This window comes from Streptomyces sp. NPDC003635 (assembly GCF_053587635.1).
Window position 1 is genome coordinate 54,910 of the sequence record NZ_JBSFOK010000018.1, and the last position, 56,954, is coordinate 111,863.

General features: G+C 72.6%; 50 protein-coding genes and 1 riboswitch (2 of these 51 only partly in view). Of the genes, 30 read left to right on the forward strand and 20 right to left on the reverse strand.

Annotated elements, in window-relative coordinates; translation table 11 throughout:
• Positions 1–1,273: the 5' portion of an ABC-F family ATP-binding cassette domain-containing protein gene (locus ACWDRW_RS18850; RefSeq protein WP_451724508.1), read on the reverse strand. It extends 326 nt beyond the left edge of the window; 1,273 of the gene's 1,599 nt are visible here — the first part of the coding sequence; its start codon is at positions 1,271–1,273; the stop codon falls past the left edge of the window.
• A gap of 410 nt (positions 1,274–1,683) precedes the next feature.
• Here ACWDRW_RS18850 and ACWDRW_RS18855 point away from each other — a divergent pair, with 410 nt between their 5' ends.
• Complete coding sequence (locus ACWDRW_RS18855; RefSeq protein ID WP_451724510.1) at positions 1,684–2,097, forward strand: VOC family protein; 414 nt, start codon at positions 1,684–1,686, stop codon at positions 2,095–2,097.
• Here ACWDRW_RS18855 and ACWDRW_RS18860 read toward each other — a convergent pair.
• From ACWDRW_RS18860 to ACWDRW_RS18870, 3 genes are all read right to left on the reverse strand, one after another.
• On the reverse strand, positions 2,094–3,494 hold the full coding sequence (locus tag ACWDRW_RS18860) for a hypothetical protein (RefSeq protein ID WP_451724512.1): 1,401 nt from the start codon (positions 3,492–3,494) through the stop codon (positions 2,094–2,096). The two genes, ACWDRW_RS18855 and ACWDRW_RS18860, sit on opposite strands and share 4 nt — an antisense overlap.
• 208 nt (positions 3,495–3,702) lie before the next feature.
• Positions 3,703–4,830 carry an alpha/beta hydrolase gene (locus ACWDRW_RS18865; RefSeq protein WP_451724513.1) on the reverse strand — a complete coding sequence of 376 codons (1,128 nt, stop codon included), beginning with the start codon at positions 4,828–4,830 and terminating at the stop codon, positions 3,703–3,705.
• A 497-nt stretch (positions 4,831–5,327) separates the two neighbouring features.
• Positions 5,328–6,059 (reverse strand): class II aldolase/adducin family protein, encoded by a 732-nt coding sequence (locus ACWDRW_RS18870; protein WP_451724515.1) that lies wholly within the window; start codon positions 6,057–6,059, stop codon positions 5,328–5,330.
• A 196-nt stretch (positions 6,060–6,255) separates the two neighbouring features.
• On the opposite strand from ACWDRW_RS18870, the gene ACWDRW_RS18875 reads away from it, so the two are divergent.
• The 10 genes from ACWDRW_RS18875 (at position 6,256) to cobI (ending at position 19,930) form a co-directional block, all read left to right on the forward strand.
• Positions 6,256–7,002 (forward strand): lysozyme, encoded by a 747-nt coding sequence (locus ACWDRW_RS18875; RefSeq protein WP_451724516.1) that lies wholly within the window; start codon positions 6,256–6,258, stop codon positions 7,000–7,002.
• 154 nt (positions 7,003–7,156) lie between these two features.
• A complete protein-coding gene (locus ACWDRW_RS18880; RefSeq protein WP_451724517.1) occupies positions 7,157–8,395 on the forward strand; it encodes an anion permease in 1,239 nt (412 codons plus the stop codon).
• A gap of 34 nt (positions 8,396–8,429) precedes the next feature.
• Entirely contained in the window at positions 8,430–8,651 is a 222-nt protein-coding gene (locus ACWDRW_RS18885; RefSeq protein WP_451724519.1) for a hypothetical protein, read from the forward strand.
• Between the two features lie 226 nt (positions 8,652–8,877).
• Positions 8,878–9,017: riboswitch (cobalamin riboswitch) on the forward strand.
• A gap of 101 nt (positions 9,018–9,118) precedes the next feature.
• Positions 9,119–10,060 (forward strand): cobalamin biosynthesis protein, encoded by a 942-nt coding sequence (locus ACWDRW_RS18890; protein WP_451724521.1) that lies wholly within the window; start codon positions 9,119–9,121, stop codon positions 10,058–10,060.
• Positions 10,057–11,568 (forward strand): cobyric acid synthase, encoded by a 1,512-nt coding sequence (locus tag ACWDRW_RS18895; RefSeq protein WP_451724523.1) that lies wholly within the window; start codon positions 10,057–10,059, stop codon positions 11,566–11,568. Before ACWDRW_RS18890 ends, ACWDRW_RS18895 begins: the two co-directional genes overlap by 4 nt.
• Entirely contained in the window at positions 11,565–15,227 is a 3,663-nt protein-coding gene (cobN, locus tag ACWDRW_RS18900) for a cobaltochelatase subunit CobN (RefSeq protein ID WP_451724525.1), read from the forward strand. The genes ACWDRW_RS18895 and cobN overlap by 4 nt, the downstream gene beginning before the upstream one ends.
• The gene (locus ACWDRW_RS18905; protein WP_451724527.1) at positions 15,224–17,227 is read left to right on the forward strand and encodes a putative cobaltochelatase; all 2,004 of its coding nucleotides are present in this window, start codon (positions 15,224–15,226) and stop codon (positions 17,225–17,227) included. The genes cobN and ACWDRW_RS18905 overlap by 4 nt, the downstream gene beginning before the upstream one ends.
• Entirely contained in the window at positions 17,227–17,835 is a 609-nt protein-coding gene (gene cobO / locus ACWDRW_RS18910) for a cob(I)yrinic acid a,c-diamide adenosyltransferase (RefSeq protein WP_451724529.1), read from the forward strand. Before ACWDRW_RS18905 ends, cobO begins: the two co-directional genes overlap by 1 nt.
• Positions 17,829–19,181: a cobyrinate a,c-diamide synthase gene (locus tag ACWDRW_RS18915; protein ID WP_451724531.1), complete on the forward strand. Its 1,353-nt coding sequence runs from the start codon at positions 17,829–17,831 to the stop codon at positions 19,179–19,181. Before cobO ends, ACWDRW_RS18915 begins: the two co-directional genes overlap by 7 nt.
• Positions 19,178–19,930 (forward strand): precorrin-2 C(20)-methyltransferase, encoded by a 753-nt coding sequence (gene cobI, locus ACWDRW_RS18920; RefSeq protein WP_451724532.1) that lies wholly within the window; start codon positions 19,178–19,180, stop codon positions 19,928–19,930. The genes ACWDRW_RS18915 and cobI overlap by 4 nt, the downstream gene beginning before the upstream one ends.
• A gap of 2 nt (positions 19,931–19,932) precedes the next feature.
• On the opposite strand, the gene ACWDRW_RS18925 is transcribed toward cobI, so the two are convergent.
• Positions 19,933–20,661: a ZIP family metal transporter gene (locus ACWDRW_RS18925; protein ID WP_451724533.1), complete on the reverse strand. Its 729-nt coding sequence runs from the start codon at positions 20,659–20,661 to the stop codon at positions 19,933–19,935.
• A gap of 133 nt (positions 20,662–20,794) precedes the next feature.
• Between ACWDRW_RS18925 and cobM the strand changes: the two genes are divergently transcribed.
• Genes cobM through cobC form a run of 6 tightly spaced genes read left to right on the forward strand, consistent with a single transcriptional unit; the run spans position 20,795 to position 27,097 of the window.
• Positions 20,795–21,613 carry a precorrin-4 C(11)-methyltransferase gene (gene cobM, locus ACWDRW_RS18930; RefSeq protein WP_451724534.1) on the forward strand — a complete coding sequence of 273 codons (819 nt, stop codon included), beginning with the start codon at positions 20,795–20,797 and terminating at the stop codon, positions 21,611–21,613.
• A complete protein-coding gene (cbiE, locus tag ACWDRW_RS18935; protein WP_451724536.1) occupies positions 21,610–22,860 on the forward strand; it encodes a precorrin-6y C5,15-methyltransferase (decarboxylating) subunit CbiE in 1,251 nt (416 codons plus the stop codon). Before cobM ends, cbiE begins: the two co-directional genes overlap by 4 nt.
• Positions 22,857–24,530, forward strand: a complete 1,674-nt coding sequence (gene cobJ / locus ACWDRW_RS18940; protein WP_451724538.1) for a precorrin-3B C(17)-methyltransferase — start codon at positions 22,857–22,859, stop codon at positions 24,528–24,530. Before cbiE ends, cobJ begins: the two co-directional genes overlap by 4 nt.
• Complete coding sequence (locus ACWDRW_RS18945) at positions 24,527–25,117, forward strand: precorrin-8X methylmutase (RefSeq protein ID WP_451724539.1); 591 nt, start codon at positions 24,527–24,529, stop codon at positions 25,115–25,117. The genes cobJ and ACWDRW_RS18945 overlap by 4 nt, the downstream gene beginning before the upstream one ends.
• Positions 25,114–26,034, forward strand: coding sequence for a sirohydrochlorin chelatase (locus ACWDRW_RS18950; protein ID WP_451724543.1), 921 nt, complete (start codon positions 25,114–25,116; stop codon positions 26,032–26,034). The genes ACWDRW_RS18945 and ACWDRW_RS18950 overlap by 4 nt, the downstream gene beginning before the upstream one ends.
• Positions 26,024–27,097, forward strand: coding sequence for an Rv2231c family pyridoxal phosphate-dependent protein CobC (gene cobC / locus ACWDRW_RS18955; RefSeq protein ID WP_451724545.1), 1,074 nt, complete (start codon positions 26,024–26,026; stop codon positions 27,095–27,097). Before ACWDRW_RS18950 ends, cobC begins: the two co-directional genes overlap by 11 nt.
• Positions 27,098–27,146: 49 nt before the next feature.
• Here the strand turns inward: cobC and ACWDRW_RS18960 are convergent, their stop codons facing one another.
• The 6 genes from ACWDRW_RS18960 to ACWDRW_RS18985 all read right to left on the reverse strand — a co-directional run bounded on the left by ACWDRW_RS18960 (position 27,147) and on the right by ACWDRW_RS18985 (position 33,960).
• Positions 27,147–29,171 carry a hypothetical protein gene (locus ACWDRW_RS18960; RefSeq protein ID WP_451724546.1) on the reverse strand — a complete coding sequence of 675 codons (2,025 nt, stop codon included), beginning with the start codon at positions 29,169–29,171 and terminating at the stop codon, positions 27,147–27,149.
• 135 nt (positions 29,172–29,306) lie between these two features.
• The gene (locus ACWDRW_RS18965; RefSeq protein WP_451724547.1) at positions 29,307–30,209 is read right to left on the reverse strand and encodes an SCO1860 family LAETG-anchored protein; all 903 of its coding nucleotides are present in this window, start codon (positions 30,207–30,209) and stop codon (positions 29,307–29,309) included.
• 154 nt (positions 30,210–30,363) lie between these two features.
• On the reverse strand, positions 30,364–31,455 hold the full coding sequence (locus tag ACWDRW_RS18970) for an amidohydrolase family protein (protein WP_451724549.1): 1,092 nt from the start codon (positions 31,453–31,455) through the stop codon (positions 30,364–30,366).
• Positions 31,456–31,496: 41 nt separating this feature from the next.
• Entirely contained in the window at positions 31,497–32,288 is a 792-nt protein-coding gene (locus tag ACWDRW_RS18975; protein WP_451724551.1) for an amino acid ABC transporter ATP-binding protein, read from the reverse strand.
• On the reverse strand, positions 32,285–33,118 hold the full coding sequence (locus tag ACWDRW_RS18980) for an amino acid ABC transporter permease (protein ID WP_451724553.1): 834 nt from the start codon (positions 33,116–33,118) through the stop codon (positions 32,285–32,287). Before ACWDRW_RS18980 ends, ACWDRW_RS18975 begins: the two co-directional genes overlap by 4 nt.
• The gene (locus ACWDRW_RS18985) at positions 33,115–33,960 is read right to left on the reverse strand and encodes a basic amino acid ABC transporter substrate-binding protein (RefSeq protein ID WP_451724555.1); all 846 of its coding nucleotides are present in this window, start codon (positions 33,958–33,960) and stop codon (positions 33,115–33,117) included. The genes ACWDRW_RS18980 and ACWDRW_RS18985 overlap by 4 nt, the downstream gene beginning before the upstream one ends.
• A 159-nt stretch (positions 33,961–34,119) precedes the next feature.
• Here ACWDRW_RS18985 and ACWDRW_RS18990 point away from each other — a divergent pair, with 159 nt between their 5' ends.
• Positions 34,120–35,244, forward strand: a complete 1,125-nt coding sequence (locus tag ACWDRW_RS18990; protein ID WP_451724557.1) for a pyridoxal-phosphate-dependent aminotransferase family protein — start codon at positions 34,120–34,122, stop codon at positions 35,242–35,244.
• A gap of 5 nt (positions 35,245–35,249) precedes the next feature.
• Here ACWDRW_RS18990 and ACWDRW_RS18995 read toward each other — a convergent pair whose 3' ends face one another.
• Together ACWDRW_RS18995 and ACWDRW_RS19000 are read right to left on the reverse strand one after the other, a co-directional pair.
• Positions 35,250–38,090 (reverse strand): tetratricopeptide repeat protein, encoded by a 2,841-nt coding sequence (locus tag ACWDRW_RS18995; protein ID WP_451724558.1) that lies wholly within the window; start codon positions 38,088–38,090, stop codon positions 35,250–35,252.
• 98 nt (positions 38,091–38,188) lie between these two features.
• Positions 38,189–38,665, reverse strand: a complete 477-nt coding sequence (locus ACWDRW_RS19000) for a hypothetical protein (protein WP_451724560.1) — start codon at positions 38,663–38,665, stop codon at positions 38,189–38,191.
• 106 nt (positions 38,666–38,771) lie between these two features.
• Between ACWDRW_RS19000 and ACWDRW_RS19005 the strand changes: the two genes are divergently transcribed.
• From ACWDRW_RS19005 to ACWDRW_RS19030, 6 genes are all read left to right on the forward strand, one after another.
• A complete protein-coding gene (locus tag ACWDRW_RS19005; protein WP_451724561.1) occupies positions 38,772–39,305 on the forward strand; it encodes a DinB family protein in 534 nt (177 codons plus the stop codon).
• 252 nt (positions 39,306–39,557) lie between these two features.
• Positions 39,558–40,064, forward strand: coding sequence for a diaminobutyrate acetyltransferase (gene ectA, locus ACWDRW_RS19010; protein WP_451724564.1), 507 nt, complete (start codon positions 39,558–39,560; stop codon positions 40,062–40,064).
• A gap of 30 nt (positions 40,065–40,094) precedes the next feature.
• Positions 40,095–41,366: a diaminobutyrate--2-oxoglutarate transaminase gene (gene ectB / locus ACWDRW_RS19015; RefSeq protein ID WP_451724566.1), complete on the forward strand. Its 1,272-nt coding sequence runs from the start codon at positions 40,095–40,097 to the stop codon at positions 41,364–41,366.
• A gap of 19 nt (positions 41,367–41,385) precedes the next feature.
• Entirely contained in the window at positions 41,386–41,790 is a 405-nt protein-coding gene (locus tag ACWDRW_RS19020; protein WP_451724569.1) for an ectoine synthase, read from the forward strand.
• A 6-nt stretch (positions 41,791–41,796) separates the two neighbouring features.
• Positions 41,797–42,681, forward strand: coding sequence for an ectoine hydroxylase (thpD, locus tag ACWDRW_RS19025; protein WP_451724571.1), 885 nt, complete (start codon positions 41,797–41,799; stop codon positions 42,679–42,681).
• Between the two features lie 292 nt (positions 42,682–42,973).
• Complete coding sequence (locus ACWDRW_RS19030) at positions 42,974–44,176, forward strand: IS110 family transposase (RefSeq protein WP_451724573.1); 1,203 nt, start codon at positions 42,974–42,976, stop codon at positions 44,174–44,176.
• Between the two features lie 71 nt (positions 44,177–44,247).
• Here the strand turns inward: ACWDRW_RS19030 and ACWDRW_RS19035 are convergent, their stop codons facing one another.
• The 6 genes from ACWDRW_RS19035 to ACWDRW_RS19060 form a co-directional block, all read right to left on the reverse strand.
• Entirely contained in the window at positions 44,248–45,249 is a 1,002-nt protein-coding gene (locus ACWDRW_RS19035; protein WP_451724574.1) for a maleylpyruvate isomerase family mycothiol-dependent enzyme, read from the reverse strand.
• 34 nt (positions 45,250–45,283) lie between these two features.
• Positions 45,284–45,904 (reverse strand): RNA polymerase sigma factor, encoded by a 621-nt coding sequence (locus ACWDRW_RS19040; RefSeq protein ID WP_451724576.1) that lies wholly within the window; start codon positions 45,902–45,904, stop codon positions 45,284–45,286.
• A gap of 20 nt (positions 45,905–45,924) precedes the next feature.
• A complete protein-coding gene (locus ACWDRW_RS19045; protein ID WP_451724579.1) occupies positions 45,925–46,977 on the reverse strand; it encodes an aminotransferase class V-fold PLP-dependent enzyme in 1,053 nt (350 codons plus the stop codon).
• 96 nt (positions 46,978–47,073) lie between these two features.
• Positions 47,074–47,790 carry a DsbA family oxidoreductase gene (locus ACWDRW_RS19050; protein WP_451724581.1) on the reverse strand — a complete coding sequence of 239 codons (717 nt, stop codon included), beginning with the start codon at positions 47,788–47,790 and terminating at the stop codon, positions 47,074–47,076.
• Positions 47,791–48,398: 608 nt separating this feature from the next.
• A complete protein-coding gene (locus ACWDRW_RS19055) occupies positions 48,399–49,007 on the reverse strand; it encodes a DUF1349 domain-containing protein (protein WP_451724583.1) in 609 nt (202 codons plus the stop codon).
• Positions 49,008–49,048: 41 nt separating this feature from the next.
• Positions 49,049–49,627 (reverse strand): hypothetical protein, encoded by a 579-nt coding sequence (locus tag ACWDRW_RS19060; RefSeq protein WP_451724585.1) that lies wholly within the window; start codon positions 49,625–49,627, stop codon positions 49,049–49,051.
• A gap of 138 nt (positions 49,628–49,765) precedes the next feature.
• On the opposite strand from ACWDRW_RS19060, the gene ACWDRW_RS19065 reads away from it, so the two are divergent.
• Both ACWDRW_RS19065 and ACWDRW_RS19070 read left to right on the forward strand, forming a co-directional pair.
• On the forward strand, positions 49,766–51,478 hold the full coding sequence (locus ACWDRW_RS19065) for a sensor histidine kinase (RefSeq protein WP_451724587.1): 1,713 nt from the start codon (positions 49,766–49,768) through the stop codon (positions 51,476–51,478).
• Positions 51,479–51,554: 76 nt separating this feature from the next.
• The gene (locus tag ACWDRW_RS19070) at positions 51,555–52,202 is read left to right on the forward strand and encodes a response regulator transcription factor (RefSeq protein WP_451724589.1); all 648 of its coding nucleotides are present in this window, start codon (positions 51,555–51,557) and stop codon (positions 52,200–52,202) included.
• Here the strand turns inward: ACWDRW_RS19070 and ACWDRW_RS19075 are convergent.
• Complete coding sequence (locus ACWDRW_RS19075) at positions 52,199–53,734, reverse strand: aldehyde dehydrogenase (NADP(+)) (RefSeq protein ID WP_451724592.1); 1,536 nt, start codon at positions 53,732–53,734, stop codon at positions 52,199–52,201. The genes ACWDRW_RS19070 and ACWDRW_RS19075 overlap by 4 nt on opposite strands.
• 133 nt (positions 53,735–53,867) lie before the next feature.
• On the opposite strand from ACWDRW_RS19075, the gene ACWDRW_RS19080 reads away from it, so the two are divergent.
• The 4 genes from ACWDRW_RS19080 to ACWDRW_RS19095 all read left to right on the forward strand — a co-directional run.
• Positions 53,868–54,641 carry an IclR family transcriptional regulator gene (locus ACWDRW_RS19080; protein WP_037743746.1) on the forward strand — a complete coding sequence of 258 codons (774 nt, stop codon included), beginning with the start codon at positions 53,868–53,870 and terminating at the stop codon, positions 54,639–54,641.
• An 86-nt stretch (positions 54,642–54,727) separates the two neighbouring features.
• Positions 54,728–55,633 carry a hypothetical protein gene (locus ACWDRW_RS19085; RefSeq protein WP_451724593.1) on the forward strand — a complete coding sequence of 302 codons (906 nt, stop codon included), beginning with the start codon at positions 54,728–54,730 and terminating at the stop codon, positions 55,631–55,633.
• Complete coding sequence (locus ACWDRW_RS19090; RefSeq protein WP_451724595.1) at positions 55,630–56,877, forward strand: sensor histidine kinase; 1,248 nt, start codon at positions 55,630–55,632, stop codon at positions 56,875–56,877. Before ACWDRW_RS19085 ends, ACWDRW_RS19090 begins: the two co-directional genes overlap by 4 nt.
• Positions 56,874–56,954, forward strand: partial view of a response regulator gene (locus tag ACWDRW_RS19095; RefSeq protein ID WP_451724597.1) — the beginning only. Its footprint extends 570 nt past the window's final position; 81 of the gene's 651 nt are visible here — the first part of the coding sequence; its start codon is at positions 56,874–56,876; the stop codon falls past the right edge of the window. Before ACWDRW_RS19090 ends, ACWDRW_RS19095 begins: the two co-directional genes overlap by 4 nt.

The window sequence follows — 56,954 nt, forward strand, 5'->3', positions numbered from 1 at the left end:
CCTTGCGGACCTCGACGAGGTCCATGTCGGGCGCGGCGGAGCGCATGTTCTCCAGGACCGTTCGGTCCGGGTCGAGGGTCTCGTGCTCCTGGGCGTAGTAGCCGAGCTTGAGTCCGTGGCCCTCGATGACCTCGCCGGTGTCGGGCGTCTCGACGCCGCCGAGCAGACGGAGCAGGGTGGTCTTGCCGGCGCCGTTGAGGCCGAGGATGACGACCCTGGATCCCTTGTCGATGGCCAGGTCGACGTCGGTGAAGATCTCCAGCGAGCCGTACGACTTCGACAGGCCCTCGGCGGTGAGCGGTGTCTTGCCGCAGGGCGCGGGCTCGGGGAAGCGCAGCTTGGCGACCTTGTCCGAGACGCGGACCGCCTCCAGGCCGGAGAGCAGCCTGTCCGCGCGGCGGGCCATGTTCTGCGCGGCGACCGTCTTGGTGGCCTTGGCGCGCATCTTGTCGGCCTGGGCGTTCAGGGCGGCGGCCTTCTTCTCGGCGTTCTGCCGCTCGCGCTTGCGGCGCTTCTCGTCGGCCTCGCGCTGCTGCTGGTAGAGCTTCCAGCCCATGTTGTAGACGTCGATCTGGGCCCGGTTGGCGTCCAGGTAGAACACCTTGTTGACGACCGTCTCGACCAGGTCGACGTCGTGGGAGATCACGATGAACCCGCCGCGGTAGGTCTTGAGGTAGTCGCGCAGCCAGACGATCGAGTCGGCGTCGAGGTGGTTCGTCGGCTCGTCGAGCAGCAGGGTGTCGGCGTCCGAGAACAGGATCCGGGCCAGCTCGATACGGCGGCGCTGACCACCGGAGAGGGTGTGCAGCGGCTGGCCGAGCACCCGGTCGGGCAGGTTGAGCGCGGCGGCGATGGTGGCGGCCTCGGCCTCGGCGGAGTAACCGCCCTTGGTGAGGAACTCCGTCTCCTGGCGCTCGTACTGCTTCATCGCCTTGTCGCGGGTGGCGCCCTTGCCGTTGGCGATGCGCTCCTCGTTCTCCCGCATCTTGCGGATCAGGACGTCCAGGCCGCGCGCCGACAGGATGCGGTCGCGGGCGAGCACGTCGAGGTCGCCGGTGCGGGGGTCCTGGGGGAGGTAGCCGACCTCGCCGGAGCGGGTGATCTGGCCACCGGCGGGCATGCCCTCACCGGCCAGGCATTTGGTGAGCGTCGTCTTGCCGGCGCCGTTACGGCCGACCAGACCGATGCGGTCGCCCTTGGCGACGCGGAAGGTTGCGGACTCGATGAGGACTCGGGCGCCGGCGCGCAGCTCGATGCCGGTGGCGGAAATCACGGTCAGACTCCAGGGCGGGGTCGTTGGCGGAATGGGCGGCTGAGGACGTTCCCGCCGTCTAATGCGCGAGGAGAATGGCCATGCGGCCAGTCTAACGGGGCTGTGCAAGCTGTTTTCCGCCCCGCCGGACCACGCTGCCGAGGGGCCTGCGGTGCCGGGCGACGCCGCCCGGGCTCGTGCACCGCGATGAGCTGGGACGTCCGGTCCGCTCCCGCACCGGGCCGCGCGAGGAGCGGCCCTCCGCCGTGACGCACTCCACGCGCGGGGGCGACGGCGACACGGTGGCGGCCCCTCGCGCCGGTGCCCCGTTCGGGCGCTCGGCCGGCGCCGGGCGGGTCGCTGTCAGTGGTCGCTGCGACACTGACGGCAGTGGGGATGTCGCAGACGGACGGGCGTAGGGAGTGATCGGCATGGCAGGCACGGACAGCGGGCGTCCCAGCATCTACCCGACGGTGCTGTACGCGGACGCGCGAGCGGCGATCAGGCAGCTGACCGAGGCCCTCGGCTTCACCGAGCTGACGGTGTACGAGGGGGAGGACGGCTCGGTGTTCCACGCGGAGCTGACCCAGGGCAACGGCGCGATCATGGTCGGCTCCAAGGGCCGCGGCGGGGTCTTCGACTCGGCGATGAAGGGCGCGGGCCCGGTGGGGGTCTACGTCGTCGTGGACGACGTCGACAGCCACCACCGGCGCGCCCTGGAGCACGGCGTGGAGATCCTGATGCCCCCGACGGACCAGGAGTACGGCTCGCGTGACTACATGGCCCGGGACGCCGAGGGCAACATCTGGAGCTTCGGCACGTACGCGCCGGAGATAACCGGCTAGCTCCCGCCCGTGTGCACCTGGAAGGCGGCCCGGCGGACGGCCTTGGCCAGCGCCGGGTCGGGGTGCGCGGCGGCGAGCGCGACCAGGACCTGCACGGTGCGGGGGTGACCGACGGAGCGGACCTCGTCCAGGAGGGCGGGGACCGTCGGCTGGAGCGCGGACTCCAGGTGACGGACGAGCATGGGGGCCTCCCCGTGGTCGGCGACCGCGGCGGCGGTGTCCACCCAGAGCCAGGTGGCCTCCTCCCGGGTCAGGACCTCGTGGGCGTCCTCCGGGTCGACCCCGTCGTGCTCGGCCAGCCACAGCAGGGCGTACGGCCGCAGGGCGGGCTCCTCGGCCACGGACCGTACGTCGGGCTCGGCGGGGGCGCCGACGACGCGCAGCGCCTCGAAGGCGAGGCCGCGCAGCAGGGCGTCCTCGCCGCGGGCCGCGTGGATGAGCTCGGTGACGGCACTGCCGACCGGGCGGGCGGCCAGCCAGGCTCGGTACTCGGCGCGGGCGGCGTTGGGGCGGAGCTGGGCGCAGCCGCGGAGCATGTCCTCGGCGGCCTGCTCGATGTTCCCGGCGGGGCTCTGGGCGGCTACGCAGATCTGCTCCAGCTTGACCCACACCGCCCAGCTGCCGAGCGGGGTGAGCGTGGCCTGGCCGTCGCCGTAGGTGAGGGCGCCGACGGAGGCCAGGGCGTGCAGGGCCCAGTCCAGCAGGGGGGCGAGCGGGGTGTCCTCGGCGCGGGCGTCGGGGTCCGGCTCGGGCTGCGGGCCGTAGGGGATCTCGCAGCGCTCGGTCCGCAGTTCGGTGACGCGCTGCTCCAGCAGGTCGAGCAGTTGCGCCACCGGCACGGGGCCGGCCGACAGTTGCAGGAAGGAGAGCACCTGGGGCATGGCCGAGACGACCTCGGCGACGGCGGCGGGCTCGTGGTCCGGGGGCTCCGGGTAGGCGAGCGACCAGGCGTCGAAGAGGGCGACCCAGCCACGCAGTACGGCGCTGTCGTCGCGGTCCCAGGCGCGCAGCCGCCAGCCGGGGCGGGCGCTGTCGCCGTGCACCTCGATCAGACCGGCGAGGCGGGCGGTGTCCCAGTCCGCGCGGACCTGAGCCACGGTCAGGCCCAGGTCGGCGGCCGCCCGTTCCGCGGTCGCGTCGGAGAGCGTGCCCTTGCCGTCGGGGTGCGCGCCGTCGCGGCCGGGGCGTAGGGAGGCGTCGGCCCAGTGGGCGACGTGGGCCGCGGCGGCGAGACCGGAACGCGCCATTCGGGCCAGCTCCGCGGGGGCCGGGGTGCCCTCCGGAGGGCGCGGCGCGGGGCGGCTCGGGCGCCGCTGGTTCACGGCTCTGGGGGCGGCGGCCAGGGGTCGCGGGCGGACGAGTCGAAGCCTGGAGTCGCGCGGGATACGGGACGTCACGGGTGCAGTCTTCCGGTTGACGGTCCGAAATCCCAAACGGAATGTCACGAGGGGCGACGGGGATGGCCAACGCACGGGGTCCCGCGGGCGGCCGAGGACCGATAACAGGCCAGTTGTACCGGGTTAAACGGAACCTGTGCGACCGTTCCGGGGCGATGCGGGTGGTTCGGTGGTGAGCGGCGGGGAGCGGCGGACCGGAAGGGGGTGTTCACATGAGGGGGGTCAGGAAGCGGCGCAGGGCTTCCTCGTATGCCTCGGGGTCGGCGTTCCACATGGCGCTGTGGGGGGCGCGCGTGACCGTGCGGAGGGCGACCAGGTTGGAGCGGGCGTCCGCCAGGCGGCGGGAGTGGATCCAGGGGGCGACCGTGTCGTCGGGGCCGTGGAAGATCAGGGTCGGCACGGTGATGCGCTCCGGGAGGCCGTCGGCGGTCACCTGGTCCCCGTACAGGCCCGTGCGGCCCTGCGCCGCGCGGACCGCGAGCGGGAGCAGGGCGCCCGGGGTGCGGCGGGCCGCGGCGAGGGCGCGCAGGGTCGCCTCCCAGTTGAGCACCGGGGAGTCCAGGACGAGCCCCGACACCCGGGCGCGCAGTCCGGAGTGGGCGGCGGCGCGCAGGACCATCGTCGCGCCGGTGGACCAGCCGAGCAGGACGACCTGTTCGGCGCCGTAGCGCACGGCGTAGCGGATCGCCGCGTCCAGGTCGCGCCACTCGGTCTCGCCGAGGTGGTTCAGGCCGTCCGGGGAACGGGGTGCGCCCAGGTCGCCGCGGTAGCCGAGGGCGAGGACCGGGAAGTGACGGCCGGTGAGGAACTCCATGAGGTTCATGGCGAGTTCGCGGGTGGTGCCGAGGCCGTGCACCGCGATGATCCAGGTGGTGCGGTTGCCGGGCACGAACCACGCGGGCAGCGGGCCGAGTTCGCCGGGGATGTCCACGTCGGCGTGGTCGAGGCCGAGGGCGGAGCGGGGGTCGCCGATGTGGACGTTGGGGGTGAGCCAGACGCGGTCGCCGGGGCCGAGGGTGCCGTGGGTGACGCGCTCCAGGCGGCGCACCACGGTGTCGGCGGTGTGGGGCGCGGTGTCGAGTACGGGGCCCACGACCGCGTGCGATCCGTCGCCGCCGAGGCCGTAGATGCCGGGTCGGAGGGAGGCCAGGTCGCGGGTGAGGGCGATCTGGCCGGCCGCCGTGCCGTGCACCGTGAGCCGGGGTTCGGTGGGCAGGGGCCTGCCAGGGGGCGCCTTGAGCGCGGCGTCGCTGGCCAATCGGCCGGCGGCCACGCTTGCCGCGCCGGCGGCCAGGGCCATGGTGACGGCAGCGGCCGTCGCTTTGACAGTGCGCACGGATCCAGTGTCCTGGCGGACCCGGGTCGCGGCCAGTGGGAGGGAGGGCGGGGGTGACGGTCCGCGAGGGTTCGGGTGCGGGTTGAGGGGGGTGCGAGGGGGTGGTGAGTGCGGGTTCGCGGGGTACGGGTGGCGGGTTCCGCTCGCCCGGGCTCGCGAGGCGCAGCCCCCAGAGGGGCCATCAGCCGACCGGGCCGGGGGGCGCCCCTCAGAGGCCCGCAGCTCACCCGGGCCGGGGGGCGCCTCCCTCAGAGGGACTGCAGCCCACCCGGGCCGGAGAGCGCCACCCTCCGAGCGAACCCCAGCCCACCCCGGCCTGACGGCGCCACCCCCAGAGACGCCCCCAGCCCACCCCAGGCGGACGGCGCCACCCCCAGAGACACCCCCAGCCCACCCGGACCGGACGGCGCCACCCTCAAAGGGCCCCAGCCCACCCGGGCCGCCCCAGCGGCACGGCTGCCCGGGGCTGGGCGGGTTCGGGGGAGCCGCGCCGACTGTCAGCTCCGCTGGCCGTATCCCCGCAGTTTCTCGCTCACCTCGTCCAGCTGGGACCGGGTCAGCAGGGTGGGGGTCAGGCCGGGTACTGAGGAGGCCGTCAGCCACACCCTGCACATCCACTCCAGTTGGGCTGTGCGGTCGTAGGCCTGGGACAGGCTCGCGCCGTAGGCCATCGTGCCGTGGTTCTGGAGGAGGCAGGCCGTGCGGTCGGCCAGGGCGCGCAGCATGTTCTCGGCCAACTCCTCGCTGCCGTACGTCGCATACGGGGCGACCCGGGCGGGGCCGCCGAGGTCGGCGGTGATGTAGTGGATCGCGGGGACCTCCTCGACGAGGGTCGAGACGGCCGTGGCGTGCACGGCGTGGGTGTGGACGACCGCACGGGCGTCGGTCGCGCCGTAGACCGCCAGATGCATGGGCAACTCGCTCGTCGGGCGGAGCCGGCCGAGCACCTGGCGGCCCCTGAGGTCGACGCCGGTGACGTCCTGCGGTCCGAGCCGGTCGTACGGCACGCCCGACGGCGTGACCAGGACCGTGTCGCCGACGCGCACCGAGACATTGCCGGAGGTGCCCACGACCAGCCCCTCGGCCACGGTTCGGCGGGCCGTCGTGACGAGATCCGCCCAGGCGCGCGCCTCCTCGGGACGGACACCCTCCCGCCAGGACTCCCCCACCGGCTGCGCGCCCTCCCGCGCTTCCCCCGCGACCCGCTGCTTCCCTCGCTGCTCAGCCATGCCGCGATCCTGCCAGCCGAGGCCCCGGACGGCGGGCGCGCCGGGGCACTTTAGGCCGGAAGCCAGACGTCCGGAAGTGCGCATATCCGGATACTTCACTCTCTCCCGGTTTTTGGCCGGAGATGGACCGGAAATCCCCGCCCTTCCAGTAGCCTCTGGCTGATTTGTCGTGCACGCAGCCATTCCGGGGGGAAACATGGCCCGTGATCGCAAACCGTCCCGCCACCGCGCCCGCGCACTCGCGGCGTCCGTGGCGCTGGCCCTGGGGGGAACCGCGCTGGCCGAGTCCCCGGCCGTGGCGGCGAGCCGGCCCGAGGGGCACGACGTCTCGTCCCACCAGAAGGACGTCGACTGGCGGCGCGCCAAGGCGAAGGGCGCCAGGTTCGTCTACGTCAAGGCGACCGAGTCCCACACCTACCGCAACCCGTACTTCGACCAGCAGTACAACGGGTCCCGGAGCGCCGGCCTGATCCGCGGGGCGTATCACTTCGCGCTGCCGGACAAATCGTCGGGGAAGACCCAGGCCGCGCACTTCGTGCGCAACGGCGGCGGCTGGACTGCGGACGGCTGGACGTTGCCGCCCGCGCTGGACATCGAGTACAACCCCTACGACAAGGACCGCAAGTGCTACGGCCTGACCGCGTCGAGGATGGTCGGCTGGATCAAGGCGTTCAGCAACGAGGTGCACCGGCTGACCGGACGCCGCCCCGTGATCTACACGACCGCGCACTGGTGGAACACCTGCACCGGCCGCAGCCGGGTCTTCGCCTCGCATCACGCGCTGTGGGTGGCCCGCTACAACTCCTCGGGACCGGGGACGTTGCCGGCCGGCTGGTCGACGTGGACCTTCTGGCAGTACGACAACGGCGGCAGCCTGCCGGGTGACCAGAATCTCTTCAACGGGTCCCTGAACCGGCTCCGGGAGTTCGCCCGGGGCTCGTAGTCCTTGGGGCGCCTGCACCGTGCGAGACCGCACGATGCCTCCGGAACGTGGAGACCAGCATTCGGACACCATGCAGCCCGCCCGTGTTCACCTTCCGTTCATCCAGGTTACTTACGTTCGTCCGGCCAACGACCTCGAACGATTGCCTGGGTAAATGGAAAACTTCTCGCTGATCCTCGCGATTGTGGTGGTAACCGCACTCGCGTTCGATTTCACGAACGGTTTTCATGACACCGCCAACGCGATGGCCACCACCATCTCGACCGGCGCGCTCAAGCCCAAGGTCGCGGTGGCCATGTCCGCCGTACTGAACCTTGTAGGCGCCTTCCTCTCCGTGGAGGTCGCCAACACGATCTCCAAGGGTCTCGTCGACGAGACCGGCATACGTCCCGAGGTCATATTCGCCGCCCTGGTGGGCGCGATCCTCTGGAACCTGCTCACCTGGCTGGTGGGCCTGCCCTCCAGCTCCTCGCACGCCCTCATGGGCGGTCTGATCGGCGCGACCATCGCCTCGGCGGGCGTGGGCGCGGTCCACGGCGACGTCCTCGTCACCAAGGTGCTGATCCCGGCCATCGCCGCCCCGCTGGTCGCGGGCATCGCGGCGATGCTCGCGACGAAGCTGATGTACTCCCTGGGCAAGAAGTCCGAGGGCAGCAAGGCCTCCGAGAAGGGCTACCGCGCCGGGCAGATCGCCTCGGCCGGACTGGTCTCGCTGGCCCACGGCACCAACGACGCGCAGAAGACCATGGGCATCATCACCCTCGCCCTGGTCGCCGGCGGCACCCTCGCCCCCGACTCCGACCCGCCCATGTGGGTCATCCTCTCCGCGGGCCTGGCCATCGCGCTCGGCACCTACCTGGGCGGCTGGCGGATCATCCGCACGATGGGCAAGGGCCTGACCGACCTCCAGCCGCAGCAGGGCTTCGCCGCGCAGACCAGCGCCGCGACCGTCATCCTGGCCTCCTCCCACCTCGGCTTCTCCCTCTCCACCACGCACTCCGTCTCCGGCTCGGTGATGGGCGCCGGGCTCGGCCGCAAGGGCGGCGTGGTGCGCTGGTCGACGGCGACGCGGATGTTCGTCGCGTGGGGCCTGACGCTGCCGGCGGCGGCGCTGGTCGCCGCGGTCGCCGAGTGGGTCACCGGCTTCGGCAGCTGGGGCACCGGCCTCGTGGCGGTCTTCCTGGTCGCCTCCAGCGCGGCGATCTGGAAGATCTCCCGGCGTGAGGTCATCGACCACACCAACGTCAACGAGACCGCCGAGGAGCCGGCCGGCGTCGTCACGACGGCCATGGCCGCGGTGACCCCGCCCCCGGCGGGCACGGTGACCGAGGACCTCACGGCGACGATCCCGGCCCACGCGAGCGAACCGGCCACGTCGCAGGCCGGCGTCTGACCCGCCCACCCGGCTCACTGAAGGAATCAGCATCATGAAGATCGACTGGGCGGCCCTCGGCTCCGTCTTCGGCGTCAGCCTCGTGGTCACCGTGGCCCTCGTGGCCCTGTTCACCCTCGGCATCACCGGCCTCGCCCGCCGCGAACGCGCGGCGGAGCAGGGCGGCACCGCGACGGTGGCGCTCACTGGCGCGTACGCCTGCTTCGCGGCCTGCGCCGCGGCCGTGGGCTACGGGATCTACCTGATCGTGGCCTGACCCGCTTCTTACTCGACGCGCGCTCTGTCCGCGCGCCCATGCTGGGCGCCGGACAGGGCGCGCCGTCGTGTGCGCCCGGGTTCACAGGGGGTAACGCCGTGCGGCCGCGGGGCACTTCGGGCGTAGCCACCTCATCGGGGTGACGGCGCTGTTCAAACCCCGTCCCACCGACCCCGATGTGGGCCTCAGCACACTCTTCCCTCGCAGGTCAACAGCGAGTTGACGGCCGTTCCGGGGCCGTGGTGGACTGCCGGAGCCAATTACGGCGGCAGGAGAGGAAGCCGGTGCGAGTCCGGCGCGGTCCCGCCACTGTCACCGGGGTAGGTAGCCCCGGGAGCCAGGAACTCTCACCGCCGGTCTAGTCGAACCAGGGCGTGGACACCCTGAGTGAGGACATGTCGCGATGCTCGCCTGCCTGTTGCCATCCAGCGCCAGACCCCTTTCCGACTCCGCGACCGGCTGAGCCGATGCGGGCCGATCGCGTCTTCGCGTACGGCGCCGCCGCCGGCCTCCTGGGTGACCTGCTCCTCGGCGATCCGCGCCGTGGGCATCCGGTCGCCGCGTTCGGGCGGGCCGCGGGTGCCGTGGAGCGGGTGCTGTGGCGGGACGACCGGGGGCGGGGTGCGGTGCACACCGCCGTGTGCGCCGGTGGCGCCGTCGCCGTCGGCGCTCTCACCTCTCGTGCGGTACGACACTCCCCCGCGGCGTCCGTCGCCCTCACCGGCCTCGCCACCTGGGCCGTCGTCGGGGGGACCTCGCTCGCCCGCGAGGCCCGCCGCATCGGGCGTTCGCTCGAAGCGCGGGACGTCGAGGCCGCGCGGGCCCGGCTGCCGCATCTGTGCGGGCGCGATCCGCAGGCGCTCGACGCCGACGGGATCGCCCGGGCCGTAGTGGAGTCCGTCGCCGAGAACACCTCCGACGCCGTCGTCGGCGCGCTGGTGTGGGGCGCGCTCGGCGGAGTGCCGGGGCTCGTCGGGTTCCGGGCCGTGAACACCCTCGACGCCATGGTCGGCCACAAGTCACCCCGCTACCGGCGGTACGGGTGGGCCTCGGCCCGCCTCGACGACGTCGCCGGGTGGCCGGGGGCGCGGCTGACGGCCGTACTCGCCGCCGCAGCCGGTGGGAATCCCCGGGGTGCGGTACGCGCCTGGCGCGCCGACGCCGAGAAGCACCCGAGCCCCAACGCCGGGCCGGTGGAGGCCTCGTTCGCGGGGGCGCTGGGGGTCCGGCTCGGCGGGACGCTGTCGTACGGCGGACGCGTCGAACATCGACCGGTACTCAACGGGGAGGGGCGGGCAGTGGAAGTCGGGGACATCGAACGGGCCGTACGGCTGTCGCGGCGGGTCAGTTGGCTGGCGCTCGGCGTCAGTGTCGTCGCGCGCCGGGCCGTGAAGGGGCGGACGTCATGACCGGCGGTGGGCTGCTCGTCGCCGGGACCACCTCCGACGCCGGGAAGAGCGTCGTCACCGCCGGCATCTGCCGGTGGCTGGTGCGGCAGGGGGTCAAGGTGGCTCCCTTCAAGGCGCAGAACATGTCGCTCAACTCCTTCGTGACCCGCGAGGGCGCCGAGATCGGGCGGGCCCAGGCCATGCAGGCCCAGGCCTGCCGCGTCGAGCCGACCGCGCTGATGAACCCCGTGCTGCTCAAGCCGGGCGGCGAGCAGAGCAGCCAGGTCGTGCTCATGGGCAAGCCGGTGGGCGAGTTGAGCGCGCGCGGGTACCACGGGGGGCGGCAGCAGCAGCTCCTCGGGACCGTGCTCGACTGCCTCGCCGAACTGCGGGGCACGTATGACGCGGTGATCTGTGAGGGGGCCGGTTCGCCCGCCGAGATCAATCTGCGGCGGACCGACATCGTGAACATGGGGATCGCCCGGAACGCCGGGCTGCCCGTGGTCGTGGTCGGCGACATCGACCGCGGGGGTGTCTTCGCCTCCTTCTTCGGTACGGTCGCGCTGCTCTCGCCCGAGGACCAGCGGCTCGTCGCCGGGTTCCTCGTCAACAAGTTCCGCGGCGACGTCTCACTGCTGGAGCCGGGCCTGGACATGCTGCACGGGCTCACCGGGCGGCGGACCTACGGCGTCCTGCCCTTCCGGCACGGACTCGGCATCGACGAGGAGGACGGACTGCGCGTGTCGCTGCGGGGAGCCGTCCGGGAGTCCCAGGTCTCCTCCCCCGTCGGCGAGGACGTGCTGCGCGTCGCCGTCTGCGCCGTGCCGCTCATGTCCAACTTCACCGACGTCGACGCCCTCGCCGCCGAGCCGGGTGTCGTCGTGCGGTTCGTGGACCGGCCGGAGGAACTGGCCGACGCGGATCTCGTCGTCGTCCCCGGGACCCGGGGCACGGTGCGCGCGCTGGAGTGGCTGCGGGAGCGGGGGCTCGCGCAGGCGCTCGTGGGACGAGCCGCCGAGGAGCGGCCCGTCCTCGGGATCTGCGGGGGCTTCCAACTCCTCGGCGAGCACATCGAGGACGACGTCGAGAGCCGTCGCGGTCACGTCCCCGGGCTCGGGATCCTGCCCGTCCGCGTGCGGTTCGCGCGCGAGAAGACCCTCACCCGGCCCGTCGGCGAGGCCCTCGGCGAGCCGGTCGAGGGCTACGAGATCCACCACGGGATCGCCTCCGTCCACGGCGGTGAACCCTTCCTGGACGGCTGCCGGGTCGGACAGATCTGGGGCACGCACTGGCACGGCTCACTGGAGTCGGACGGTTTCCGGCGGGCCTTCCTGCGCGAGGTGGCGGCCGCCGCGGGCCGCCGCTTCGTGCCGGCCCCCGACACCTCGTTCGCCGCGCTGCGCGAGGAGCAGCTCGACCGGCTCGGCGATCTGATCGAACAGCACGCGGACACCGACGCGCTCTGGCGGCTCATCGAGTCGGGCGCGCCGCAAGGACTGCCTTTCATTCCACCGGGAGCGCCCGCATGAGCACAGTGTTGTTGTTGTCGACCGCCGACACGGATCTGCTGGCGGCCAGGGCGGCGTCCGGTGCCTCCTACCGGATCGGCAACCCGACCCGGGTGGACGTCGCGGAGGAACTCCCCGGCCTCGTCGAGGGCGCGGACATCGCCGTCGTACGACTGCTCGGCGGCAAGCGCGCCTGGGAGGACGGCCTGGCCACGCTGAAGGCGGCCGGCATCCCGACCGTGCTGCTGGGCGGAGAGGCCGTCCCGGACGCGGAGTTGATGGCGGAGTCGTCGGTGCCCGCCGGTGTCGTCGCCGAGGCGCTGCGGTACCTCGTCGAGGGCGGCCCCGCCAACCTCACCGAGCTCGCCCGCTTCCTCTCCGACACCGTGCTGCTGACGGGCGAGGGGTTCGTCGAGCCGCAGAAGATGCCGGAGTACGGCGTCCATGGCGACCGCGCCATGGAGAGCGGCCGGCCCACCGTCGGCGTGCTCTTCTACCGGGCCCACGAACTGAGCGGCAACACCGGCTTCGTCGACACGCTCTGCGACGCCATCGAGGCACGCGGCGCCAACGCCCTCCCCGTGTACTGCGGTTCGCTGCGCGGTGCCGACGCGGGGCTGTACGAGATCCTCGGCCGGGCCGACGCGCTCGTCGCCACGGTCCTGGCGGCCGGCGGCACGCACGCCTCGCAGGCCTCGGCGGGCGGGGACGAGGAGGCGTGGGACATCGGGGCCCTCGCCGATCTCGACATCCCCGTGCTGCAGGGACTGTGCCTCACGTCGTCCAGAGCGGCCTGGGACGAGTCCGATGCCGCCCTCTCCCCCATGGACGCGGCCATGCAGGTCGCGATCCCGGAGTTCGACGGCCGGCTCATCACCGTGCCGTTCTCCTTCAAGGAGCAGAACGACGAGAACGGGGCCGACGTCCCGGTGTACGTCGCCGACCCGGAGCGGGCCGCTCGCGTCGCCGGGATCGCCGTCCGGCACGCGGCGCTGAAGCACAAGCCGAACGCCGAGAAGAAGCTCGCGCTGGTCTTCACCGCCTACCCGACCAAGCACTCCCGGGTGGGCAACGCGGTCGGCCTCGACACGCCCGCGTCGGCGGTACGGGTGCTGGACGCGCTCAAGGACGCCGGGTACTCGCTCACCGAATATCCCTCGGGCGGTGACGAGTTGATCCACCGGCTGATCGAGGCCGGTGGTCACGACGTCGAGTGGCTGACCGAGGAGCAGCTGGCCTCCGCGCCCGCGCGCGTGCCCCTCGCCGACTACCAGGCGTGGTTCGACAAGCTCGACCCGGAACTCAAGCAGGCGATGACGGAGGCCTGGGGCGAGCCGCCAGGGTCCCTCTACGTCGACGGGGACGACATCGTGCTCGCCTCCCTCCAGTTCGGCAACGTCGTCGTGATGATCCAGCCGCCGCGCGGCTTCGGCGAGAACCCGATCGCGATCTACCACGACCCGGACATGCCGCCGTCCCACCACTACATGGCCGCCTACCGGTGGCTGGAGAACTCCTTCGGCGCCGACGCCGTCGTCCACATGGGCAAGCACGGCACGATGGAGTGGCTGCCGGGCAAGGGACTGGGCCTCAGCGGCGGTTGCGCCCCGGACGCCGTCCTCGGTGAACTCCCGCTGATCTACCCGTTCATCGTCAACGACCCCGGCGAGGGAACGCAGGCCAAGCGGCGCGGGCACGCCACGGTCGTCGACCATCTCGTCCCGCCGATGGCCCGCGCCGACACCTACGGCGACCTGGCCAAGCTGGAGCAGCTTCTCGACGAGTACGCCCTGGTGAGCGACCTCGACCCGACGAAGGCCCCGGCCGTACGGGCGCAGATCTGGACGCTGGTGAAGGCGGCCGAACTCCACCACGACCTGCATGTCGACGAGCAGCCGGACGACGAGGAGTTCGACGAGTTCGTCATGCACATCGACGGCTATCTGTGCGAGATCAAGGACGTGCAGATCCGGGACGGGCTGCACGTCCTCGGCGGCGGGCCGATCGGCGAACCGCGCGTCAACCTCGTGCTCGCCGTGCTGCGCGCCTCCCAGGTATGGGGTGGTCAGGCCAACGCGCTGCCGGGGCTGCGGAGTGCGCTGGCCGCCCATTTCGGGCTGGACGAGAAGGAGCTGCTGGCCGAACCGGGCGCGCCCGTGAAGGTACCGGTCGAGCTGAGCGACCTCGTCGAGGGCCCCGCGCGCACGGCCGCCGACGCGATCGACCTGCTGGAGCAGCTGTGCCGCCGGGTCGCCGAGGGCATGGAGGAGCGGAACTGGCGGGCGGCAGCCGTACCGGCGCTCGTGCGCGAGGTCATCGGCACCGAACTCCCGGACGCCGTCAAGGTGCTGGAGTTCGCGTGCGACGAGGTCGTACCGCGCCTGGCGAGGACCACCGACGAGATCGGGCACATCCTGCGGGCCCTCAACGGCGGCTACGTCCCGGCCGGGCCCTCCGGCTCCCCCACCCGCGGTCTGGTCAACGTCCTGCCGACCGGCCGCAACTTCTACTCCGTCGATCCCAAGGCCATCCCCTCCCGGCTGAGTTGGGAGGTCGGCCAGTCCCTCGCCGACTCCCTGGTGGCTCGCTACCTCCAGGACACCGGCGAGTACCCGAAGTCCGTCGGGCTCACGGTGTGGGGTACGTCCGCGATGCGCACCCAGGGTGACGACATCGCGGAGATCCTGGCGCTGCTGGGCTGCCGTCCGGTGTGGGACGACGCCTCGCGCCGGGTGACCGGGTTCGAGGTGGTAGCTCTGGAGGAGCTGGGACGGCCGCGCATCGACGTCACCGTCCGTATCTCGGGGTTCTTCCGGGACGCGTTCCCGCATGTGGTCGGGCTGATCGACGACGCGGTGCGGGCGGTGGCGGAGCTGGACGAGCCCGCCGCGCGGAACTTCGTCAAGGCGCACGCCGACGAGGACACCGCCGAGCACGGCGACCGGCGCCGGGCGACCGCGCGGGTCTTCGGCTCCAAGCCGGGCGCGTACGGCGCCGGTCTGCTGCCGCTGATCGACGCCCGTAACTGGCGCTCCGACGCCGACCTCGCCGAGGTGTACGCGGTGTGGGGCGGGTACGCCTACGGCCGCGGGCTCGACGGGCGGGCGGCGCGTGGGGACATGGAGACGGCGTTCAAGCGGATCGCGGTCGCGGCGAAGAACGTCGACACCCGCGAGCACGACCTCGTCGACGCCGACGACTACTTCCAGTACCACGGCGGCATGGTCGCGATGGTGCGCCATCTGACGGGCGCCAGCCCCGAGGCGTACGTCGGCGACTCCGCCACCCCGGAGCAGGTGAGGACGCGCACGCTGGGCGAGGAGACGCACCGCGTGTTCCGGGCCCGGGTGGTCAACCCGCGCTGGATGGCGGCGATGCGCCGGCACGGCTACAAGGGCGCCTTCGAGATGGCGGCGACCGTCGACTACCTCTTCGGCTACGACGCCACCGCGGGGGTCGTGGACGACTGGATGTACGAGAAGCTCAGCGCCGAGTACGTCTTCGACCCGGAGAACCGGGACTTCATGAAGCAGTCCAACCCCTGGGCGCTGCGCGGGATCACCGAGCGGCTGCTGGAGGCGGCGGACCGCGGTCTGTGGGCCGAGCCGGACGCGGACACGCTGGAGCGGCTGCGGGCCACCTATCTGGAGCTGGAAGGCGACTTGGAGGGCGACCAGTGACCACCCCCTTCCCCTTTACGGCCGTGGTCGGCCAGGACGACCTGCGGCTCGCGCTGCTGCTGAACGCCGTGTCGCCCGCGGTCGGCGGTGTGCTGGTGCGCGGTGAGAAGGGCACGGCCAAGTCGACGGCCGTGCGGGCGCTCTCGGCGCTGATGTCCGAGGTCCCGGTGGTCCCGGGCTGCCGCTTCTCCTGCGACCCGGGCGCCCCCGATCCGGCGTGCCCGGACGGGCCGCACGAGGAAGCGGGCGCGGGCTCGCGACGCCCCGCCCGCATGGTCGAACTCCCCGTCGGCGCCTCCGAGGACCGGCTGGTCGGCGCCCTGGACATCGAGCGCGCGCTCGCCGAGGGCGTGAAGGCCTTCGAGCCGGGGCTCCTCGCCGACGCCCACCGGGGGATCCTGTACGTCGACGAGGTCAACCTCCTGCACGACCACCTGGTCGACCTGCTGCTGGACGCGGCGGCGATGGGCGCGTCGTACGTCGAGCGCGAGGGTGTGTCCGTCCGGCACGCCGCCCGTTTCCTGCTCGTCGGCACCATGAACCCCGAGGAGGGGGAGCTGCGGCCGCAGTTGCTCGACCGGTTCGGGCTGACGGTCGAGGTCGCGGCCTCCCGGGAGCCCGACCAGCGGGTGGAGGTCGTACGGCGCAGGCTCGCCTACGACGACGATCCGGCCGGGTTCGCGGCCCGGTGGGCGGACGAGGAGGCGGCCGTACGTCAACGCATCGTCGCCGCGAGGGATTTGCTGCCGTCGGTGCGGCTGGGTGACGGGGCGCTCAGGCAGATCGCGGCGACCTGTGCCGCGTTCGAGGTGGACGGCATGCGGGCCGACATCGTGATGGCCCGTACGGCCACCGCGCTGGCCGCGTGGGCCGGGCGGACCGATGTGCTCGCCGAGGACGTCCGCCAGGCGGCGCTGCTCGCGCTGCCGCACCGCAGGCGCCGCAACCCCTTCGACGCTCCGGGCCTCGACGAGGACAAGCTCGACGAGACGCTGGAGGAGTTTTCCGGTGACGGTGAGGGTGAGGGTGAGGGTGACCAGGATCCCGACCCCGACGGGCCCGGTGGGGGCGGCGGGCAGCCGCCGTCCGAGGGGCCGGGGAGCGACGGGGGTTCGGGCGCGCGTCCGGAAGCCGGTGAGGACGGGGAACCGCAGGCCTCCGGAGCCGGGGAGCAGACGCCCGTACGGGCCTCCGAACCCTTTCGTACGAAGGTGCTGAGCGTGCCGGGCATCGGTGAGGGCGCCGCCGGGCGGCGTTCGCGGGCACGGACCGAGCACGGGCGGACCACCGGGGCCCGGCGGCCCCGGGGGGCGCTGACCAAGCTGCACCTGGCGGCCACCGTGCAGGCGGCGGCCCCGCATCAGCGGGCCCGGGGCCGGTCGGGGCGCGGGCTGGTGGTGCGCCGGGACGATCTGCGGCAGGCCGTGCGGGAGGGCCGTGAGGGGAACCTCGTGCTGTTCGTCGTGGACGCGTCCGGGTCGATGGCGGCCCGGCAGCGGATGAGCGCGGTGAAGGGTGCCGTGCTGTCGCTGCTGCTGGACGCCTATCAGCGGCGGGACAAGGTGGGCCTGGTGACGTTCCGGGGGTCGGCCGCCGATGTGGCGCTGCCGCCGACCTCGTCCGTCGACGCGGCGGCGGCCCGGCTGGAGTCGCTGCCGACGGGCGGGCGCACGCCGCTCGCGGCGGGGCTGCTCAAGGCGCACGAGGTGCTGCGGGTCGAGCGGCTGCGGGACCCCGCCCGGCGGGCGCTCGTCGTCGTGGTGACCGACGGACGGGCCACGGGTGGCCCGGAGCCGGTGGCGCTCGCGGGGCGGGCGGCCCGGCTGCTGGCGGCCGAGGACGTCGCCTCCGTGGTCGTGGACTGCGAGTCGGGGCCCGTGCGGCTGGGGCTCGCCGGACAGCTCGCGGCTGAGCTGGGCGGTACGGCGGTGACGCTGGACGAGCTGCGGGCGGACTCGATCGCCGGACTGGTGAAGGACGTACAGAGGAGGGCCGCGTAATGCCTCAGGGACAGCCGAGTGTCGTACCGGACGACGGGCTGACGACTCGTCAGCGGCGCAACCGGCCGCTGGTCGTCGTGCACACCGGGATCGGGAAGGGCAAGTCGACCGCCGCGTTCGGGCTCGCTCTGCGGGCCTGGAACCAGGGGTGGCCCATCGGGGTGTTCCAGTTCGTGAAGTCGGCCAAGTGGAAGGTCGGCGAGGAGAACGCGCTGCGCGTGCTCGGTGCCAGCGGTGAGGGCGGGTCCGTCGACTGGCACAAGATGGGCGAGGGCTGGTCCTGGGTGCAGCGGGACATCCAGGGTGACAACGCGACCAACGAGGAGAAGGCCCGGGAGGGCTGGGAGCAGGTCAAGCGGGACCTGGCCGCCGAGACGTACCGGCTGTACGTCCTGGACGAGTTCGCGTACCCCATGCACTGGGGGTGGATCGACACCGACGAGGTGGTCGACGTGCTGCGCGACCGGCCCGGCACCCAGCACGTGGTGATCACCGGGCGCAACGCGCCCGAGAAGCTGGTCGACTTCGCGGATCTCGTGACCGACATGTCCAAGGTCAAGCATCCGATGGACGCGGGCCAGAAGGGCCAGAGAGGGATCGAGTGGTGACGTCTTCCGTCCCTCGGCTGGTCGTCGCCGCGCCCTCCTCGGGGAGTGGGAAGACCACCGTCGCCACGGGGTTGATGGCCGCGTTCGCCGCGCGGGGGCTCGCCGTGTCCCCGCACAAGGTGGGACCCGACTACATCGACCCCGGGTATCACGCGCTCGCGAGCGGGCGGGTGGGACGGAACCTCGACGCGTACCTGTGCGGCCCCGAGTTGGTCGGACCGCTGTTCCTGCACGGGGCGCGCGGATGCGACGTCGCCGTCGTCGAGGGCGTGATGGGGCTGTACGACGGGGCCGCGGGGGAAGGTGAACTGGCCTCCACGGCTCATGTGGCGAAGGTGTTGCGGGCGCCGGTGGTGCTCGTCGTCGACGCGTCCTCGCAGTCCCGTTCCGTGGCGGCGCTGGTGCACGGGTTCGCGTCCTGGGATCCGGAGGTGCGGGTCGGTGGCGTGATCCTGAACAAGGTCGCGTCGGACCGGCACGAGGAGCTGCTGCGGGAGGCGTTGGAGTCGGTCGGGGTGCCCGTCCTCGGGATGCTGCGTCGCACGGCTCAGGTGGACACGCCCTCGCGGCATCTGGGGCTGGTCCCGGTCGCCGAACGGCGGGGCGAGGCTCTGGACGCGGTGGCGGCGATGGCCGCGCAGGTCGAGGCCGGGTGCGATCTGGACGGGCTGCTGCGGCTCGCGCGGGGCGCGGGCGCGCTGTCGTGCGAAGCCTGGGAGCCGCCCGTGACCAGCCCCGGCACCCGCGAGGTCATCGCCGTCGCCGGTGGTCCCGCGTTCACCTTCTCCTACGCCGAGCACGCCGAGCTGCTCACCGCCGCCGGCGCCGACGTCGTCACCTTCGACCCCCTCCGGGACGAGCAACTGCCGGACGGAGTGAGCGGGTTGGTCATCGGGGGTGGTTTCCCCGAGGTGTACGGCGCCGAGCTGTCCGCCAACGAGCCGCTGCGGAAGGCGGTCGCCGCTCTCGCGGAGAGCGGCGCCCCCGTCGCCGCCGAGTGCGCCGGGCTGCTCTATCTGTGCCGGGAGCTGGACGGCCTGCCGATGTGCGGGGTGCTCGACGCGAGCGCGCGTATGTCGGAGCGGCTCACCCTCGGGTACCGGGACGCCGTCGCCGTCACGGACAGTGCGCTCGCCGAGGCCGGTACCCGGATGCGGGGGCATGAGTTTCATCGGACCGTCGTCGAGCCGGGGGCGGGGGACGCTCCCGCCTGGGGGGTGCGGGGGCCCGCCCGGCGCGTCGAAGGGTTCGTACAGCTTGGTGTGCATGCCAGCTATCTGCACACCCACTGGGCCGCGCAGCCCCGCGTCGCCCATCGGTTCGTGGAGAGGTGCCGGACGTCATGAGCAGCAGCAGGTTGATCGGTGTCGGTGTGGGGCCGGGCGATCCGGAGCTGGTGACCGTCAAGGGCGTCAACGCTCTGCGGGCCGCCGATGTCGTCGTCGTGCCCGTCATGGCCGCACTTGACGGAACGGACGGCGGGGAGCGGGGACGGGCCGAGGCGACCGTCCTGCACTACGTGCCCGAGGAGAAGGTCGTGCGCGTCGTCTTCGCTCTCAACGAGCGCAGCGACCGGGCCCGGCGGGAGGCCGCCTGGGACGCGGCCGGTGAGCGCGTCGCCCAACTGCTCCGGCAGCACTCCGTCGTCGCCTTCGCCACCATCGGCGATCCCAACGTCTACTCCACCTTCACCTATCTCGCCCACACCATCGGGGACCTCCTGCCGGGCACCGTCATCGACACCGTCCCGGGCATCACCGCCATGCAGGACCTCGCCGCCCGTTCCGGGGCCGTGCTGACCGAGGGCACCGAACCGCTCACCCTCGTTCCGGTCACCGCCGGGGCCGCCGCGCTCAAGGACGCCCTCGCCGGGCCCGGAACCGTCGTCGCCTACAAGTTCGGGCGGCAGGCCGGGGAGGTCGCCGAGGCGCTGCGGGAGACCGGGCGGATCGGGGACGCCGTGTGGGGCGCCGCGCTCGGGCTGCCGGAGGAGTCCATCCGGCCCGCCGCCGAACTCGACGGGGCGTCGCTTCCGTACCTCTCCACGCTCATCGCGCCCGCCCGGCGCGAGGGCGGCCGGGGCGGCAAGCTGTGATGTCAGCCCGCGATCCCCACCACCAGCCAGATGAACCCCGCCCCCGCGATCGTGCACAGCAGCGTCGAGCGGGCCGGGTGCTCGTGGTGCGCCTCGGGCAGGATCTCCGCCGCCGCGAGATAGAGCAGCGCGCCGCCGAACAGGCCGAGATAGCCGCCGAGCAGGCCCTCGGGGATGGTCACGAGGGTCGTGCACGCGGCGCCCACCACGGGCGCGGCGGCGTCGGCGTACAGCATGGCGAGCGCCCGGCGGCGGGCGTTGCCGTACAGGCTCGTGATCGTGTACGTGTTGAAGCCGTCGGCGAAGTCATGGGCGATGACCGCGAGGGCGACCGCCGTGCCCATGCCGCCGCCCACCTGGATCGCGGCACCGATCGCCACCCCGTCCATGGCACTGTGGCCGACCATCGCGGCGGCGGCCGTCAGGCCCACCTCGGGGGCCCGGCCGTCCACCTCCTCCGCGCCGTGCGCCGCCTGACGGGCCGCCAGCAGGCGTTCCACCAGGTGGGCCAGGAGGAAGCCGGCCACGAACAGCAGCAGCGCGGCCGGTACGCCGTAGACCTCCTCGCCCGCCGCGTCCAGCGCCTCGGGCAGCAGGTCGAGGCCGACCACGCCCAGCATCAGACCGCCGGCCAGGCCCAGCACGAGATGACGGCGGTCCGTCACGCGCTGTGCCGTCCAGCCGCCGACCAGCGTCATGAGGAACGCGCCGAGCGCCACGAAGATCGCCATGACGCCTTGCTATCGGATCGACGCGCGCTCGCGGGTCTCCGACTCCCGGCCGCCGCCTGACTTTTCCACCGCGCACGAAGAACCCGCCCCCTGACTTTCCACCGCACACGTAAAACCGAGAGGACCGATCCCCATGGCCGATGCCCCCACCGGCAAGGTGACCTTCGTCGGTGCCGGCCCCGGCGCCGCCGATCTGCTGACGTTCCGTGCCGCGCGCGCCATCGCCGAGGCCGACGTGGTGATCTGGGCGGCCAGCCTGGTCCAGGCGGAGGTCCTCCAGCACGCCCGCGAGGACGCGGAGATCCTGGACTCGGCGACGATGTCCCTGGAGGACGTCGTCGCCGTCTACGAGCGGGCGCGGGCCGACGGGCTGCGCGTCGCCCGCATCCACTCCGGTGACCCGGCCCTCTGGGGTGGCACTCAGGAGCAGCTCGACCGGTGCGCGCTGATCGGGATCGCGACCGAAGTCGTCCCGGGCGTCTCCGCCTTCTCGGCCGTCGCCGCGCTCGCGCAGCGCGAGCTGACCATCCCCGAGGTCGCCCAGTCGGTCGTCCTCACCCGGCTCGGCGGCGGCAAGACGCCGATGCCGCCCGGCGAGGAGGTACGCGAGTTCGCCCGGCACGGCACGACCATGGCCGTCTTCCTGTCGGCGGCGCGCAGCGGGCAGCTGGTGCGGGAGCTGCTGGAGGGCGGCTATCCGACGGACACCCCGGTCGTGGTCGCCTACCAGGCCACCTGGCCGGAGGAGCTGATCGTGAAGTGCACGGTCGGCACGCTGGAGGAGACCGTCAAGGAGCACAAGCTGTGGAAGCACACGCTGTTCCTGGTCGGCCCGGCGCTCTCCGCGCACGGCACCCGCTCGCACCTCTACCACCCCGGTCACTTCCACGGCTTCCGCAAGGCCGACCCCGAGGCCCGTCGGGCGCTGCGCGAGCGCGGGGCGAACACATGATCACCGTCGTCGGTACGGGGACGGGGGCGCCCGTCCCGGACGGGACGCTGGCCGGTGCCCGGCTCGTCGTGGGCGGGCGGCGGCATCTGGCCGCGGCGCCCGTCCCGGCCGACGCCGAGCGGGTCGTCCTCGGTCCGCTGGCTCCGGCGCTGGACACCATCGAGCGGCATCTGGACAAGGCGCACCGGGTGGTCGTACTGGCCTCCGGCGATCCGGGGTTCTTCGGGATCGTTCGGGTGCTGGCGGAGCGGTTCGGCTCCCGCGCGCTCGACATCCGCCCGGGGGTCTCCTCCGTGGCGACCGCGTTCGCGCGGGCCGGGGTGCCGTGGGACGACGCCGTCGTGGTCAGCGCGCACGGCCGGGACCTGCGGACGGCCGTGAACGTGTGCCGGGCGCGGCCGAAGGTGGCGGTGCTGACCGGCCCCGGTTCCGGTCCGGCGGAGCTGGGGGCGGCCCTCGGGCCGGACCCCCGCGTCCTGCTCGTCGCCTCCGCGCTGGGCACGGCCGAGGAACGCGTCGAGCGGGTCACGCCCGCCGAGGCCGCGGCCCGCGACTGGGGTACGGCGGTGAGTGTCGTCCTGTGCCTGGACGAGACGCGGCTGCTGGGGCCGGTGCGCACGGTCGCCGGGCCGCCCGCCGGGCCCGCCGGATGGGCCCTGGACGAGACGGAGTTCGCCCACCGGGACTCGATGATCACCAAGTTCGAGGTACGGGCGCTGGCCCTGGCCAGGCTCGGGCCCCGGCTCGGCGATCTGGTCTGGGACGTGGGCGCGGGCTCGGGCTCGGTGGCCGTGGAGTGCGCGCGGCTCGGCGCAGCGGTGACCGCGGTGGAGAAGACCCCGGACGGGATCGAGCGGATCCGCGCCAACGCCGTCGCGCACGGCGTCGACGTACGGGCCGTGCACGGGGCGGCGCCGGCGGTGCTGGCTGAGCTCGAGGATCCCGACGCGGTGTTCGTCGGTGGCGGAGGGCGTGACCTGCCCGCCGTCGTGACCGCCTGCGCGCGGCGCGCCCGGCGGACGGTGGTGGTCGCCATGGCGGCCCTCGACCGGGTGCCGGCCGTGCGGGCCGCGCTCATCGAGGCCGGGTTCGACTGCGACGGAGTGCTGCTGCAGTCCTCGCGGCTCGCGCCGCTGCCGGGGGACGTGTCCCGGCTGGCGGCGACCAATCCTGTGTTTCTGCTCTGGGGTCTACGGAGTCCCCATGGGCTGGGGAATCCCCCTGTCGACGAAGGAGTTGCTCAGTGATCGGCCTGATTTCCGCCACCGCGGCGGGGGCGGTTGCGCGGGACCGGCTGGCCGCGGCGTGGCCGGACCGTACGCGCGTGTACGAGGGCCCGGTGGCGGACGCCGTACGGGCCGCGTTCGCGGAGTGCGAGCAGCTCGTGTGCTTTCTCGCCACGGGAGCCGTGGTGCGGCTGGTCGCACCGCTGCTCGGGGACAAGCGGACCGACCCGGGCGTGGTCTGCGTCGACGAGGGCGGGCGGTTCGCCGTGTCGCTGGTCGGCGGACACGGCGGCGGTGCCAATGAACTCGCCGTGCAAGTGGGCGAGTTGCTCACCGCCCAGCCGGTGGTGACGACCGCGACCGACGCCGTCGGGCTGCCCGGCCTGGACACCCTCGGCTTCCCGGTGGAGGGCGATGTCGCCGCCGTCTCCCGGGCCCTGCTGGACGGTGAACCGGTCGCCCTGGCGGCCGAGTTGCCGTGGCCGCTGCCCGCCTTGAAGGTCGCCGACGAGGGCGCGTACACGGTCCGCCTCACCGACCGTGCCGTCGAGCCCGCCGAGCGCGAGGTCGTCCTGCGCCCGCCGTCCCTCGTCGTCGGCGTCGGCGCCTCGAAGGGGGCCCCGGTCGAGGAGGTCCTCGCGCTGATCCACGGCTCGCTGGAGGGGCTGTCCGTCGCTTCCGTGGCCCGGATCGCCACCGTGGGCGCCAAGGCCGAGGAGCCCGGCATCGTCGAGGCCGCCGAACGGCTCGGGGTGCCGCTGGTGACGTACCCCGCCGAGCGGCTCGCGCGGGTCGAGGTCCCCAACCCCTCCGACGCCCCCCTCGCCGCCGTGGGCACCCCCTCCGTCGCCGAGGCCTCGGCACTGGTGGAGGGCGGTGAACTCCTCGTCCCCAAGCGGAAGTCGGCGATGGCGACCTGCGCGGTCGTACGACGTCCCGGGCGCGGGCGCCTCGCCGTGGTCGGTCTCGGACCCGGAGCCCGGGACCTGCTCACCCCCCGCGCCAGGGCCGAACTGCGCCGCGCCTCCGTGCTCGTGGGCCTCGACCAGTACGTCGACCAGATCCGCGATCTGCTGCGCCCCGGCACCCGGCTGCTGGAGTCGGGGCTCGGCGCCGAGGAGGAGCGGGCGCGCACGGCCGTGGCCGAGGCCCGCAAGGGGCACGCCGTCGCGCTGATCGGCAGCGGGGACGCCGGGGTGTACGCCATGGCCTCCCCGGCGCTCGCCGAGGCGAGCGACGACATCGACGTGGTCGGTGTGCCCGGGGTCACCGCCGCCCTCGCGGCCGGGGCGATCCTCGGCGCTCCGCTGGGCCACGACCATGTGTCGATCAGCCTGTCCGACCTGCACACACCGTGGGAGGTCATCGAGCGGCGGGTGCGGGCGGCGGCCGAGGCGGACATCGTGGTCACCTTCTACAACCCCCGCTCCCGGGGCCGTGACTGGCAGCTCCCCAAGGCGCTGGCGATCCTCGCCGGGCACCGCGAGCCGACCACGCCGGTCGGTGTCGTACGCAACGCCTCCCGGCCCGACGAGTCCAGCAGGGTCACCACGCTGGGCGCGCTGGACCCTGCGACGGTCGACATGATGACGGTCGTGACCGTCGGCAACACCGCCACCCGGAACATCGCCGGGCGCATGGTGACGCCGCGCGGCTACCGCTGGCAGTCCGCCGGGGAGGGCGCCGAGTGAACCGCGTCGTCCACCCCATCGAGGAGGAGTCCTACCGGCGGCTGCGTGCCCGCCTGGACACCTCGCACTTCCCGCCGCTGACCCGGGCGGTGGTGGAGCGGGTCATCCACTCCGCGGCCGATCTGGAGTACGCGAGCGACCTCGTCATGGACGAGACCGAGCTGGAGCGGGCCCACGCCGCCCTGCACGCGGGCGCGCCCGTCGTCGTGGACGTGGAGATGGTCGGGGCCGGCATCACCCGGCGCGAGACCGTCTGCCGCCTCCGGGACGCGGTGGCCGGGCCCGGGCTGACCCGTTCCGCCCACGGCATCCGGCTCGCCTACGAGCAGGTCGGCCCCGGCGCCCTCTGGGTGATCGGCAACGCGCCGACCGCGCTGGAGGAACTGCTGACCCTCAACGCCGCCCCGGCCCTCGTCATCGGCCTGCCCGTCGGCTTCGTCGGCGCGGTCGAGTCCAAGGAGGCGCTGCGCGAGAGCGGACTGCCCGCCGTGAGCAACGTGTCCGAGAAGGGCGGCTCCGCGGTCGCCTCCGCGGCGCTCAACGCCTTGCTGTACCACCCCGTTTCACACTCCGAGGAGAAATCGTGACCACCCCGCCGCCCGCCCTGCTCATCGCCGGCCATGGCACCCGCGACGAGGCCGGAGCCGAGGCGTTCCGCGACTTCGTCCGGGAGCTGGGCCGACGCCATCCCGAACTGCCCGTCGCGGGCGGCTTCATCGAGCTCTCCCCGCCGCCGCTGGGCGAGGCCGTCACGGAACTGGTGGAGCGGGGCGTGCGCCGGTTCGCCGCGGTGCCGCTGATGCTGGTCTCCGCCGGGCACGCCAAAGGCGACATCCCGGCCGCGCTGACCCGCGAGAAGGAGCGGCACCCGGGGATCTCGTACACCTACGGCCGCCCGCTGGGCCCGCACCCCTCGCTGCTGAACGTGCTGGAGCGGCGGCTCGACGAGGCTCTCGGCGGGCGCGATCCGCAAGGCCGGGACGATGTCACCGTGCTGCTGGTGGGACGCGGTTCGACGGACCCGGACGCCAACGCGGAGGTGCACAAGGCGGCCCGGCTGCTGTGGGAGGGGCGTGGATACGCGGGCGTGGAGACGGCGTTCGTGTCGCTGGCGGCGCCGGACGTGCCGAGCGGCCTCGACCGGTGTGTGAAGCTGGGGGCGCGCAGAATCGTCGTCCTGCCCTACTTCCTGTTCACCGGCATCCTCCCGGACCGGGTGAAGCAGCAGACCGAGGGCTGGGCGGCGGCCCACCCGGAGGTCGAGGTGCGCTCGGCCGAGGTAATCGGCCCGGAGCCGGAGCTGCTGGATCTGGTCATGGAGCGGTACGAGGAGGCCGTCAAGGGCGATCTGCGGATGAACTGCGACTCGTGCGTGTACCGCATCGCGCTGCCGGGCTTCGAGGACAAGGTGGGCCTGCCCCAGCAGCCGCACTTCCACCCCGACGACGACGGCCACCATCACCACCACGGCCATCACCACGGGGCCCACACGCATGCGCACTGAGGGCCATGACCTGCGCCACCACGGGGACGCGGAGGTCCGTGACGACGGTGCGGCGCTGGTCGACCTGGCGGTGAACGTCCGCGCGGACACTCCGCCGGCCTGGCTGCGGGACCGGATCGCCGGCTCCCTCGCGGGTCTGGCCGCCTACCCCGACGGGCGGGCGGCGCGGGCGGCGGTGGCGGCGCGGCACGGCCTCCCGGTGGACCACGTCCTGCTCACGGCGGGCGCCGCCGAGGCGTTCGTGCTGCTGGCGCGCGCCCTGAAGATCCGCCGGCCGGTCGTGGTGCACCCGCAGTTCACCGAGCCGGAGGCCGCGCTGCGGGACGCCGGGCACACGGTGGACCGGGTGTTGCTGCGGGCGGAGGACGGCTTCCGGCTCGACCCGGCGGCCGTCCCCGAGGACGCGGACCTGGTGGTGATCGGCAATCCGACGAACCCGACCTCGGTGCTGCACCCGGCCGATTCCCTCGCCGAACTCGTCCGCCCCGGACGGACGCTGGTGGTGGACGAGGCCTTCATGGACGCGGTCCCGGGCGAGCGGGAGGCCCTGGCCGGACGCACCGACGTGCCGGGCCTGGTCGTCCTGCGCAGCCTCACCAAGACCTGGGGCCTGGCCGGACTGCGCATCGGCTACGTCCTCGCCGCCCCGGAGACCGTCACGGAACTGGAGCGCGCCCAGCCCCTGTGGCCGGTGTCCTCCCCGGCGCTGGCCGCGGCGGAGGCCTGCATGGAGCCGCGGGCCCTGGCCGAGGCGGCCCACGCGGCCCACCGCATCGCCGCCGACCGGGCCCATCTCGTCGCGGGGCTGGAGGAGTTCGCCGCGCGGGGCCTGAGAGTGGCGCAGCCGGCGGAGGGCCCCTTCGTCCTCGTACACCTGCCGAGGGCGGCTGCCGTACGGCGGCACTTGCGCGACCTCGGTTACGCGGTGCGGCGCGGGGACACCTTCCCCGGCCTCGACGCGGAATGGCTGCGGCTCGCCGTGCGGGACCGGGCGACGGTGAACTCCTTCCTCCGGGCGCTGGACCGGGCACTGGACCGGGCGTTGGCTCCGTTGCGGGGGTGAGGTGCGGCCGGCGGAGGGACCGACCGCCAACCGCACCCGTCCTTCCGCCTCAGCCCGACAACTCCCGTGCGGTGGACCGGACCTCCTCCACCACCGAGGGCAGCACGTGCCGGGCGTCGAGGGTGTCGGCCAGGCCGTTGGTGAGCCGGACCGCCTCCTGGGTGGCGCGCTCACCGGCTCCGGCCAGGGCGACCGCCACCTGTTCGACCTGCTGTGTCAGCCTGATGTGGCCGAGGGTGTCGGCCGCGGCGCCCGGGTCGCCGTAGGCCTTCTCGATCAGTGGGAGCGCCTGCTCCGGATCGGGCGCGTAGGCCTGGAACTCGCGGTCGCGCGGGTTGGCGGGGTTGTGCACCAGGATCCGGCCCGGCACGGCCGCCGTGCGGCTGAGGGCCGCGGCGGCGTGGACGGCCAGCGCGCTGTCCGGGAGCCGCTCGACCGCCTCGCGCAGCACCTCGTTGGCGCGGTCCAGGGCCGGGGCGTGGCCGCGGCTGCCGCCGAAGGCCAGCACCCGGCCGACCTCGTCGGTGTACACGTCCGGCGCCAGCAGGTCCACATCGCGGCTCTGAGGCGGCCGGACGTCGATCGCGAGCGGCGCGGAGAGGATCTCCCCCGACTCCGACCCCGAGCCGGTGTCCAGCATCGCGTGGATGCGGTAGCGGCCCGGCTCGGCCAGGTCGAAGCCGTTCAGTCCGGCGCTGAGGAAGAGCGGCGCGTACAAGGCCTCGCCGGGCCGGAGGACGCAAGGGTCGTCCAGGTAGCAGTGCCGGGCGTACGGCACCCAGCGGCGGGCCTCGCGGCCGTCGCCGGCGATGATCACCGTCAGCCGCTCGCCGAGCAGGGCGTTGCGGTCCACCACGACCGGCGCGAGCGAGGTGTTCGCCAGCTTCACCTCAGCGACCACGGGCTCCAGCGCCTCGAAGCGGGTGGAGGGCCTGTTGACCCGTACGGTGAGCTCCAGGGCGTTCGGCGTGGCCTGCCGGATCTCCTCGAAGGCGTGCTCGTCGAACCAGGGCGCGTCGCCCTGTTTGACCAGCCGCTCCGGGGCGTGGCGCAGGAAGAGGAGCTCGTTCTCGCTGAACCCGTACCGGAAGGCCGCGAAGAAGGCGGCCTCTCCGCCGGGGTAGCGGAACGGGTAGTTCATGTAGCTGAGGGCCAGGGGCTCCTCCGCCAGCGGGATCCACCGGCTGCCCTCGTCCTTGTCCCAGGAGTGGGCGAGGTTGAAGCAGTGCCCGATCTCGTGCACGGCCGTCCAGAACCGCAGTCGCCGGACCGCGTGCTCCGCGTGCGGGTCGCCCGGGCGCCGGTCGGAGATGAAGGAGTTGCTGAAGACGGCGCAGCCCTGGCGCTGGGCGGTGCCGATGTCGTCGAACATGATCCCGCCGAGGGTGCGGCCCCGGATGTGCTGTCCGGCGAACAGCGTCCACACCTGCCACTGCGGCGCGTCGGCCCATTTGGACCAGTGCACCTGCATGGCGTCGTGCATCTCGATGTCGGTCCAGACACCGTCGGTGCCCGCCTTGATGACCGGGACCTGGTCGTCACCGCCGGTCCGGGTGACGGTGATGCCCAGGCGGGTGAAGGCGTCCTCGACGGTCAGCCTGGCGCTCGGCAGGTCGGCGGGCCGGTTCGGGTGGGCGTGCAGCTCGTAGTCGGTGACCGCGGTGGCGTCGCTGGCGCAGTCGTACTCGATGCCGACCTCGCGGAAGGCCGCACGCCGGAAGCGGTAGGTGCGGGTCGCGTCCGGGCGGCCGCCGCCGGTGAACGTCACCGCGGCCCTGCGCGCCCTGCCGGCCAGGCCGCCCGACAGGGTCACGACGACGTGTGTGTGCGGTTCCAGGGACGCGTTCCCGTCCCGGTAGGTGATCTCTCCCGTGTATCCCTGCCGTACGTCGTCCCAGTCCACCCGGGCGATCCAGGTGAGCCGTCCGCCGAAGAGCCGGGTCCTGGTGCCGCTGACGGTCATGGTGGGCATCAACCCGTCCACGTCGACGCGGAGTTCTTCCAGCATGGGCAGGCGTCCCGTGGGCCGGGGCAGCTCCAGGGCGTAGACGCCACTGCGCTGTGGGTCGGTCATGTGTTCCTCCCCCGAGGCTTTCGGACTCCGGGCCCGGCCCGGAGTTCCGGTGGGCCCAACCTCCTGCCGGGCGGGGTTCCCGTCAATGCGCAGAAGTGCGCATTGACGGGGTCCCGTTGAGGGAAAGCCCGGCGCTCAGCCCCTGCCCCGGCGGGCCAGCGCCACCGCTCCCCCGCCCGCGACGAGCAGGACGAGCGCGCCGCCCGCCAGGTACGGCGTGAGCGAGTTGCCGCCGGTCTCGGCGAGCCCGGCCTCGTCGACGGGTCCACCCTGGGGCTCGACCTGCTGCGCGGGCTCCTCGCTCGGGGCGGCGGGCGCGGCGGGCGCCTCGCAGGTGGCCTTCGCGAGCGTGACCGTGCCGGTCACCTCCGCCACGTTCAGCTTCAACGGGTTCACGGACACGGTGAGTTCGAGGGCGGTGGCGGCCGCCGTACGCGAGGTGGTCTGCGTCTTCGACAGGTCGAGGCGGACGTCGCCGACGCCCGGCACCTGGACGTCCGTGGTGCCGCCCGTCGTCACGGTCACCTTCTTGCCGAGGACGGTCACCGCGCCGAGGAGGTTGGAGGTGGCGGCCGGGGCCTTCCCCGCCTCGCAGGTCGCCTTGGAGGTGACGCCCTCCAGTTCGATCAGGGAGAGCAGGGGCAGACCGGGAACATGGACCTTCGCGTGCGCGAGGTCGGTGTACCCCTCGGCCTTGGTCTCGGTGACCGTCGCCTTCGCCGAGGCCACGTCGGCGGCCAGGACGCTGAACGGCTGTCCGCCGTCGACGCCGTCCAACTCGGCGGTGAGCGTGGTCTTCTCGGCGCTCCGCGGCGCCTGGACCTCGTTGAGGGAGACCGCGAGCGGGACGTTCACGGTCTTGTTGAGCAGGGACACGTCGAGCCCGGTGCGCAGGACCACGGCGCTCGCCCGGCCCTCGTCACCGGTCGCGTGGGCGGCGCCCGCGCCGGTCAGCGCCGCTGGTCCGGCGGCGAGGACCGTGGCCGTCGCGACAGTGGCGAAACGGCGTGCGGGCATGCGGAAGTTGTTGCCGTTCAAGGTGGTGGGACCCCCAGAGAGACATGCTTGGGACCCCGTAAGGATTACGCGCGGACAAGGGACCGTCAGCAGGCTGACGAGGGTTCACTCCAACGTGACCGTTCCGTGCAGGTCTTCGAATCCCTGGGCACGCACGTTCTCCACAGTCACCCGCTCAACTCATGACGCGGCCGTTCAGCAGGATCCGCCGCGGCGCGGCCAGCGCACGTACGTCGGCCCGCGGGTCGGTCTCGTACACCACCAGATCCGCCGGCGCGCCCTCGTCGAGTCCGGGGCGCCCGAGCCAGCGCCGTGCGCCCCAAGTGGTGGCCGAAAGCGCCTCCGTGGCGGGGATGCCCGCGGTGACCAGTTCCGCCACCTCGGCGGCGACCAGTCCGTGCGGCAGGGTGCCGCCGGCGTCGGTGCCGACGAACACCGGGATGCCGGCGTCGTAGGCGGCGCGCACGGTGTCGTAACGGCGTTCGTGGAGTCGGCGCATATGGGCCGACCAGCGCGGGAACTTGCCCTCGCCGCCGTCGGCGAGCCTGGGGAAGGTGGCGATGTTGACCAGGGTGGGCACGATGGCGACACCGCGCTCGGCGAAGAGCGGGATCAGGTCCTCGGTGAGGCCGGTGGCGTGCTCGATGCAGTCGATGCCCGCCTCGACGAGGTCGCGCAGGGAGCTCTCGGCGAAGCAGTGGGCGGTGACCCGGGCGCCGAGCCGGTGGGCCTCGGCGATGGCGGCCTCGACCGCGTCCCGGGGCCAGCTGGGGGCGAGGTCGCCGAGGTCGCGGTCGATCCAGTCGCCGACCAGCTTGACCCAGCCGTCGCCACGGCGGGCCTCCTGGCCGACGTAGGCGACCAGGTCCTCGGGCTCGATCTCATGGGCGTAGCCGCGGATGTAGCGGCGGGTGCGGGCGATGTGCCGGCCGGCCCGGATGATCTTCGGCAGGTCCTCGCGGTCGTCCACCCAGCGGGTGTCCGAGGGCGAGCCCGCGTCGCGGATCAGCAGGGTGCCGGCCTCCCGGTCGGTCAGCGCCTGCTTCTCCGCGATGTCCTGGTCGACGGGGCCGTGGGCACCGAGGCCGACGTGACAGTGCGCGTCGACCAGGCCGGGCAGGACCCAGCCCTCGACGGTACGGACGTCTCCCGCGCCGACGGGTCGGTCGTACGAGATCCTGCCGCCCACGACCCACAGCTCGTCCCGGACGTCGTCCGGACCGACGAGGACCCGGCCCTTCACGTGCAGCACCGCGCGTTCGCTCATGCCTGCACCCTAATGACTCGTGCCGGCGCCCAGGTGGGCCGCTAGTCGCTCTTGCCCACCTGGTCGGAGATCTCCTCCTCCACCTCGGCCATGGCCGGGTCGAGCAGCCGCGACAGGAAGTGGCGGGTGCGCTCGTGGCTCGGGTTGCCGATGACCTGGGCCGGGACGCCGTCCTCGACGATCACTCCGCCGTCCATGAAGACCACCCGGTCGGCGACCTCGCGGGCGAAGGTCATCTCATGGGTGACCACCATCATCGTCATGCCTTCGTCGGCGAGCATGCGCATGACGGCGAGGACGTCGCCGACCAGCTCCGGGTCCAGGGCGGAGGTCGGCTCGTCGAAGAGCATCACCTCCGGGCCCATCGCCAGCGAACGGGCGATGGCCACCCGCTGCTGCTGACCGCCGGAGAGGGAGGACGGATAGGCGCTCGCCTTCTCCGCGAGGCCCACCCGCTCCAGGTTCTCGGCGGCCACCTTCGCGGCCTCCGCCTTGCCGCGCCGGAGCACCCGGCGCTGCGGCAGCGTGAGGTTCTCGGTCACGGTCAGATGCGGGAAGAGGTTGAACTGCTGGAAGACCATGCCGATCCGGCGGCGGACGGCGTCGATGTCGACGTCCGGGTCGGTCAGCTCGGTGCCGCCGACGAAGACCTGGCCCTTGGTGGGCTCCTCCAGCAGGTTCACACAGCGCAGCAGGGTCGACTTGCCGGAGCCGGAAGGGCCGATGACACAGACGACCTCGCCCTGGCCGATCTCCAGGTCGATGCCCTTGAGGACCTCGTTGTCGCCGAACGACTTGTGCAGATCGCGGACTTGGATCTCGGGACGACTCACCGGACGGCCTCCTGAGCCTTGGACTCCATGCGGCGCACGACGAAGCCGAGCGGGATGGTCACGAGCAGGTAGCACAGGCCCGCGACGAGGATCGGCGTGGAGTTGGCGGTCGTGCTGGCGAGGTCACGGCCGTACTTGGACAGCTCGCGCTCCTCCAGGGTGACACCGAGGAACAGCACCAGCGAGGAGTCCTTGAACAGCAGGACGAGCTCGTTGGTCAGCGGCGGGAGGATGATCCGGAAGGCCTGCGGGATGATGATCGAGACCATCGCGCGGGCCGGGGAGAAGCCCAGCGAACGGGCCGCCTCCATCTGCCCCTTGGGCACCGCCTGGATGCCGGCCCGGATCGTCTCCGCCATGTAGGCGGCCGCGACCAGGCCGAGCGCGAGCGCGACCTTGCCGTAGGTGCCGCCGGGAATCTCCGTACCCGGGAAGGCCAGCGGCACGGCCACGCCGATGAAGATGAAGATCAGCAGGGCGGGCAGGCCGCGGAAGATCTCGATGTACACACCGGCGAACCAGCGGTACGGGCCCACGGACGACAGCCGCATCAGCGCGATCACCATGCCGAGGACCAGTCCGAAGGCGAAGCCGGACAGGGTGTACAGCACGGTGTTCTTCAGCGCCAGCGTGATGATGTCCGGGAACATCTGCTCGGCGATGTCGGCCTGCGCGAACTGGTTCTTGAGCTGGTCCCAGTCGGCCGCGAACGCGAAGGCGATCACGGCCGCGACGAAGACCACGTACTGGATGCCGCGGGACAGCTTGCGCTTCTGTCGCCGGGTCAGGCCCTTCTTCCTCGGCTGGAGTTCTGGGTCCGTGGTCGTCATGAGGCCGACGGGGACGCGGCAGCCTCGTCGTACGGGCCGATCCACTTCTCGTAGATCTCCTTGTACGTGCCGTCCGCCTTGGCGTCGGCGAGCGCCTTGTTGACGGCGGCGAGGAGCTTGGCGTTGCCCTTCTTCACCGTGAAGCCGTACTGCTCGCCGGTGTTGATCTGCTCGGCGACGGAGAAGGCGTCGGCGTTGGCCTTGTCCTTCAGCCAGCCCTGGACGACCGGGTAGTCGATGACGACGGCGTCGACCTGGCCGGTGCGCAGACCGTTCAGGACGGCGTCGGAGGACTCGAAGGAGACCGGGTCGAGGCCCTGGCTCTTGGCGTAGTCCTCACCGGTGGTCTGCGCCTGGGCGCCGACCTTCTTGCCCTTGGCGTCGGCGAGCGAGCCGATCCCGCTGTCCTTGTCGACGAGCAGGGCCTGGGTGGCCTCGAAGTACGGGTCCGAGAAGTCGACGTTCTTCTTGCGCTCCTCGGTGATGGTCATACCGGCGGCGGCCAGGTCGCACTCGCCGGAGTTGAGGAACGCGCCGGTCTTGAAGTTCTCGAACGGCGTGTCGAGGATCTCCTGCTGCACACCGAGGTCCTCGGCGACCAGGTCGATGAGGGACACGTCGAAGCCCTGCACCTTCCCGTCGATCTCCGACTGGAAGGGCGGGTAGGGCAGGTGGGTGCAGGTGGTGAGCTGGCCCGCCTTGACGAGCTCGACGCCACCGGCGGCGGTCTTGGTGCCGCTGCCGCCGTCGTCGTCCGAGGAGCAGCCGGCCACGAGCACCAGCCCGGCCGTCGCGGTGGTGGCGGCCAGAATGCGGGTCCGGCGCCCGAGGGTCGTCTTCACGGGGGAGCCTCCTGTGTGGGAACTATGGGTTCCGATTATAAGGAAAGGTTTGAGGTCCTCAAATCAAACCGATGGCTGTGAGCCCGTATGACCTAAGAAGTGGGCGGTCCACTGCGGACGGTTACCCTCGATCCGTCGACCGCCACGATGATCGCCACGATGATCGCCACGACTGAAGAGAGCACCGCCGTGACCCACCCCTTCCTGGACCTCGCCCCGATGGACGCAGCGCAGTTCGCCTCGATCGAGGACCGGGTGGGGCGGCTGCTGCGCACCGAGCAGGACGTCGTGATCATGCAGGGCGAGGCGCTGCTGCCGCTGGAGGGCGCGATCCGGGGCACCGCCGGCCCCGGCACCACGGCCCTGAACGTGATCACGGGCCCGTACGGCCAGACCTTCGGCGACTGGCTGCGGGACTGCGGCGCGACGGTGATCGATCTGGCGGTGCCCTTCCACACGGCGGTCACGGCCGCGCAGATCTCCGAGGCCTTCGCCGAGCACCCGGAGATCGACTTCGTCTCCCTGGTCCACGCGGAGGCGGCGACCGGCAACACGAATCCGGTGGCGGAGATCGGCGGGGTGGTCCGGGCCCACGGTGCCCTGTTCTACCTGGACGCGGTGGCGTCGATCGGCGCGGAGCCGGTGCTGCCGGACGAGTGGGGCGTCGACCTGTGCGTGATCGGGGCCCAGAAGGCGATGGGGGGCCCGGCGGGCGTGTCGGCGGTCTCGGTGAGCGAGCGCGCCTGGGCCCGCATGGCGGCGAACCCCAGGGCCCCTCGTCGCTCGTACCTGTCCCTCCTGGACTGGAAGGCCCGCTGGATCGACACCGGCCGCCGCGCCCTGCTCCACGCCCCGGCACAGCTGGAGATGCTGGCACTGGACGCGTGCCTGGCCCGCATCGAGTCGGAGGGCCTGGACACCCTGATGTCCCACCACGCGACGGCCGCGGCGGCGACCCGGGCGGGCACGATCGCGCTGGGCGGAGGCCTGGAGCCGTACGTCCACAAGGCAGCGGAGGCGGCCCCGGTGGCGACGACCCTGCGGACCCCGTCCGGGGTGGACGCCTCCGCGGTGGTGGCCAAGGCGCTGAGCCGAGCCCCTGGGCTGCCGCTCGCCGCGGGCGGGGGTCAGCTGGCCAAGGAGATGATCCGCGTGAACCACTACGGCCCGGACGCCCGCGTGGACCTGGTGGAGTCCTGTCTTGTGGCCCTCGGTACAGCGCTCGGGGAATTCGGGGTCACGGTGGACCTGGAGGGGGCTCGGCGCGCCGTACGGGGGCGGTAGAGCGCTCAGGAGCTCGCCATGAGTTCTCTGACCTGCGCAAGGAATGCGCCCGCGTTCTCAGCGCCCCTGCGCTCGGCCTCGGTCAGCCAGGACTCGGCCTCCGCCAGCTCTCCTCGCTGTGCCAGAAGGGCCCCGAGGTTGAGGGCCGCTCTCGGGTGCCCGGCCTCGGCCGCCTTTCGGCACCAGAGTTCAGTCCCCGACCTGTCCCCGCGCTCGGCGAGGTACCCGGCGCAGTTGAAGGCCGTGTCGGCGTCGCCTTGCTCCTCGGCCCGTCGCCACCAGTACGCGGCCTCGGTGTGATCGCCCGGCCGCTCGTAGAGCAGCGCCCCGAGGAGGAAGGCGGCTTCGGGCATCTCGTCGGCCAACGTCCGGAGCCGCTCTTCCGCCGCGGCGGGCTCCCCGGACTCCATGAGTCGAGCGGCGAGCTCCAGACCCGCCTTCTGGTGCCCCGCATCGGCGGCCATACGCCACCACGGCGTCGCTTCCTCGATTTCGCCGCGCTCAGCCATGAGGGAGCCGACGTTGTAGGCGGAGGAAGGGATGTCGGGGGCTGCGACACGCCACCAGCGCTCCGCTTCCTCGGGCTTTCCATCCACGTAGTGGAACAGCCCGAGGTTGTGGGCGGCGTCGGACCGCCCCGCCTCCGCGGCCCAGAGCAGAACGGTACGGGCCACGAGGGGACTGCCCGCCCTCATTGCGAACTCGACGGTCTCTTCCGCCACGTCAGGGTCACCGAGCCGGTCGAGGAGTAGCGCCCGGGCCTCCCCGGGACGCTCGCCGCTGATCAGCAGGCTGACCAGGTTGAGGAGCCCCAGGACATCGCCCGCGTCCACGGCCCGACGCAAGACTGTCTCAGCGGCGGCGAGGTCGCCCTCCCTGCGATGCAGGAGTCCAAGATTGTTGAGAGCCTGCACCCTTCCCGCGTCAGCGGCTCGCTCGTACCACTCCTTGGCGCCCTGGGCGTCGCCCTGCTCGGCGAGCCAGTGCGCGAGGTTGTACATCGCGAACGCATGCCCGCCCTCGGCCCCCTTGGCGTACCAGATGGCACCCTCCGCCCTGTCGCCCCGCGTGCTGAGCAGCACACCCAGTTCGTTGGCCGCCTCGGCGCTGCCCGCCTCGGCGGCCGTCCGCCACCACTTCTCGGCCTCCGTGAGGTCACCCCCCTCGTCGGCGGCCCGGCCCAGGATCTCGGCGGCCCTGACATGGCCTTGCTCGGCAGCACGGCGCAGCCACACGTAGGCCTCGTCGTCGCCGCGCAGCCGGAGGGTGTGCCCGTGGACGTACATGGCCTGGGTGTCGCCCGCCATGGCCGCTTCCCGCCACCACGGCTCCGCCTCCGTGTCGGCACCCTGTGTGTGCAGGAGCGTCGCCAGCGTGGTCATCGCCTTGACATAGCCGCCGTGGGCCGACCTCCGCAGCCAGACCTCGGCCTGCCGGTCGTCGCCCTTGCTGCGATGGAGCCCGAAGAGGCTGAAGGCGGCGAGGGGCTGGCCTGCCTCCGCCGCCGCCAGCCACCATCTCTCGGCCCCGGCGTCCTCGTCCCGCATCTTCAGGACCCCGGCGAGGTTGAGCTGGGCGACCGGATTGCCTGCCTCCGCGAGCGGGCGCAGCAGCGGTTCGACCTCGTGCGGGTCCCCTCGCTGGAACAGCTGCGCCGACGTGTAGTTGATGACCGCTTCCTCGTCGCCCGCCTCCGCCAGCGGCCGGTAGGCCTGCTCGGCGATCGCCCACCGCCCGCTGAACATCGCCGTCCGGGCGATGAGCGGTCGGGTGAGGTCGTCGGCATGCTCCAGCGCCGCGTGCCACACCGAGTCCGGCGGGTCGGGCACGTCGGGATCGCGGGCGACGGAGTCCACGAGGTAGTCGAAGGGTTTCCTGGCCCCTTCCCGCTCGCCGTCCATCAGCAGGCTGGCCACTCCGTACCGGATCTGGGAGGCCCAGGCCAGCGCCTCGGCGTAGGACTCGGGGCGCAGGGCCGAGCCGCCGCGGGCGCGGAGGTATCCCTCGTGCACCTCCCGCAGCAGGGGCTCCGGAAGATCGCCGATCAGACCGATGTGGGCCAGGTCCACTGCGGCGGCGACGAGGGCGGCCCCGCGTGGGTGGCCGCCCCTGGTGGTGGCTCGCTCCGCCCTGCGCCACTCCGCGAGGAGTTCCGGTCCGGCGGCGAGATACTCGGCGATGCCGTGGACGCCGTGGCGTGCGTGCGCCTCGTGCAGACGGCTGTCGTCGCTCTCCGCGACCCGGGCCAACTCGCCCTCGCTCCACCGCCGTCGTACGACGATGGGCTCCACCATGTTCAGGACGCGCAGTCCCGCCTCGGCGGCCATCCGGCTCGGGCCGCCCTCGGCGGGGACACCGTCCGCCGCGTCCCGCAGGGTGTCGTAGCGCTCGTCCCGGAGGGTCGCCAGCACCACCAGGCCGGCGCTGGTCAGCGACGTCAGCAGGGACGGCTCCAGGCGGCCGGGGCCGAGGTAGTGCTCCAGATCGTCGAGCCACAGGACATGCCGGTCGTACTCCCGGGCGCCGGGGGCCGGGCGCAGCGGGCGCAGATCGGCGCCCGAGGGCGGGGCGAGCAGCAGATGTCCGGGGAGCACGGCTCGTACCGCCTCCAGGGCCGTACGGGTCTTGCCGGCGGTCGAGTCGCCGGTGAGCAGCACGAACCCGCCGGTCTCGGCTGCGTCCCGCAGCGCCGCCCGCACCTGGTCGTCCACGTCCCGCAGCACGTACGGCGGCAACGCCGACAGGTCGCCGCCTCCCGTACGGGCGCGGTGGACACCGAGGCCGAGCAGGTCGGTGTCGCCGACCGGTTGCCAGGTGCCGAGAGCGGTCGCTCCCGTCTCGGCCACGGTGTAGTGGTGGATGTCACCTGCGACGTAGTGCGCGGCGACGCTTCCTTGGTCGGCGCGGACGGCGGGCAGGGTCGGGTGGTGGGTCGCCGGTCCGTTCAGCCCTGGGACGGATCCGGCGTCGGAGGGCGGCCGATGTGTGCTCCTCCGTGGATGACGGCCGCCGCGATCGAACCCTCCTCGGCGTGGATGTCCATGTTGCCGCCCACGGCCACGCCGCCCCGACCGGCCGACGCCCCGCCCTGAGTGGTCTGTTCGGCGAGCAGAGCGCGCAACTCCGCTGCGGCGCGGGTCTGTTCCACCTCGCTCAGATTCTCCAGCAGGGCCTCGATGCGGGCCTGCCAGGCCGCTTCCGCGCGGATGCGAAGCCGCTCGGCCTGGTCGGCCGACGCGGACCGGAGTTCACCGGCGGTCTGGTCCAGGCGTTCGAGTTCCGCCTGCTCACGCTCCGCGTCACCGCGGCCGAACCAGCCTGCCACCGCCCGACGCAGACCGGTCCACACGTCCGTCCCCGCCGCCTGCACCACGGCTGTTCCGCCGGCCGCTGCCAGCGCCGTCAACGCCTGATCGAGCATCCCCGTTCACACCCTCCCGGACCACAGATCCCGCCAGCAAGGTAAGGCCGCGGCCCGGCCCTTCGCAGTGATACCGCAAATCGCCCGCATCGGCCATGGTGGGAGCATGGCCACTGACGACACCCCCCTCACCCTCCCCGACGGTCGCGCCGTCCCCCTTCTCGCCGCTTCCGAACGGCCCATGCTCGAGAGCTGGTTGGAGTTTCATCGGGGGACGTTGGAGGTGAAGTGTGCCGGGTTGGACGACCGGCAGCTGCGGGTCGCGTCCGCCGAGCCTTCCGCGCTGACGCTGCTGGGGCTCGTGCAGCACATGGCCGAGGTGGAACGGAACTGGTTCCAGCGGGCGTTCGGGGCCGTCGGGGCGGAGCCCGTGTTCGAGGAGGGGACCGGGTACGCGCTCACGCCCGAGCGGGGGCTCGACGAGGCGCTCACGGTGTGGCGGCGGGAGATCGAGCGGGGGCGGCTGGTGTGCGGGGAGCGTTCGCTCGATGACGTCGGCCGGATTCCGGGGGGCGGGCCCATCGGGGGGATGGAGATCAGTCTGCGCTGGGTGTATTTGCACATGCTCGAGGAGTACGCCCGGCACAACGGCCACGCCGACATCCTGCGCGAGCGTATCGACGGAGTTACCGGGACCTGAATTCGGGCTAATTCTGAATTCTTTTACAAGGGTAGCTTTCCTCTTTGCTTCTGCCCGCTTTTTCGAGACGTAAACGCAGGGATTTCAGAGACATTACATGGCTGTGACGCGTTACACATGGCGTCTGATTTGCCTAGGTTTATGACGGGCAAATCGGGCTTTCCCTCCCTCGCGCGGATAACACAATCCAGCCATCGATGTAACCCCACCCACCCATGCATTTTTTAATTTCCCTCGGTAAGTTCAATTCGCATGACTGCCGCACAAGCAGACCTACAAATCGACCGGCCGGGAGTGGCCGACGGCGCCGCGCTGTGGCGTATCGCCAAGGACTCGAAGGCCCTCGATCTGAACTCGTCCTACAGCTATCTGCTGTGGTGCCGCGACTTCGCCGGCACCTCGGCGGTCGCCCGCGACGAGCACGGCGAGCCGGTCGGCTTCGTCACCGGCTACGTACGGCCGGACCGGCCGGGCACCCTGCTCGTCTGGCAGGTGGCGGTGGACGACTCGCACCGGGGGCGCGGAATCGCCGCCGCGCTGCTCGACGGGCTCGTCGCGCGGGTCCGCGGCGAGTACGGCGTCACCCGCGTCGAGACCACCATCACCCCCGGCAACACCGCCTCCGAGCGGCTGTTCGGCTCGTTCGCCGAGCGGCACGGCGCCGCGCTGGAGCGCGAGGTGCTGTTCCCCACCAGCCTGTTCCCCGACGGGCCGCACGACCCGGAAGTCCTGTACCGCATCGGTCCCCTCTCCCACTGACCTCCCCCACGCAACGAGGAGCGATTCGTCGTGACCATCACCCAGCCCGACCTCAGCGTCTTCCAGACCCTGGAGTCCGAGGTGCGCAGCTACTGCCGCGGCTGGCCCACCGTCTTCGACCGTGCGCGCGGCAGCCGTATGTACGACGAGGACGGCCACGAGTACCTGGACTTCTTCGCCGGTGCCGGCTCACTCAACTACGGGCACAACAACCCCGTTCTGAAACGGGCCCTGCTCGACTACCTGGAGCGGGACGGCGTCACGCACGGGCTCGACATGTCCACCAGCGCCAAGCGGGCCTTCCTGCAGACCTTCCAGGATCTGGTGCTGCGGCCGCGTGACCTGCCGTACAAGGTCATGTTCCCGGGGCCGACCGGCACCAACGCCGTGGAGTCCGCGCTGAAGCTGGCGCGGAAGGTGAAGGGGCGCGAGGCCATCGTGTCCTTCACCAACGCCTTCCACGGGATGTCGCTGGGCTCGCTCGCCGTGACCGGCAACGCCTTCAAGCGGGCCGGTGCCGGGATCCCGCTGGTGCACGGGACGCCGATGCCGTTCGACAACTACTTCGACGGCAAGGTGCCCGACTTCCTCTGGTTCGAGCGGCTGCTGGAGGACCAGGGCTCCGGGCTCAACAAGCCCGCCGCCGTGATCGTCGAGACCGTGCAGGGCGAGGGCGGCATCAACGTGGCCCGCGCGGAGTGGCTGCGGGCCCTCGCCGAGCTGTGCGAGCGGCAGGACATGCTGCTGATCGTCGACGACATCCAGATGGGCTGCGGCCGTACCGGTGCCTTCTTCTCCTTCGAGGAGGCGGGCATCACCCCGGACATCGTCACCGTGTCCAAGTCCATCAGCGGCTACGGACTGCCCATGTCGCTCTGCCTGTTCAAGCCCGAGCTGGACATCTGGGAGCCGGGCGAGCACAACGGCACCTTCCGCGGCAACAACCCCGCCTTCGTGACCGCGACCGCGGCCCTGGAGACGTACTGGGCCGACGGCTCGGCGATGGAGAAGCAGACCCGGACCCGCGGTGAGCAGGTCGAGCAGGCGCTGATCTCCATCACGGAGGAGAACCTCGCCGATGTGCGCGAGTACCGCGGCCGCGGCCTGGTGTGGGGCCTGGAGTTCCACGAGAAGGCCCGCGCCGAGCGGGTGGCGCGGCGCGCCTTCGAACTCGGGCTGCTGATCGAGACGTCCGGCCCCGAGAGCGAGGTCGTCAAGCTGCTGCCCGCGCTGACCATCACCCCCGAAGAGCTGGACGAGGGCCTCAGCGTCCTCGCCCGCGCCGTACGAGAAACCATCTGAGCAGGAGGCGTCGAACACCGTGATCGTCCGTTCGTTCAAGGACATCGAAGGCACCGACCGGCATGTGAGGGCCGCGTCCGGCACGTGGGAGAGCAAACGCATCGTCCTCGCCAAGGAGCGGGTCGGGTTCTCGCTCCACGAGACGATTCTGTACGCGGGTACGGAGACGTCCATGTGGTACGCGAACCACATCGAGGCGGTCGTCTGCGTCGAGGGCGAGGCCGAACTGACCGATCACGAGTCCGGGCTGACCCACACGATCACGCCCGGCACCATGTACCTCCTGAACGGCCACGAGAGGCACACGCTGCGGGTGAAGCAGGACTTCCGCTGCATCTGTGTCTTCAACCCGCCCGTGACCGGCCGGGAGGACCACGACGAGAACGGCGTCTATCCGCTGCTCACCGAGCCCGAGGAGGTGTGAAGCATCATGACGATGACTGATCTGTACCCGAGCCGAGGCACCACCGAGGTGTCCACCCCACGCCAGGACCCGGTCGTCTGGTCGCCGCCCGGCGCGCCCGGCCCGATCGCGGCCCCGGACCTCCAGGCGTACGAGCGCGACGGCTTCCTCGCCATCGACCAGCTCATCTCCGACGACGAGGTCGCCGTCTACCGGCAGGAACTGGAGCGGCTGGTCACCGACCCCGCGATCCGCGAGGACGAACGCTCCATCATCGAGCCGCAGTCCAAGGAGATCCGCTCGGTCTTCGAAGTCCACAAGATCAGCGCGGTGTTCGCCGCGCTGGTGCGGGACGAGCGGGTCGTCGGGCGGGCCCGGCAGCTGCTCGGCTCGGACGTGTACGTCCACCAGTCCCGGATCAACGTCAAGCCGGGGTTCGGGGCCAGCGGTTTCTACTGGCACTCGGACTTCGAGACCTGGCACGCCGAGGACGGGCTGCCGAACATGCGGACGGTGTCCGTCTCGATCGCGCTGACCGAGAACTACGACACCAACGGCGGGCTCATGATCATGCCCGGCTCGCACAAGACCTTCCTCGGGTGTGCGGGGGCCACGCCGAAGGACAACTACAAGAAGTCGCTGCAGATGCAGGACGCGGGCACGCCCTCGGACGAGGCGCTGACCGAGCTGGCCACCCGGCACGGCATCAAGCTCTTCACCGGCCGGGCCGGTTCGGCGACCTGGTTCGACTGCAACTGCATGCACGGCTCGGGCGACAACATCACGCCGTTCCCGCGCTCGAACGTCTTCATCGTGTTCAACAGCGTGGAGAACGAGGCCGTGGAACCGTTCGCGGCACCGATCCGGCGACCGGAGTTCATTGGCGCACGGGACTTCACGCCTGTGCGGTGAGCCGCGCCCGGCCGGGGGTCCGGGGGTCGCCCCGTTATGTTCTTCGCGGTCCTGCAAGAGGGCCGCTGGCCTCCGGGCCCGGCATGACTGTTGCCCCCTGTCGAAGGGATGACCTGGGGGGTGGTGTCACCGGGCCCGAGGGGTGCCGTCGGAGACGCTGATCAGAGGTCCGACCACCGCCTGGCCGGGCGAAATGCCCGGCTGCTCGCGGGCGGCAGGTCTGCATAACGTGGCTGCGCGAGAACGGCTCCCGACCTCGGGGCCGGCACACGTCGACACATGTGGGGGCACGGTGATCAGCATCGACGGGGTGGGCGTCTTCCTGGGCCTGGACGTCGGCAAGCAGACCCATCACGGACACGGACTGACCCCGGCCGGGAAGACGGTCTTCGACAAGCCGCTGCCCAACAGCGAACCGAAGCTACGGGCGGTCTTCGACAAGCTGAAGGCCAAGTTCGGCACCGTCCTGGTGGTCGTGGACCAGCCCGCCTCCATCGGCGCCCTGCCGCTGACCGTCGCCCGGGACGCCGACTGTCAGGTCGCCTACCTGCCGGGCCTGGCGATGCGCAGGATCGCCGACCTCTACCCCGGCGAAGCCAAGACCGACGCGAAAGACGCCGCCGTCATCGCGGACGCCGCCCGCACCATGCCCCACACCCTGCGCACCCTCGACCTGACCGACGAGGTCACCGCCGAGCTGACCATGCTCGTCGGCTTCGACCAGGACCTCGCCGGCGAGGCCAACCGCACCTCCAACCGCATCCGCGGCCTGCTCACCCAGTTCCACCCCAGCCTCGAACGCGTCCTGGGCCCGCGCCTGGACCACGCAGCCATCACCTGGCTCCTCGAGCGCTACGGATCTCCACAGGCACTCCGCAAGGCAGGCCGCCGCAGGCTCGTCGAGGTCATCCGCCCCAGGGCACCGCGCATGGCCGAGCGGCTGGCCGACGACATCTTCACCGCGCTCGACGAGCAGACCGTCGTCGTCCCCGGCACCGGCACCCTCGACGTGATCGTGCCGTCGCTGGCGAAGTCGCTGGCCGCCGTCCACGAACAACGCCGGGCCCTGGAGGCCAGAATTGAGGCTCTGCTGGAGGCCCACCCTCTTTCCCAGGTCCTGACCTCGATGCCCGGCATCGGCGTCAGGACCGCCGCAGTCCTGCTGTCCACCGTCGGCGACGGCAGCTCCTTTCCCACCGCCGCCCACCTGGCCTCCTACGCCGGCCTCGCCCCGACAACCCGGCAGTCCGGAACCTCGATCCACGGCGAACACGCGCCCAGAGGCGGCAACCGCCAGCTCAAACGGGCGATGTTCCTGTCCGCGTTCGCCGCCCTGCATGATCCAGCCTCCCGGACCTACTACGACCGCTGCCGAACTCGCGGGAAGACCCACACCCAGGCACTTCTCCGCCTCGCCCGCCAGCGGATCAACGTGCTGTTCGCGATGCTCCGCGACGGCACCTTCTACGAACCCAGAACCCCACGCCTCGCTTGACGAAAGACATAGAGGCACCCCCCGGGGAACACAGCATTGGCGCACGGGACTTCACGCCTGTGCGGTGAGCCTCACAGCCACGCCAGCGACGCGGCCCGCTCCAGTACGTTCCGTACGGCGGCCGCGTCGCCCGTGGCGCCTCTCGGCACCTCCTCGGGCGCGCACCGTCCGCCCACGAGGAGGCAGAAGTCGACGGGGTCCAGCGCGAGTTCGGCCTGGACGGGCTCGGCCTCGGAGCCCAGCACCCACTGCTCCACCCCGCTGACCGAGAACAGCACCGGCGCCGCGTCCGGACCGAGCGCGAGGCCGAGCATGCGCACCGCGAGCCGGACCAGCTGCCCCAGGTGCTCCTCGGGCGGCGGCGGGACCGTGAGTCCGAGGGCGCGGCCGATGTCGTCGGTGTGGATCCACGCCTCGAAGGCGCGCACCACGAAGTGGTCGGCGACCGGCAGCCGGACCCCCATCAACATCTCGGCCCGTGCGGCGAGTTCGGCGTCCCGCGCCTCCGGCGTGGCGAGCAGCGCGTCGGCCTGCCCCGACCAGGCCGCGACCGTCTCCTTGGGCGTACGGCCGCGCTCGTGGGCGATGACCTCGGCGGTCCGCCGGTTCCAGGCGTCCTCCCAGCCCAGGTCCTGCGGCAGCGCGCTCTCCGGCACCCTCGCGGGGACGCCGAGCCGTCCGGCGAGGGGTTCGTCGGCGGCGAGCAGATGGGCGACGGTGGCGTGCACGTCCCAGTCGTGCACGACCGGGGTGGTCCAGTGGCCGTCCGCCTCGGGCAGCAGGGCCCGCAGGCCCTGGACCGCGGCCGCGTAGGGAGCCGCGTGCGCGGCGGTACGGGGTGCGGCCGGGCGCCGGGCGAGCAGCCGGGGCGGGAGACTCACGGCGCGCCGGGCGGGCAGTCCGCCGATGGGCGGTCCGTCGAGCAGCCGTACCGTCTCGCGCAGCCGTTCCGCCTCCGCCGCGCAGCTCTCGCATCCGGCGAGATGGAGCGGCACCCGCTGGGCGTCGGCCGGTTCCAGGGCGCCGAAGGCCCAGGCGGCCAGCAGATCACGTACGTCCTCGTGCTCGGTCACCGAACGCCTCCTTCCCCGGGACGGGTCCCCACCCTCATGATGCGCCTCTTTCCGGCGCGGGGTCGGGTGGGTCGGCCAGCGTCTCGGCCAGGGCGCGCAGAGCCGTGCGGAGTCTGGTCTTGGCGGTGCCCTCGGGAATCCCCAGCTCCACGGCCGCCTGCCGGTAGGTGCGGCCCGCGAAATAGGCCAGGTGCACCACCTCCCGCTGGGGCTGAGGGAGTTGGGCGAGCGCGGTGTGCAGCAGCAGGGAGCGCTCCCGGTCGACGACGGTCTCGTCCGGGCCGGGTCCGGGCTCGGGGACGGTGAGCAGCGCCGATTCGTCGGCGTGGGCGTGCTTGTGGTGCCGGGACTCGCTGCGCACCCAGTCCACGGCCCGCCGGTGGGCGAGCAGGGACAGCCAGGTGCGCAGCGAGCCGCGGCGCGCGTCGAAGGCGTACGGTCTGCTCCACAGCTGGGCGAAGACCTCCTGCGCCACGTCCTCGGCGGCGCCCGGGGCGCGGGTGACCCGCACGGCGATCCGCCGCACCAGCGGCCCGTACGCCGAGTACGCCTCGGCCAGCGCGGACTCGTCGCCGTACACCAGCCGCCGGTGCAGTTCCGCGTCGGCGGCCGGGGTCACGGCCGTATCGCCCGTGGACTCCACCGGCACCACCACCCCTGGTGCCCTTCCTAGCGTCAGGACGACAGCACGTCCAGCAGCCGGTCGACATCGGCGGCGGTGTTGTAGAGGTGGAAGGCGGCGCGCAGATTGCCCGCGCGGTCGGAGACCTCGATTCCGGCCGCGCTCAGCTCGGGCTGGCGGTGGCCCAGCCGGGGGACCGAGACGATCGCCGAGCCGGGGGACGGGACCGGTTCGTGGCCCAGGTCGGCGAGGCCCGCGCGGAAGCGGTCGGCGAGGGCGAGGTCGTGGGCGTGGACGGCGCCGACGCCGAGTTCCTCGATGAGGGCGAGGGAGGCGCGCAGCCCCGCGTAGGTGAGCAGCGAGGGGCTGACGTCGAACCGCCGTGCGGAGTGGGCGAGTTCCTGGACCGGGCCGTAGCAGCTCTCCCAGGGCAGTTCGCCCGCGACCCAGCCGGCGAGCAGCGGGGTGAGCCCGCCGAAGTCCTCGGGCGCGACGAAGAAGGCGTTGCCGTGCGGGCCCATGAGCCACTTGAAGCCGACGGCGGCGAGGAAGTCGTGGGAGTCGGCCTCCATGGGCAGCCAGCCGGCCGACTGGGAGGCGTCGACGTAGGTGCGGGCGCCGTGCGCACGGGCAGCCTCGCGCAGCGCGGGCAGGTCGGCGACGCGGCCGTCGGCGGACTGCACGGCGCTGACCGCGACGAGCTCGGTGCCGGGGCGGACCGACTCGGCGAGCCGCTCCAGCGGGACGGCCCGGACCTTGAGGTCGCCGCGCATGTGGAAGGGGTTGACCAGGGAGGCGAAGTCGGCCTCGGCGGTGAGGACTTCGGCGCCGGCGGGCAGCGAGGCCGCGATCAGCGCGCCGTACTCGGCGACCGAGGCGCCCATCGCGACCCGCCCGGTGGGCACCCCGGCGAGCCGGGCGAAGGCGGCGCGGACCTGCTCGGCGTCCTCGTACAGGGAGCCGATGGGCCGTCCCTCGGCCCGCATCCGCAGGGCCTCCTGTACGGCGGCGACGGTGCGGGCCGGCAGGAGGCCGTTGCTCGCGGTGTTGAGGTAGGTGTTCTCCGGGGTGAACTCGGCGCGGACGAGGCTCTCGAAGGTCTCCATGGGTCCACTCTGCGACCCCCGGAACTCCCCGTCCATTGCGAATTTTTACGTGGTTTCGCTAAGCACTTCTTATAGGTCCGCCCCGACCTGCGGCGTTCAGCCCTGCTGCGGTACCGCGCAGCCGTCGGGCCCGCAGGCCTCCGACTCGCCCTGGTCGATCAGGGTCAGCGGGGAGCGCTCGCCCCAGGCCTGGGTGAGGGCCTGCTCGAAGACCTCGGCGGGCTGGGCGCCGGAGACGCCGTACTTGCGGTCGATGACGAAGAAGGGCACGCCGGTGGCGCCGAGCTGGGCGGCCTCGCGCTCGTCGGCGCGGACCTCTTCGGCGTAGGCGGTGGGGTCGGCGAGCACCGCGCGGGCGCCGGCCTCGTCCAGGCCGACGGCGACGGCGAGGCGTACGAGCCGTTCGTCGTCGCCGAAGACGGAGGCCTCCTCGGCGAAGTTCGCCTCGTACAGGGCCTGGACCAGCTCGCCCTGGCGGCCCTGGTCCTTGGCGAAGTGCAGCAGCCGGTGCATGTCGAAGGTGTTGCCGTGGTCCCGGCCCCGGGTGCGGTAGGCGAGGCCCTCGGCCGCGGCCTGGGCGCCCACGTTGTCCTCCGCGGCCTGGGCCTGTGCCTCGCTCATGCCGTACTTCTTCGCGAGCATCGGAACGACCGGGCCGGTGTCGTCCTTGGCGCGGTTGGGGTCCAGCTCGAAGGAGCGGTGCACGACCTCGACCGCGTCGTGGTGCGGGAAGGCCGCGAGCGCCTTCTCGAAGCGGGCCTTGCCCACGTAGCACCAGGGGCAGGCGATGTCGCTCCAGATCTCGACGCGCATGTTCTCGGCTCTCTCCAGCTCGGACGGAAGCGGAGACTGCCTCCGCCAACATGGGTGAACCTTCAAGCGACCGTCTTCATTCCCGTCCGGCTGATCTGGGTCCGGTAGGCACTCGGGGTCGGGCCGGTGCGGCGGGCCGCATGGGTGTGCGGAGGACCACATGGGTGTGCGGAGGACCACATGGGCGTGCGGCAGGCCACATGGGCGGGCGGCGGACCGGGCGGGCGCGCGGGGAGCCGGCCGGGCCCAGGCCGCAGACGCGGGACGCCGTGCCGGCGGAAGGGGCGGGCCTGACGGCCGACGCCCCGTTCCCGGTGCGGCAGGTGTCCCGCGGGCTCGGGCCCGAGGCATCGGCGCGACAGGTGTCCGGCCGGCTCGGGACCGAGGCATCCGGCACGGCAGGGACCCCGCCCGCCCTGGACCAAGACCTCCGGCGCGGCAGGTGTCCCGCCGGATCGGGTTCGCCGTGGGCGGGGCGCTGGGCTGTGACGGTTCGTGGCCGGGACGCGGCTGCGCCTGGTGATCAGCGCGGGGCCGCTCGCGGTGACCTTCGTCCTCAGCTTCTCGCGGTGACCTTCGTCCTCAGCTCCTCGCGGTGACCCTCGTCCTCAGCTTCCGTCTCGCAGGTCGTCCGGCCAGCTCGGACGGTACTCGAGGTGGTCGTAGGTGACGACGCACCCCTCCCCCATCGGCGACTGCGTCATGAAGCCGACCAGCGCCGCGCCGGACTCCTTCTCGTCGCCGAGGGTGAACAGCCGGACGAAGGTCCACCGTTCGCCGTCGCGGGAGGCGTGGAAGGCGAAGGCGCGCCCGGTGCGGCTCACCCGCAGCCACACCGAACTCCCCTCCACGGTGAAGGAGTTGGCGTCATCGGAGTGCCCCCGGGTGACCACCGTGCAGACGGTGGGGACGTCCGGGGAGTACTCCAGGCAGAGCTTGGCCCAGGCCCGCTCCCCGACGTGCACGTAGAGGACTCCGGCGTCGAAGGCGCCGGCGAACCCGACGGTGACCCGGGCGATCAGCTGGAAGTCCCCCTCGGGCGCCCCGAGCAGCCGGGGCGCGTCGGAGGCGGGGTCGAGGGCCTCGCCGGTCGGCGGCACGAAACGGTCCTGCCGGGGGCCGGCCCATCCGGTCAGGACACCGTCGTCGTAGGACCAGTGGCCGCTGGGGCCGTAGGTGCGGAGCGGGAAAGGGAGTTCGGGGAGTTCCACGTCCATGCCGGGATTCTCGCAGGCCTCCTTCGGCGCCGCACAGCCGGTCAGCGGGACTGGAGGGCGTCCAGGGCCACGGTCTGGGCGATGGCGAGGCGGAGGTCGAGATCGGGCGAGGCCACCTCGAGCAGATAGCGGTCGCGCAGCCCGAAGGCCTTGTCAACCTTCATCACCGGCCTGTCCCCGTCGATGAAGTCGAAGTGGTACGGCCACGCGAACGGCACGAGGTCGAGGGGCAGCAGTTCCCAGACCCGGCGCAGCACCGCCACGGTCACGTTGCGTTCGCGCCCGGTGGAGGCGATCGAGCCCGGCTGGTCCAGCTCCCAGGTCGAGCGCATCAGCGACGCGCCGAACTTCTTGCGGAAGGTGCCTATGGAGGTGCCCCCGGCGTCCTGGACGTCGTACACGGCGCCCACGTCGAGGATCTGCCGGGCCTGGGCGGTGAACAGGACCCGGTCCCTGGACTCGTCGGTGTAGAAGGTCATCCGCTCCCTGAGCGTCATCCGCTGCTGCTCGGCGAAGGCGACGACCTTGCCGTCGGAGCCGTCCGGCAGGGTCTCGGTCACGACGTACCGGTTGACCATGAGGGTCGTCCTCTGCCGGACGGTGAAGCGTTCGTTTCCCACTGTTCCCCCCTGATGACGGGATCGGCTGCGGATCCATCGTCGGCGCGAGGGGCGGTCCGGGGGCAGTCTCCATAAGTCGTGGTCCCCCGCGACCAAAGAGGACGGTCGCCGTCGCGGTCCGCTGACTATGGTCGGCGGGTGGACGCACCAGCAGTCATACCCGCACCCGGCCGGACCCTCCGCTCCCGGCTCGCCGCCACCTCCCCGTGGCCCCGCAGGAGGGTCGCGGGCGAGGTGGTGCTCACCGTCGTGCTCGCCTCGCTGGCGGGGCTGTTCGACACCGCCGAGGCCGGATTCGGGGCGCGGACCGGAGCCGTGGTCCTGGGCGTGGCCGTGCTGTCCCTGGCCCGCCGGTCGCTGCCGGCGACGGTGCTGATCGCCTCGGCGGCCTTCGCGGGGGCGGTGGCCGGGGCGACGCCGCTGCTGATGTACGCGAGCTGGTCGGCGGGCAGCCGCATCCTGCGGCCCGGGCGGGCGCTGGCCGCGTACGCCGTCGGGTTCGTGCTGCATGTCGCCCTCGCCGTGGGCGGGACGTCCGACGCGGAGGTCCAACTGTCGCCGCTCGTGACGGCCGCGATCGGGGCGGGCTCCTTCCTGGCGCTGGTGGTCGTCCCGGGCCTCGCCTCCCGCTACCGCGCCCAGCGGCACGCGCTGCTGGACACCCTGCGCCGGCACAACGCCCAGCTCGTGCGCGAGCAGGCGATGGTGGCCCGGCAGGCCCGGCTCCTCGAACGCCAGCGCATCGCCCAGGACATGCACGACAGCCTCGGCCACCAGCTCGCCCTGATCTCCGTGCACGCCGGGGCGCTGGAGGTGGACCCCGACCTGGGCGACCGCCAGAGGCAGGGCGTGGGCATCCTGCGGGAGGCCTCGGTGGCGGCGATGCGGGAGCTGCGCGAGGTCGTGGGCATCCTGCGCGACGGTGTGCCCGAGGGGCAGGACCCGGACGCCGAGCCGCCCCCGGCACGCGGGGCGGCCACGGTCCACGGTCTGGTGGAGTCGTCGCGGGCGGCGGGCGCGCAGGTGGAGCTCCAGCGGACGGGCACCGTACGGCCGTTGGCCCCGGCCGCCGACCACGCGGCGTACCGGATCGCCCAGGAGGGCCTGACCAACGCGCACAAGCACGCGCCGGGCGCCCCGATCACCGTGGCCCTGCGGTACGAGCCGGACAGCCTGGTGGTCGAGGTGGCCAATGGGCCGGGGGCGCCCGCGTCCAGGCCCGCGGTCAGCGGCGGGCAGGGCCTCGCGGGGCTGCGGGAGCGGGCCCGGCTGGTCGGCGGCATGGTGCACACCGGGCCCACCCCGGAGGGCGGTTTCCGGCTGGCGGGCGTTCTGCCGTACGGCTCGTACGGCGACGAGGCCCGGCCCCGCCCGGACGCCGCGACCTCCGTCGACGCGAACGACGACTTTCGGGGGCAGCTCGGCGCCGGGGCGGCGGGTGACGGTGGTGCGGTCATCGACCGTTCCGATCCGCAAGGGGAGTTCGCCGCCATCATGAGCAGCAAGAAGAAGGTCGCCGTCGGCTGCGGGGTCACCGCTCTGGTCCTCGTCGTGGGGGTGGGCGCCCTGGTGGTGTGGGGGCTGAAGGCCCTGTGGGACGAGGTGGAGAGCGGCACGATATCGAAGGACGTGTACCGGTCCGCGCGGATCGGCGACGCCGAGGCGGACGTGGAGAGGAGACTGCCGGACGGGGACTCCATCCTCACCGACGGGGTGGAGGAGCAGGGTCCGCCGCTGCCGAAGGACGCGTCCTGCCGGCACTTCGTGGACGCCGACGCGGACATCGTCTACCGGTTCTGCTTCCGGGGCGGGGAGCTGGTCGCCAAGGAGTCCTACGCGTACGAGCCGTAGGGGCCGCGGGCGGATCGGGCATGATGACGGGGCTCTGGTCATCAGTTCATCGCACCGACACCGCGCAGGAGGCCGTGTGATCCGGGTCCTCGTCGCCGACGACGAGCCGCTCATCAGGGCCGGGATCAGGATGATCCTCACCTCGGCCGACGACATCGACGTCGTCGCCGAGGCGGCGAACGGCAAGGAGGCGGTGGAGACCGCCCGGAGCGGCGCGGTCGACGTGGCGCTGCTGGACATCCGGATGCCGGTGATGGACGGGCTGACCGCACTGGCCGAGCTGGGCCGGGCCGCGCCGGGGGTCCGTGCGCTGATCCTGACCACCTTCGGCGAACGGGACAACGTCCTGCGGGCCCTCGGCCACGGCGGCGCGGGCTTCCTGCTGAAGGACTCCGCGCCGCAGGAGCTGATCCACGCGGTGCGCGCGGCGGCGGCCGGGAACGCCTATCTCTCCCCGGCCGCCACCCGGCACGTCGTGGACACCCTCGCCTCCCCGGCCGCCACCGCGCGCGGCGAGGAGGCCCGCCGCCGCCTCGCCGGCCTCACCGAGCGGGAACGCGATGTCCTCGCCCTGCTCGGCGAGGGCCTGTCCAACGCGGACGCGGGCGCCCGGCTGCACATGAGCGAGGCCACGGTGAAGACCTACGTGAGCCGGATCCTGACCAAGCTGGAGTGCGAGAACAGGGTTCAGGCGGCCCTGCTGGCCCGGGACGCGGGACTCTAGCCGCGGCCCTCCAGGCCGCCGTTGAAGCGGCGCGGCAGGCCGAGCGGGTTGTCGTCCTTGAGCTCCGGGGGGAGCAGCGCCTCGGGGGCGCCCTGGTACACGACCGGACGCAGCCACCGCTCGATCGCCGTACCGCCGACGGAGGTTGAGGTCGAGGTGGTGGCCGGGTACGGGCCGCCGTGGTGCTGGGCCGGGGCCACGGCGACACCGGTGGGCCAGCCGTTGACCAGCACCCGGCCCGCCAACGGGGTCAGTTCCGCGAGCAGTTCGGGCCCCCGGCCCCGGCCCGCGGCCTCCTCGGTGGACAGGTGCACGGTGGCGGTGAGGTTGCCCGGCAGCCGGGAGAGCACCGACTTCGCCTCGTCCTCGTCCTCGTAGCGGGCCACGACCGTGACGGGACCGAAGCACTCCTCCAGCAGCAGGTCGTACGCGCCCTCGGCCACCAGTTTCTCCGCGGCCACCGTGAGGAAGCCCGGGCTGACGGTGTGCTCGCCGCCCGCGCCCGGCGTCACCGGCGACTCCACGTCGGGGAGTTCGGCCCGCTCGGCGACCCCGGCGACGAAGTTGTCGCGCATACGGTGGTCCAGCAGGACTCCGGAGCCGACGTTGCTCACGGCGTCGGTGAGGGACTTGACCAGCTGGTCGCCCGCCGCGCCGGCCGGCGCCAGCACCAGGCCGGGCTTGACGCAGAACTGCCCGACGCCCAGGGTCATCGACCCGGCGAGCCCGGTGCCGATGGCCTCCGCGCGCTCGGCGGCGGCGGCCTCCGTGACGAGGACGGGGTTCAGGGAGCCCAGCTCGCCGTGGAAGGGGATCGGGACCGGGCGGGCGGCGGCCGCGTCGAAGAGGGCACGGCCCCCTCGTACCGAACCGGTGAAACCGGCCGCCGAGACCAGCGGGTGCTTGATGAGCTCGATGCCCGCCTCGAAACCGTGGACCAGGCCGAGGACGCCCGCCGGGATGCCGTGCTCCGCGGCGGCCGTGCGCAGGACCTTGGCGACCAGCTCGGACAGGGCCGGGTGGTCGGGGTGGGACTTGACGACCACCGGGCAGCCCGCGGCGAGCGCGCTGGCGGTGTCGCCGCCCGCGACGGAGAAGGCGAAGGGGAAGTTGGAGGCGGAGTAGACGGCGACGACCCCGAGCGGCACCTTGTAGCGGCGCAGGTCCGGGATCGGCGGGGTCGCGGTGTCGTCGGGGTGGTTGATGACGACGTCCAGGAAGGCGCCCTCGTCGACGATGTCCGCGAAGGCCCGCAGCTGGTAGCAGGTGCGGGCGAGTTCACCGGTCAGCCGGACCGGTCCGAGCGCGGTCTCGGCGTCGGCGACCTCGACGAGCTGGTCCCTGGCGGCTTCCAGCTTCGCCGCGGCCGTCCGCAGGAAGGCCGCGCGCGTGGTGCGGTCGGTGAGGGCCGTGAGCGCCTCGCGCGCGGCGCGGACGGCGGCGTCCACCTCCTGGGCTGTGGCCTCCACCGCAACCTGCTCGCGCTGCTTCCCGGTACGGGGGTCGACACTCCAGACTGGTGCTGCTGCCACCGCGGGTCCCTCCACACATGTATTGCCGCAGTACGGGGTCATTCACCAGGGTTGTTCGATATACTGAACGCTGTCTCTCATGGTGAATATGCTGTTGGAGACTATTTCCCGTCGAACGAAGGGGTCAAGGGCGATGTCGGCAGGCGAGACGGGGGGCGGGGCGCAGGTCAAGTCCGCGGTACGGACGGTTGAACTGCTCGAATACTTCGCCGGCCGCCCCGGTATGCACTCCCTCGCGGCGGTCCAGGAGGCGGTCGGATACCCCAAGTCCAGCCTGTACATGCTGCTGCGCACGCTCGTGGAGCTGGGCTGGGTGGAGACCGACGCGACGGGGACGCGGTACGGCATCGGGGTGCGGGCGCTGCTGGTGGGCACCTCGTACATCGACGGCGACGAGGTGGTGGCGGCGGCGCGGCCCACGCTGGACCGGCTGTCGGACGACACGACGGAGACCATCCACCTGGCGCGTCTCGACGGCACGAACGTGGTCTACCTGGCCACCCGCCAGTCCCAGCACTACCTGCGCCCGTTCACCAGGGTCGGCCGCCGGCTCCCCGCCCACTCCACGTCCCTGGGCAAGGCCCTGCTGAGCACGTACACGGACGAACAGGTCCGCAAGATGCTCCCGGAGACGCTCCCGGCGCTGACGGAGAACACGATCACGGACCGGGAGAAGCTCATCGAGGAGCTGCACCAGGTCCGTGAACAGGGCTTCGCCGTGGACCGCGAGGAGAACACGCTGGGCCTGCGCTGCTTCGGCGTGGCGATCCCGTACCGCACCCCGGCCCGCGACGCCATCAGCTGCTCGGTCCCGGTCGCCCGGCTGACCCCGGCGCACGAACAGATGGTGAAGGACGCCCTGTTCGACGCCCGGGACCGGCTGACCCTGGCCACGCGCCGACTCTGAGGTGATCAGCTTCTCCCCCCTGCGGCGGAGGGGAATCGTCGCCGTGCAGGAGGCGGGCGGATACGCGGCCGCGAGAGCGTGAGGGCATGACGCAGTCACTTCTCGTCCCGTACCGCTCCCGCGCACTCCTGCGCGCTGTCGCGATCGCCGCCTGTCTGCCGTATCTCGGACTGAAGGTCGCCTGGCTGGCGGGGAGCGAGGTCGGGATTCCGGCGGGCAGTTCGCTGCTGGAGCGGCGGGGGGTGATGGCCGTCGCCAACGGGGTCACGCTCCTGATGGACTCCTGCGTCATCGTGCTGGCGTTCGTGCTCACCCGGCCCTGGGGGCTGCGGGTGCCGGCCTGGCTGCTGGCCGGGCCGGTGTGGGTCGCCACCGGCCTGCTCGCACCGATCATGGTCGGGTTTCCGCTCCAGCTCCTGCTGGACCCCACCGACGACAGCCCCTCCGAACCCTTCCTCCACGAGTGGGTGTTCAGCGTCGTCTACGGCGGTTTCATCGTGCAGGGACTCGCCCTGGGCGCCCTCTTCGCCCTGTACGCCCGCGACCGCTGGGGCCACCTGTGGCGCGGTCGGCTCTGGGAACTGCCCCGCGCCCGCGTGGGCCCCGTCCAGCGCGTCGGCGCCCTCGCGGCTTCCACCGTCGCCGTCCTCCCGCTCCTCCTCCACCTGCACCGGGCCTACGGCGGCGACCTCCTGCGCGCCCTCGACGCCCTCTTCCTCCTCGCGGCCGTCTGCGGTGTCCTGCCGCTCGCCTTCCGCCGCGCCCCGGCGCTGCCCGTCCGGGTCCCGCTCGCCCTCGCCTGGGTCGGCTCCGGCGCCGCGGCCTGCTGGGGAGCGTGGCTGTCGCTGGCCGCGCTCATCGACACCGACCAGACGACGCGGCCGCTGCACCTCGCCTACGCCGGCCAGATGATCACCGGCGTCCTGGTGGCCGCCGTAGGGGCCGACTTCCTCGCGCGACGGTCCGCCGCCCTCCCCCGGCGGCGCGGGTGAGGAGGACCGCCCGGTTCCTGTTCGGGCGGCGGACGCGCCGGCGCTGGATCCATCTGATCCTCGGCGGCGCGCTCGCGATGCCGTACGTCTTCGTCGGCGAGGTCGTCGTCGGCCCCGCCCTCGGCACGAACCGGTTCTGGGGCGATCCCCGCGCTCAGCTCCTGTCGTTCGCCGTCGGCCTGCCGCTGGCCGCGATCACCGCGGCCCTGTTCCCGCTGACCCGCTCCCTGGAGGCCGCCGCCGTGCGCTCGTTGTGCGCCGTCGACGCGGACCGGCTCTCCTACGAGCCCGCCCGCGGCCGGGTGGCGAAGGTGCGCTCGGCGGCCTGGTTCACGCTGCATCTGGGCTTCGGCGGGATCATCGCCGGGATGTCGCTCGCGGTGCCGCCGTTCGCCGCCGTACTGATCGCCCTGCCCGTGGTCGCCGCTTTCAGCGACGGTCTGATCGGCATGCCCGAGGCCTGGGACCAGCCCTGGGCACTGGCGCTCACCCCGGTCGCGGGCGTCGCCTGCCTCGTCGCGCTCGCCGCGTGCGCGGGCGGCGCGGGCACCCTGCTCGCCCGCTGGGCACCGGACCTGCTCGGCCCGAGTCCCGAGGACCGGCTCGCGGCGGCCGAGGCCCGCGCCGCCGATCTGGCCGTACGCAACCGGCTCGCACGCGAGCTGCACGACTCCGTCGGACACGCCCTGAGCGCGGTCACCCTCCAGGCGAGCGCGGCCCGCCGGCTCCTCGACAGCGACCCGGAGTTCGTCCGCGAGGCGCTGGCCGCGATCGAGGACACCACCCGGCGCACGGTGGGGGAACTCGACGCGGTCCTCGGGGTGCTGCGGGAGGGCGACGCGCCCGGCACCGCACCCGCGCCCACGCTCGCCGCCGACCTGGACGGACTGCTGGACCGCACGCGGGCGGGCGGACTGCGGATCACGGCCGAGGTCGGCGTCGACCCCGGGACGCTGCCGCCGGTCCTGTCCCGCGAGGCCTACCGCATCGTGCAGGAGGGGTTGAGCAACGCCCTCAAGCACGCGGGAAAGCCCGTGTCCCTGCGGATCGCCTTGGCCGACGGGCACCTGGAGATCACCCTCGACAACCCCGTCACCTCCACCCCCGCCGGCCGCCCCGGCGGGGGCCACGGCCTGCGCGGGATCGCCGATCGCGCCCGGCTGCTGGGCGGGACGGCGCGGGCGGGCGCCACGGAAGGCGTGTGGCGGCTGCTCGTAAGACTGCCCCTGAAGGGACCCGCATGACGATCCGTATCGTCCTCGCCGACGACGAGCGCATGGTCCGCACCGCGCTGCGCGCCATCCTCTCCGCCGAGCCCGAC

Bases quoted from the DNA above. Each gene is read 5' to 3' on its own strand.
- ACWDRW_RS19000 (WP_451724560.1), bottom strand. From the start codon at position 38,665: ATGCTCGATCAGGCGTTGACGGCGCTGGCAGCGGCCGGCGGAACAGCC.
- ACWDRW_RS19045 (WP_451724579.1), bottom strand. From the start codon at position 46,977: ATGGAGACCTTCGAGAGCCTCGTCCGCGCCGAGTTCACCCCGGAGAAC.
- ACWDRW_RS18870 (WP_451724515.1), bottom strand. From the start codon at position 6,059: ATGGCTGAGCAGCGAGGGAAGCAGCGGGTCGCGGGGGAAGCGCGGGAG.
- ACWDRW_RS18925 (WP_451724533.1), bottom strand. From the start codon at position 20,661: ATGGCGATCTTCGTGGCGCTCGGCGCGTTCCTCATGACGCTGGTCGGC.
- cobI (WP_451724532.1), top strand. From the start codon at position 19,178: ATGAGCAGCAGCAGGTTGATCGGTGTCGGTGTGGGGCCGGGCGATCCG.
- ACWDRW_RS18880 (WP_451724517.1), top strand. From the start codon at position 7,157: ATGGAAAACTTCTCGCTGATCCTCGCGATTGTGGTGGTAACCGCACTC.
- cobN (WP_451724525.1), top strand. From the start codon at position 11,565: ATGAGCACAGTGTTGTTGTTGTCGACCGCCGACACGGATCTGCTGGCG.
- ACWDRW_RS18970 (WP_451724549.1), bottom strand. From the start codon at position 31,455: ATGAGCGAACGCGCGGTGCTGCACGTGAAGGGCCGGGTCCTCGTCGGT.
- cobO (WP_451724529.1), top strand. From the start codon at position 17,227: ATGCCTCAGGGACAGCCGAGTGTCGTACCGGACGACGGGCTGACGACT.
- ACWDRW_RS19055 (WP_451724583.1), bottom strand. From the start codon at position 49,007: ATGGACGTGGAACTCCCCGAACTCCCTTTCCCGCTCCGCACCTACGGC.
- ACWDRW_RS19085 (WP_451724593.1), top strand. From the start codon at position 54,728: ATGACGCAGTCACTTCTCGTCCCGTACCGCTCCCGCGCACTCCTGCGC.
- ACWDRW_RS18980 (WP_451724553.1), bottom strand. From the start codon at position 33,118: ATGACGACCACGGACCCAGAACTCCAGCCGAGGAAGAAGGGCCTGACC.
- ACWDRW_RS19005 (WP_451724561.1), top strand. From the start codon at position 38,772: ATGGCCACTGACGACACCCCCCTCACCCTCCCCGACGGTCGCGCCGTC.
- ACWDRW_RS18855 (WP_451724510.1), top strand. From the start codon at position 1,684: ATGGCAGGCACGGACAGCGGGCGTCCCAGCATCTACCCGACGGTGCTG.
- ectA (WP_451724564.1), top strand. From the start codon at position 39,558: ATGACTGCCGCACAAGCAGACCTACAAATCGACCGGCCGGGAGTGGCC.
- ACWDRW_RS18990 (WP_451724557.1), top strand. From the start codon at position 34,120: ATGATCGCCACGACTGAAGAGAGCACCGCCGTGACCCACCCCTTCCTG.
- cbiE (WP_451724536.1), top strand. From the start codon at position 21,610: ATGATCACCGTCGTCGGTACGGGGACGGGGGCGCCCGTCCCGGACGGG.
- ACWDRW_RS18960 (WP_451724546.1), bottom strand. From the start codon at position 29,171: ATGACCGACCCACAGCGCAGTGGCGTCTACGCCCTGGAGCTGCCCCGG.
- ACWDRW_RS18895 (WP_451724523.1), top strand. From the start codon at position 10,057: ATGACCGGCGGTGGGCTGCTCGTCGCCGGGACCACCTCCGACGCCGGG.
- ACWDRW_RS18885 (WP_451724519.1), top strand. From the start codon at position 8,430: ATGAAGATCGACTGGGCGGCCCTCGGCTCCGTCTTCGGCGTCAGCCTC.
- ACWDRW_RS19080 (WP_037743746.1), top strand. From the start codon at position 53,868: ATGTCGGCAGGCGAGACGGGGGGCGGGGCGCAGGTCAAGTCCGCGGTA.
- ACWDRW_RS18890 (WP_451724521.1), top strand. From the start codon at position 9,119: ATGCGGGCCGATCGCGTCTTCGCGTACGGCGCCGCCGCCGGCCTCCTG.
- ACWDRW_RS19050 (WP_451724581.1), bottom strand. From the start codon at position 47,790: ATGCGCGTCGAGATCTGGAGCGACATCGCCTGCCCCTGGTGCTACGTG.
- thpD (WP_451724571.1), top strand. From the start codon at position 41,797: ATGACGATGACTGATCTGTACCCGAGCCGAGGCACCACCGAGGTGTCC.
- ACWDRW_RS18875 (WP_451724516.1), top strand. From the start codon at position 6,256: ATGGCCCGTGATCGCAAACCGTCCCGCCACCGCGCCCGCGCACTCGCG.
- cobC (WP_451724545.1), top strand. From the start codon at position 26,024: ATGCGCACTGAGGGCCATGACCTGCGCCACCACGGGGACGCGGAGGTC.
- cobM (WP_451724534.1), top strand. From the start codon at position 20,795: ATGGCCGATGCCCCCACCGGCAAGGTGACCTTCGTCGGTGCCGGCCCC.